At 55.2% G+C, this 57671-nt stretch carries 42 protein-coding genes, 1 tRNA gene and 1 rRNA gene; 21 read left to right on the top strand and 23 right to left on the bottom strand.

What is annotated here, in order from left to right:
* Positions 1–35: 35 nt before the first annotated feature.
* A complete protein-coding gene (locus LC093_RS18665) occupies positions 36–821 on the bottom strand; it encodes an SDR family NAD(P)-dependent oxidoreductase (protein ID WP_226668461.1) in 786 nt (261 codons plus the stop codon).
* A gap of 305 nt (positions 822–1126) precedes the next feature.
* Between LC093_RS18665 and LC093_RS18660 the strand changes: the two genes are divergently transcribed.
* The gene (locus LC093_RS18660) at positions 1127–2839 is read left to right on the top strand and encodes a carboxypeptidase regulatory-like domain-containing protein (protein WP_226668459.1); all 1713 of its coding nucleotides are present in this window, start codon (positions 1127–1129) and stop codon (positions 2837–2839) included.
* A gap of 77 nt (positions 2840–2916) precedes the next feature.
* Here LC093_RS18660 and LC093_RS18655 read toward each other — a convergent pair whose 3' ends face one another.
* The 3 genes from LC093_RS18655 to katG form a co-directional block, all read right to left on the bottom strand.
* Positions 2917–3975 (bottom strand): AraC family transcriptional regulator, encoded by a 1059-nt coding sequence (locus LC093_RS18655; protein WP_226668457.1) that lies wholly within the window; start codon positions 3973–3975, stop codon positions 2917–2919.
* Positions 3976–4013: 38 nt separating this feature from the next.
* Positions 4014–4427, bottom strand: coding sequence for a MarR family winged helix-turn-helix transcriptional regulator (locus LC093_RS18650; RefSeq protein ID WP_226668455.1), 414 nt, complete (start codon positions 4425–4427; stop codon positions 4014–4016).
* 89 nt (positions 4428–4516) lie between these two features.
* A complete protein-coding gene (katG, locus tag LC093_RS18645; protein WP_226668452.1) occupies positions 4517–6691 on the bottom strand; it encodes a catalase/peroxidase HPI in 2175 nt (724 codons plus the stop codon).
* Between the two features lie 636 nt (positions 6692–7327).
* Between katG and LC093_RS18640 the strand changes: the two genes are divergently transcribed.
* From LC093_RS18640 to LC093_RS18615, 6 genes are all read left to right on the top strand, one after another.
* Complete coding sequence (locus LC093_RS18640) at positions 7328–9493, top strand: hypothetical protein (RefSeq protein WP_226668449.1); 2166 nt, start codon at positions 7328–7330, stop codon at positions 9491–9493.
* A gap of 329 nt (positions 9494–9822) precedes the next feature.
* Positions 9823–10551, top strand: coding sequence for an endonuclease/exonuclease/phosphatase family protein (locus LC093_RS18635; RefSeq protein ID WP_226668446.1), 729 nt, complete (start codon positions 9823–9825; stop codon positions 10549–10551).
* Positions 10552–10919: 368 nt separating this feature from the next.
* Positions 10920–11807 carry a tetratricopeptide repeat protein gene (locus tag LC093_RS18630; RefSeq protein ID WP_226668444.1) on the top strand — a complete coding sequence of 296 codons (888 nt, stop codon included), beginning with the start codon at positions 10920–10922 and terminating at the stop codon, positions 11805–11807.
* 57 nt (positions 11808–11864) lie between these two features.
* Positions 11865–12515: a hypothetical protein gene (locus LC093_RS18625; RefSeq protein ID WP_226668441.1), complete on the top strand. Its 651-nt coding sequence runs from the start codon at positions 11865–11867 to the stop codon at positions 12513–12515.
* Positions 12502–13725 (top strand): hypothetical protein, encoded by a 1224-nt coding sequence (locus tag LC093_RS18620; RefSeq protein WP_226668439.1) that lies wholly within the window; start codon positions 12502–12504, stop codon positions 13723–13725. Before LC093_RS18625 ends, LC093_RS18620 begins: the two co-directional genes overlap by 14 nt.
* 223 nt (positions 13726–13948) lie before the next feature.
* On the top strand, positions 13949–16198 hold the full coding sequence (locus LC093_RS18615; RefSeq protein ID WP_226668433.1) for a TonB-dependent receptor: 2250 nt from the start codon (positions 13949–13951) through the stop codon (positions 16196–16198).
* 246 nt (positions 16199–16444) lie between these two features.
* Here the strand turns inward: LC093_RS18615 and LC093_RS18610 are convergent, their stop codons facing one another.
* A complete protein-coding gene (locus LC093_RS18610) occupies positions 16445–18136 on the bottom strand; it encodes an alkaline phosphatase D family protein (RefSeq protein WP_226668430.1) in 1692 nt (563 codons plus the stop codon).
* A gap of 196 nt (positions 18137–18332) precedes the next feature.
* Between LC093_RS18610 and mtgA the strand changes: the two genes are divergently transcribed.
* From mtgA to LC093_RS18580, 6 genes are all read left to right on the top strand, one after another.
* Positions 18333–19013 (top strand): monofunctional biosynthetic peptidoglycan transglycosylase, encoded by a 681-nt coding sequence (gene mtgA, locus LC093_RS18605; RefSeq protein ID WP_226668427.1) that lies wholly within the window; start codon positions 18333–18335, stop codon positions 19011–19013.
* A 69-nt stretch (positions 19014–19082) separates the two neighbouring features.
* Positions 19083–19715 carry a CAP domain-containing protein gene (locus LC093_RS18600; protein WP_226668425.1) on the top strand — a complete coding sequence of 211 codons (633 nt, stop codon included), beginning with the start codon at positions 19083–19085 and terminating at the stop codon, positions 19713–19715.
* A 101-nt stretch (positions 19716–19816) separates the two neighbouring features.
* Entirely contained in the window at positions 19817–21163 is a 1347-nt protein-coding gene (locus tag LC093_RS18595) for a C13 family peptidase (RefSeq protein ID WP_226668421.1), read from the top strand.
* Positions 21164–21384: 221 nt separating this feature from the next.
* Entirely contained in the window at positions 21385–22017 is a 633-nt protein-coding gene (locus LC093_RS18590) for a hypothetical protein (protein ID WP_226668418.1), read from the top strand.
* On the top strand, positions 21998–22429 hold the full coding sequence (locus LC093_RS18585; RefSeq protein WP_226668414.1) for a hypothetical protein: 432 nt from the start codon (positions 21998–22000) through the stop codon (positions 22427–22429). Before LC093_RS18590 ends, LC093_RS18585 begins: the two co-directional genes overlap by 20 nt.
* 2 nt (positions 22430–22431) lie before the next feature.
* Positions 22432–23229: an alpha/beta hydrolase gene (locus LC093_RS18580; RefSeq protein ID WP_226668411.1), complete on the top strand. Its 798-nt coding sequence runs from the start codon at positions 22432–22434 to the stop codon at positions 23227–23229.
* Positions 23230–23347: 118 nt separating this feature from the next.
* Here LC093_RS18580 and LC093_RS18575 read toward each other — a convergent pair whose 3' ends face one another.
* From LC093_RS18575 to LC093_RS18545, 7 genes are all read right to left on the bottom strand, one after another.
* Entirely contained in the window at positions 23348–24370 is a 1023-nt protein-coding gene (locus LC093_RS18575) for a zinc-binding dehydrogenase (RefSeq protein WP_226668408.1), read from the bottom strand.
* A 107-nt stretch (positions 24371–24477) separates the two neighbouring features.
* Positions 24478–25221 carry a sulfite exporter TauE/SafE family protein gene (locus LC093_RS18570; protein WP_226668406.1) on the bottom strand — a complete coding sequence of 248 codons (744 nt, stop codon included), beginning with the start codon at positions 25219–25221 and terminating at the stop codon, positions 24478–24480.
* 12 nt (positions 25222–25233) lie between these two features.
* Positions 25234–25941 carry a pirin family protein gene (locus tag LC093_RS18565; RefSeq protein ID WP_226668404.1) on the bottom strand — a complete coding sequence of 236 codons (708 nt, stop codon included), beginning with the start codon at positions 25939–25941 and terminating at the stop codon, positions 25234–25236.
* Between the two features lie 169 nt (positions 25942–26110).
* Positions 26111–27268 carry a slipin family protein gene (locus LC093_RS18560; protein WP_226668402.1) on the bottom strand — a complete coding sequence of 386 codons (1158 nt, stop codon included), beginning with the start codon at positions 27266–27268 and terminating at the stop codon, positions 26111–26113.
* Between the two features lie 348 nt (positions 27269–27616).
* Positions 27617–27688, bottom strand: a tRNA-Phe gene (locus tag LC093_RS18555).
* 220 nt (positions 27689–27908) lie between these two features.
* Positions 27909–28919 carry an RNA 3'-terminal phosphate cyclase gene (rtcA, locus tag LC093_RS18550; protein ID WP_226668399.1) on the bottom strand — a complete coding sequence of 337 codons (1011 nt, stop codon included), beginning with the start codon at positions 28917–28919 and terminating at the stop codon, positions 27909–27911.
* Between the two features lie 4 nt (positions 28920–28923).
* Complete coding sequence (locus LC093_RS18545) at positions 28924–30150, bottom strand: RtcB family protein (protein ID WP_319004950.1); 1227 nt, start codon at positions 30148–30150, stop codon at positions 28924–28926.
* A gap of 217 nt (positions 30151–30367) precedes the next feature.
* On the opposite strand from LC093_RS18545, the gene rtcR reads away from it, so the two are divergent.
* Positions 30368–31963 (top strand): RNA repair transcriptional activator RtcR, encoded by a 1596-nt coding sequence (gene rtcR, locus LC093_RS18540; protein ID WP_226668397.1) that lies wholly within the window; start codon positions 30368–30370, stop codon positions 31961–31963.
* A 96-nt stretch (positions 31964–32059) separates the two neighbouring features.
* On the opposite strand, the gene LC093_RS18535 is transcribed toward rtcR, so the two are convergent.
* The 4 genes from LC093_RS18535 to LC093_RS18520 all read right to left on the bottom strand — a co-directional run bounded on the left by LC093_RS18535 (position 32060) and on the right by LC093_RS18520 (position 38725).
* Entirely contained in the window at positions 32060–33427 is a 1368-nt protein-coding gene (locus LC093_RS18535; RefSeq protein WP_226668393.1) for a dipeptidase, read from the bottom strand.
* Positions 33428–33440: 13 nt separating this feature from the next.
* Positions 33441–35747, bottom strand: a complete 2307-nt coding sequence (locus LC093_RS18530; protein WP_226668391.1) for a TonB-dependent receptor — start codon at positions 35745–35747, stop codon at positions 33441–33443.
* Positions 35748–35978: 231 nt separating this feature from the next.
* Entirely contained in the window at positions 35979–37757 is a 1779-nt protein-coding gene (locus LC093_RS18525; protein WP_226668388.1) for a DUF885 domain-containing protein, read from the bottom strand.
* A gap of 173 nt (positions 37758–37930) precedes the next feature.
* Positions 37931–38725, bottom strand: a complete 795-nt coding sequence (locus tag LC093_RS18520) for an SDR family NAD(P)-dependent oxidoreductase (RefSeq protein ID WP_226668385.1) — start codon at positions 38723–38725, stop codon at positions 37931–37933.
* 214 nt (positions 38726–38939) lie between these two features.
* Between LC093_RS18520 and LC093_RS18515 the strand changes: the two genes are divergently transcribed.
* Together LC093_RS18515 and LC093_RS18510 are read left to right on the top strand one after the other, a co-directional pair.
* The gene (locus tag LC093_RS18515) at positions 38940–39935 is read left to right on the top strand and encodes a transporter (protein ID WP_226668617.1); all 996 of its coding nucleotides are present in this window, start codon (positions 38940–38942) and stop codon (positions 39933–39935) included.
* Between the two features lie 167 nt (positions 39936–40102).
* A complete protein-coding gene (locus LC093_RS18510; RefSeq protein WP_226668382.1) occupies positions 40103–40954 on the top strand; it encodes a carbon-nitrogen hydrolase family protein in 852 nt (283 codons plus the stop codon).
* Positions 40955–41003: 49 nt separating this feature from the next.
* On the opposite strand, the gene LC093_RS18505 is transcribed toward LC093_RS18510, so the two are convergent.
* From LC093_RS18505 to hppD, 3 genes are read right to left on the bottom strand one after another with little or no spacing between them, the layout of a single operon-like run.
* On the bottom strand, positions 41004–42011 hold the full coding sequence (locus LC093_RS18505; protein ID WP_226668378.1) for a fumarylacetoacetate hydrolase family protein: 1008 nt from the start codon (positions 42009–42011) through the stop codon (positions 41004–41006).
* A 55-nt stretch (positions 42012–42066) separates the two neighbouring features.
* The gene (locus LC093_RS18500; protein ID WP_226668374.1) at positions 42067–42615 is read right to left on the bottom strand and encodes a VOC family protein; all 549 of its coding nucleotides are present in this window, start codon (positions 42613–42615) and stop codon (positions 42067–42069) included.
* 33 nt (positions 42616–42648) lie between these two features.
* Complete coding sequence (gene hppD, locus LC093_RS18495) at positions 42649–43743, bottom strand: 4-hydroxyphenylpyruvate dioxygenase (RefSeq protein ID WP_226668372.1); 1095 nt, start codon at positions 43741–43743, stop codon at positions 42649–42651.
* Between the two features lie 358 nt (positions 43744–44101).
* On the opposite strand from hppD, the gene LC093_RS18490 reads away from it, so the two are divergent.
* From LC093_RS18490 to LC093_RS18470, 5 genes are all read left to right on the top strand, one after another.
* The gene (locus LC093_RS18490; protein WP_226668368.1) at positions 44102–46816 is read left to right on the top strand and encodes a TonB-dependent receptor; all 2715 of its coding nucleotides are present in this window, start codon (positions 44102–44104) and stop codon (positions 46814–46816) included.
* Positions 46817–47027: 211 nt separating this feature from the next.
* Positions 47028–47576, top strand: a complete 549-nt coding sequence (locus LC093_RS18485) for an RNA polymerase sigma factor (protein WP_226668366.1) — start codon at positions 47028–47030, stop codon at positions 47574–47576.
* A complete protein-coding gene (locus LC093_RS18480; RefSeq protein ID WP_226668363.1) occupies positions 47576–48592 on the top strand; it encodes a FecR family protein in 1017 nt (338 codons plus the stop codon). Before LC093_RS18485 ends, LC093_RS18480 begins: the two co-directional genes overlap by 1 nt.
* 295 nt (positions 48593–48887) lie before the next feature.
* Positions 48888–51242, top strand: coding sequence for a TonB-dependent receptor (locus LC093_RS18475; protein WP_226668360.1), 2355 nt, complete (start codon positions 48888–48890; stop codon positions 51240–51242).
* A gap of 130 nt (positions 51243–51372) precedes the next feature.
* Positions 51373–52938, top strand: a complete 1566-nt coding sequence (locus LC093_RS18470; RefSeq protein WP_226668358.1) for a tryptophan halogenase family protein — start codon at positions 51373–51375, stop codon at positions 52936–52938.
* 86 nt (positions 52939–53024) lie between these two features.
* Here LC093_RS18470 and LC093_RS18465 read toward each other — a convergent pair whose 3' ends face one another.
* The 4 genes from LC093_RS18465 to rrf form a co-directional block, all read right to left on the bottom strand.
* Positions 53025–54719 (bottom strand): flotillin family protein, encoded by a 1695-nt coding sequence (locus LC093_RS18465; RefSeq protein WP_226668354.1) that lies wholly within the window; start codon positions 54717–54719, stop codon positions 53025–53027.
* A gap of 31 nt (positions 54720–54750) precedes the next feature.
* The gene (locus tag LC093_RS18460) at positions 54751–55392 is read right to left on the bottom strand and encodes a YqiJ family protein (RefSeq protein WP_226668352.1); all 642 of its coding nucleotides are present in this window, start codon (positions 55390–55392) and stop codon (positions 54751–54753) included.
* Positions 55393–55849: 457 nt separating this feature from the next.
* Positions 55850–56626 (bottom strand): ferredoxin--NADP reductase, encoded by a 777-nt coding sequence (locus LC093_RS18455; protein WP_226668349.1) that lies wholly within the window; start codon positions 56624–56626, stop codon positions 55850–55852.
* 938 nt (positions 56627–57564) lie between these two features.
* Positions 57565–57671, bottom strand: a 5S ribosomal RNA gene (gene rrf, locus LC093_RS18450); the annotation flags it as partial.

Genomic DNA, 57671 nt, shown 5'->3' with positions numbered 1-57671 from the left:
TACGTACTCTCGTTGCGTTACTGCTGCAGAAGAAATCAGGGAATGGTGACGTCGCCGAACATCTGGGTGTATCTGGGCTGGCCATTCCAGGCGGTCATACCACCGTCGACGACGATGTTCTGCCCGGTTATATAACTGGACATGTCGGATGCGAGGAACAGAAATACATTGGCCACTTCTGACGGTTTACCCGCGCGGCTCATGGGAATATTCTGTTCAAAGACGCCAAGCACATCGGGATTGCTGGTCAGTACATTGGTCAGCGGTGTGTCAATCAGTCCAGGGCTGACACTGTTTACCCGGATATTGTCCAGCGCGTAGTCCAGCGCCAGGTTGCGGGTGTAATTGATTACCCCACCTTTTGCCGCGGCATAGGCGTGGAAGCCGTAATCGGCCACAGCTCCGGAAATGGACGCGGTATTGATAATGCTGCCGCCGCGTTTCATCAGGTGCGGTAGTGCGTGGCGACAGGTATGGAACAGCGCATTCAGGTTTACATCGATGATCTTGCTCCACACCGCCGGGTCTACCAGGTGCGTGCGTCCGTAGGTGCCGAACCCGGCATTGTTGATCAGGATATCCAGCCCGCCCAGGACTTCCACGGACTCACCGACCATACGCTCGATGTCTTCAGGCTGACTCAGATCGACGGCAACGCAGTAAGCGCGCTCGCCAAGCGCCCGTGCCAGTTTGGTGCCGTTCTCCTGATTGATATCGGCAATTACCACGGCGGCACCCTGTGCGTGAAACAGACGTACGATCTGTTCACCAATGCCTGACGCACCACCGGTCACTATCGCTTTTTTATTCTCTAGCATCATTTTTTTGCTCCATTATTATTTTTGTTGGCATCCTCAGTCATATCCGATCCAGGGAAATGACTGACATTCCGCCTTCGAGTATCCCTCCTTACTCCCCCACAAGACTTGCCAAAGCACGCCAATAATTTTGCAATAAACGACACTTTACGTATTTCACGTGTCGATCACTGTGCCAATCATCCGGCCCCGCTTGGCGTACTTAGACAAATGCACTACGGATTAAGACAAGTTTCCCGTGTGCAACGACCTACTATCGGATGCCAGCGAAAACACACGTCCGATAACAATAAGGCGGAGCAACTTTGATGAATAAGAAGACGGGTAAATCTATTTTCCGTGTCGGAGCCCTGACCCTGGCAACGGCCCTGGCACTGCCAGTATTGGCAGTAAAAGCCGCGACCATTTCCGGCAAGGTTACCGATAGCAAAGGCAAGCCGGTCTCCGGCGCCATCGTGCGTCTGTCCGATGTGCAAGCCGGGCGTTCGGAATCCGTCTATACCGATAGCGACGGTCGGTATGTGCTGGATACCCAACTCAGCGGTGAACTACGCCTGCGGGTACGCGGCCACTATTTCGCCGACAACCAGCAGATGGTACGACTGAAAAGCGACAAAGATCAGCTCAGCCATTCCGTGAAACTCGCAAAACTGGACAGTGACCAGGCGATTTCCGATAGCCTGGCGGCTTCCTACCACTTTAATACGCTGCCATTTGATACCGAAGAAGGCGCGCCCTTCACGCGTGACAAATTCCAGCTCGAGTGCCTTTCCTGCCACCAGCTGGGCAACCCCTTCACCCGCATCGTGCGCCCTGCAGAATCCTGGGAGCAATCGGTGCGCCGGATGCACGCCTATATGGGTGCGGTAGATGTGACCGAAAAAGACCGCCGCCGCGCGGAAATTTTTGCCGAGGGCTTCAATGGCAAGCCCACCGAAATGCGCCCGCAGTTTCCCATCGACGAGGCGCTGGCACACACCAAGATTTACGAATACCAGCTGCCGGCTTCCGGTGTACCACACGATGCGCACGTGTATTCGCGAAACGGGTTTGTGTACACAGTGGATCAGTTCACGGATGGCCTCTACATCACAGATCTGAAGAGTAGCAAAACCCGCTTCGTGCCCCAGCCGGAAGAAGGTATGCCGCTGGGTGGCAAGTTCACCAAAATGGGCGTGCCGCCGGCAATGAACAAGATCAATGTACGCCACGGGCCTCACTCGCTGGCGGAGGGCCAGGACGGCAAACTGTATGTCACCAACTCTTTCTCCGGCTCCATCGGTATATTCAACCCCGAGACCGAACACTGGGAAAAATCGGTGCCGTTGCCCGGCATTGCCATTTACCCGCATACCATTCGCGTCGATGCCGAGGGTGTCCTGTGGTTCAGCATTGTCGGTACCGAACAGGTCGGCCGTCTGGATCCTGAATCCCAGAAGGTCACGCTGATCGATCTGCCGACGCCAACGCCAGTGGCCATAACACCTGCTGTGCTGACGTACGGCGTGGCGGTAAATAGTCACGACGGCTCAATCTGGTACAGCCGCCTGTGGGGTAACAAGATTGGCCGTATCGATGCCAAGACTCTGAAAGTCACCGAGATTGAGTCACCGGTATTCGGTCCGCGCCGTCTGCGCTTCGCACCGGACGGCATCCTTTGGCAGACGGGCTACGCCCACGGTCAGATCGCGCGTATCGATACGAAAACCATGAACGTGAAGGTGTACGACATGCCGGAGTTTGCCGAGGGTGCCCGCCCCGGTCCTTACTCCCTTAATATTTCTCCGGACACTGGCGACGTGTGGGTCAACGAGACCATGACCGATCACGTATACCGCTTTGTACCGGCGGAAGAGCGCTTTATAGCCTACCCGGCACCGCTGCGCGGCACTTACACCCGGGATATGTCATTTACCGATGATGGTCTGGTGTGCATGTCCAACAACCCGATTCCGGTACAGGCGCTCGAGGAGTTTACTGGCGTGTTGATGTGTATCGACCCGGATTACCGCCTGAACTGATCAGGCAGAATCGGAAACAGATCGCCGGCTCTGTCCTGGAGCCGGCATGTTCCTCGGTAAATTGCCGATAGGATTCATCACCGACGCAGCCATCCCGGTACGCGTTGCTGTCGCGCCAGACGCTGAGCGGCGGCTGACTGCCCATGTTGATCCCGCCATTGCCGCGGGCTCATGCCAAACCAGCGCTGAAACGCTTTGGAAAAACTGGCCAGGTCGGCATAGCCAAGCAGACCGGAGAGCTGGGTCAGACTCATGCTGGATTCTTTCAGGTAGCGTGTTGCCACGGCCTGGCGGGTCTCGTTGAGCAGCGTCTGAAAGCTGGTGCCCTCTTCCATCAACATCCGCTGTAAAGAGCGCGAACTCACCATCATGTAATCCGCCACAAAATCGATGGTCACCTTGCCATTGGGCAGAAAGTTGCGCAGCAGATGGCAAACATAGGCCGGCAACTCTTTTGGTGCCAGCTCATCCAGTTGGTCGATATGCGCGCGCATCAGCGCGTGCAGCGCCGGGTCGGCATTGCTCAGGGGCGCGTCCAGTAAGGCCGCGTCGAACACCCAGGCATTTTGCGCGCTATTGAAATGTGGGGTTACGCCGAGCAGGCGCACATAGGATTGCGGCGACGCTCCGGCGGCGGTTTGAAAATGGACCGCCTGTGGCTGCCACTGGTTACCCAGCAGCATTTTCAGCAATTGCTTGCCCACCGCAATCGCCAGTTCGATGGCCTGGCGCGCGGGAATACCCTTCCTCAACATCGGGTTGTATTCGAGTATCGCGAGCTTGTTGTGCACTTCCACGTTCACCAAGCCGCTGTTGGAGTGCAAGTGGTAGTACTGGGCCAGCTCTTCCAGTGACTCACCGACCGTGTTGGCATTCTTTAACAGATACAAAAGCTGGCCAAAGACCGCCGTGCCCTGATACAAGCCAAATTCCAGCCCGAACAGGGGGTTGCCTGACTCAATCGCACAGTTTTCCAGTAAAAGCGCCATACGCTGATAGGAAATCAGGCTATCCGAATGGGAAAGGCTATCTGCGGGAAGGCCAGCACCCTGGAGCATGCTTTTTGGATCCAGCCCGGATGCCGCGCAGAACTCGCTGAACAAAATCAGCGACGAGGCCCTGGAGAATTCTTCCATCGCGCTACCCTTTTAAACGTTCGGTAATAAACCCCGGTTTAAACCAACCGGGAAAGTAGCTCGATGGCTTTGCCTTTTTGAGGCTCGCTCAATACGGACGTCAGGTCGGCAGCGATATGCCCAAAGCTGGTGGAGGCATCTTTATACAGTGTTTTTCCGGTGTTCGAGAGCCTGACCTGGCTCTGGCGGGCGTCGCGAGGATTCTGAACTTTTTCCACCACACCATTTTTTTCCATAGGCAGCAGCAAGCGCGTGACACCGGAGGCGCTCATCCCCAGGTATTCGGCCAGTTCGATTCTGGAGACTTCCTGGGAGCACTGATCCAGGTAGTCCATGACGAGGTACTCGGTCAGGCTGATACCATGGACGCTCAGGCGATTGCCGGCTTTGCGGGCGAGCTTGGCGGCAAGGAGGGCATTCTGGATGACGAGGGAGGTACTGGAATTTGACATAATCAATACACTGCACAAATAGTTGACTAAGCAAGTATATGTGCAGCATTTATTCTGTCAAGGCGGACGAAGTCCCCGGCCGTTCGGTGTCAGGCCAGGTCAAACCGATCCGCGTTCATCACCTTGGTCCAGGCAGAGACGAAGTCCTGCACAAATTTCTCCTTACTGTCGTCCTGAGCATAAAGCTCGGCATAAGCGCGAAGAATCGAATTTGAACCGAATACCAGGTCCACTCGTGTTGCGGTCCATTTGACCTGGTCCGTTTTACGATCTCGAATTTCGTAGAGATTGCTACCCGCCGGGTTCCAGGTATTGCCCATGTCCGTCAGGTTCACGAAGAAGTCGTTGGTCAATTCGCCTTCGCGATCGGTGAATACGCCGTGCTTGCTTCCGCCGTGGTTGGTGCCGAGTACACGCATGCCGCCAACCAGTACGGTCATTTCCGGGGCCGTCAGCCCCATCAGCTGGGTCCGGTCGAGCATCAGCTCTTCGGGATTAACCACATAGTCTTTCTTGAGCCAGTTGCGGTAGCCATCGTGAATCGGTTCCAGCACTTCGAAGGCTTCGATGTCGGTCATTTCATCAGTGGCATCCCCACGGCCGGGTGAGAAAGGGACTGTCACGTCAAAACCCGCCGCCTTTGCAGCCTGCTCCACGGCGACGTTACCGGCCAGCACGATAACGTCCGCCACGCTTGCTCCGCTTTCTGCTGCAATGGGTTCAAGCACGGCGAGTACCTTGGCGAGGCGCTCGGGTTCATTACCGGCCCAGTCCTTCTGTGGAGCCAGGCGAAGGCGTGCACCGTTGGCGCCGCCACGCATATCGGAGCCGCGGAAGGTTCGCGCACTGTCCCATGCGGTGGCGGCCATTTCGGCAATGCTGAGCCCACTGGACGCGATTTTCGCCTTTACCGCATCCACGTCATAACTGGTACTGCCGGCGGGCACCGGATCCTGCCAGATCAGGTCTTCCTGCGGCACATCCGGGCCGATATAGCGTGCCCGCGGGCCCATGTCGCGATGGGTGAGCTTGAACCAGGCGCGCGCGAAAGCGTCAGCGAGTGCTGCGGGATCTTTATAGAAGCGTTCGGAGATCTTACGGTATTCCGGGTCCATCTTCATCGCCATATCGGCGTCGGTCATGATTGGGGTGGTGCGGATTGAGGGATCTTCAACATCGACCGGCTTGTCTTCCTCCTTGATGTCGATCGGTTCCCACTGCCAGGCACCGGCGGGGCTCTTTTTCGGCTCCCACTCATGATTGAGCAGCATCTCGAAATAGCCGTTGTCCCACTGGGTCGGATGCGTGGTCCAGGCACCTTCAAGGCCGCTGGTGACGGCATCGCGCCCAACACCCCGTTTGGTTTTGTTGAGCCAGCCAAAGCCCTGGTCTTCCAGTTCGGCGCCTTCCGGTTCCGGCCCCAGCAAAGCCGCATCACCGTTGCCATGGGTTTTACCCACGGTATGGCCTCCGGCGGTCAGCGCGACGGTTTCTTCATCGTTCATGGCCATGCGTGCAAACGTCACGCGCACGTCGTGAGCGGTCTTGATTGGATCCGGGCTGCCATCCACCCCCTCCGGGTTTACATAGATCAGGCCCATCATCACTGCGGCCAGTGGATTTTCCAGGTCCCGTTCGCCGGAGTAGCGGCTGCCCTCGCTACCAGTGGGCGCCAGCCATTCTTTCTCCGAGCCCCAGTAGGTATCGATTTCCGGATGCCAGATATCCTCGCGGCCAAAGCCGAAGCCAAAGGTTTTCAGCCCCATGGATTCATAGGCAATAGTGCCCGCATAGGCGATCAAATCTGCCCAGCTCACCTTGTTGCCGTATTTCTTCTTGATTGGCCACAGCAGGCGGCGCGCCTTGTCCAGATTGCCGTTATCCGGCCAGGAATTCAGTGGCGCAAAGCGCTGGTTGCCGGTTGCCGCACCACCGCGGCCATCGGCGATGCGGTAAGAACCGCCGGCATGCCAGGTCATGCGAATCATCAGGCCGCCGTAATGGCCCCAGTCTGCAGGCCACCATTCCTGGCTGTCGGTCATCAGGGCGTGCAGATCTTTTTTGAGCGCTGCGAAGTCGAGTTTTTTCACTGTTTCGCGATAGTTGAACTTCGCACCCATCGGATTCGTCTTGTGATCATGCTGGTGCAAGATGTCGAGATTCAGTGCTTTGGGCCACCACTCCATAATCGACATGCTGGCTTCTGTCATGCCACCGTGCAGAACCGGACATTTACCGGCGGGATTGGTTGTACTTCCGGTCATGGTCTTTTTCCTTTTGCTCGTTGATGCACGCGCCGTTATCCCCCTGACATCGTCAATAGCCAGAGACTAGATACCGATTTATCCACTTTCTTTAGCGGCAGGTCTTTCTATAACACTTCACACCGTTCTATGCAGAGATTCCGGGAAAGAGCAGTAGAGTCAGCTGCCATAAATTCACTGCCTACGTTGGCGTCCTTTCTATCCTTCCAACTCTCACGTTAAGACCCAGCGCCAATTTTTTGGAAATTCGTCTTTTCGGACGATATTAAATTTTCGACCGCTATTTATCTTTACAGCTCGCATTGCTACCCATACGAATAATTCGCAAGGCGTGTGCGGTTACTTCTTGCTTCGTTTCTTCGACTGAAGATCGTGTGTGGACTTAACCTCAGCTTCCCCGAGCGTGGTCAAAAATAAAAAGCGTACAGGCGAACTGTGACCGTGCCTTGCATAGATAAGAATGCGAAAAATGCAGCTTTGCGGGCTCAGGATGAGAAAACATTCATTTACTGCATGGAACAATATGCACAATGCATAGGCCTTTCCATGCCTGCAGTTCCAATGATGCAGGGAAAATCCTGGCTCCGGAAGTCGAACTGATCATCAGAACGCGATAATCAAGGAGCGCTTACAGCGATGTTGGAACCCAAAAATAAATTTACGGCGTTAGCCGCACGGGGCTTTAGCCCCAGAGTGCGAACAGCGCTGTTTACTTCCATATTGACTCTGCTATGCGTGGAGTCAGTGGCCTATACCGATTCCGATCCGGGCTATGAAGACCCCTATTATGACCCGGCGTATGTATCGAATCCCTACGGCGTGTATAACCGCCCTGCCGATTATGATCCTGACGCTTTACTCGGCACCAGCAACGGTGGCTGGGCGGTATGGGATTTCTGTTATGGCAAACCAGACGAGACGGAACTTCCCGAAGATCCACGCTCGTTTATTCAGGAAGGCGTCAGCGATGGACGCGCGGTGCACTTCAATGCCTATTACAAAAATTGCCACGTGGACCCGGAAGCGGTGCAGGAAGTCGGCGCGGCCACAACCTGCGGGGAACTGCGCGAGCGCTTCGAACTGGGTGAGCGCCTGCTGACCGGCGGCTCTCCCGGCGTGGGAGCCCTGTTTGCTGGTACCGACCCCTACACCATCGAAGCAGCACTCGGTATTTCCACCCTGCTTCCGGACCAGTATCGCGACCTGTGGCAGTCCTGGGGTGGCTACACATCAAAACCAGCCAACTTCGACCAGCTGGTAGCGGAGCGCTACGGTTCGGTGCTGGGGGAGAAGCGCAATCCCTACCCTCTGTTCGGGGAAAACCCGAATCGAACCAATGGCGGTTCCGGTCAGCTGCCATTGATGTTCACCCAGATGCGCTACCCCGATGGCACCTGGACCGGCCGTATCGGTGTCACCTGCCACGCCTGCCACAGCGGCGCCGTCGACGGTAAGGCCGCGCTGGGCGGTGGCAGCCCGCTGGCGGACCTCGACCTGTTCCTGCGCGACGCCCTGCCCCAGGGCTATCTCGCCTCGGTAGCGACCCTGGCCAACCTCAGCCATACGCGCGGCACCAATAATGCCAGCGATGTGAACCTCGCATTTATTTTCCCGGACCAGGGAATCTATTCGGCGAGTGATGCAGTGGACCTGATTACCTCCGGTTCCACCGCCAGTATGGACACCCCGGCGTGGTGGAACCTTGGGCACCGCCCGGTGAAGTTTGTCGACGGCATGTTCCCGGCGGATGCGCCGCGTATCGACCAGGTGTTCTATACACCCTTCTTCGGCCTGTTCGGCGAGATCCTCGGTCCCCTGAGTGATGCCGGCCAGAAATACATGCGCGACAATGGCCCACCCATCAACGCCTGGATCGAAACCCTCAAGTCTCCCAAGTATCCCGGCACCATTGATACCGCGCTGGCGGAGGAAGGCGCAGTGCTGTTCCACGAGCTGGATATGTGGGCACCGGAGCGCAACAACACGGTTCGCCAACCGGAGGGCAACGGCAGCTGTGCCAGCTGTCACGGCGCCTATGCACCGCGCTACGTGAACGATCCCGAGTTCCTCGCCAGCCCGGTTCTGGAAGGTATCGCCTCTTACATAGTGCCCCAGGAAATCATCGGTACCGACTCTGTGCGCTGGGAAACCAACAACGAGGGCATGCAGCGCGCGGGCTCAGTGAATTTCTTCGGCTATCCGCCCACCAAGGGCACGGATCAGGATTGCGGCCCGCAGAATCAGGAACGCCTGCGTGGTGATCGCGAGCTGGGCTACCTCGCGCCACCGCTGTACGGTGTGTGGGCGAGTGCGCCGTATATGCACAATGGCTCGATCCCGAATGTGTGGGAAATCCTCAAGCCCTCGGAGCGCGAACCACTGTGGCGCCGCAAGTCCAACAGCAAGCTGTCCAACCCCTGGTACAACAACGGTAATGTGCTGATGGGTTACGACACTAAACTGGATACGGCCTATGACGCGACGAAAATGGGCTGGAAGTACGATGCCATCGATTGCGAATGGCGTTCGTTCTGGAATCCCTCGGTTTCACCTTTCCGCACCTGCGACCCCAACGACAAGCACGCAACGCCCCTGGCCCAGGAGATTCTCGACGATATCTTCGGCAATCTGATTTTGACCTGGAATATTTTCTTCCCACCGACGCTGACCATGCGGCAAATGGAAGATCGCAAGATCTACAATACCCTGCTGTTCAGCCACGGCAACGAAGGCCACGAGTTCAACAGTGTGCTGACTGACCACGAGCGGCTGGCGATTATTGAATATCTCAAGACGCTTTAACAAAACTGTAAAGCCCTTCAGAAAATCTCCAAAAACACCCTGTGCCAATGGCACCGGGTGTTTCTTGTTTCTGAGCACGATTAGCTGTACCGAAATTTGCGCCGTAACGTAATAGTCATATCTCCGTATCAATTCACCGATATTATCCTTCAGAAAAAATCATCCAGGATAGGTGCTGAGTTAGAACATTCCACGTTTTAAGCGGATTTAAACCTATTAAACCGACTGGCACCGGGCCCATGACCACCATGCACAAAGTACCGCACGTTTTTCTTGCCATTTTTTTCTTTTTTTCGATAGAAGCATCATCCAACACTTCTATTAAGGCAGTGAACTACAATGTTTGGCTCGGCTTCCACAAAGGCGAAAAAATCCCGGAGTTCCAGCGCTGGATCGCCAATAAAAAGCCGGACATCGTTACTTTCCAGGAACTCAACGGCATCAGCGAAAAAGAGCTGCGGGAGATTGCCAAATCCTGGGGCCACGAATATGTCTCGGTATTGAAACCCTGGGGCTTCCCGGTAGGGATTACTTCCAGCGCTGAAATCGATGTGATCGCCAAGCCATTCTGGCTCTATCACCACGGGCATATCCAGGCGAAAACCCACGGGGTAAATATCTTCGCGGTGCATTTCTGGCCCAAGGAAGAGAAAGAGCCAAATGACATCATTGAGCTAGCTAAGAGTCTCGCGAGTAATCGCGAAAAGGTACTGATAGCTGGCGATTTCAATACCCACTCAGCGCGGGACAACCCCTATCTGGATACGATACTTAAACTGGATTACGTTTACTTCGACGTGGTGGAGCAGTTTGAGCGGAATGGATTCATAGACCTGGTGCACAAGCACAGTCCGGAGCAGAAACGCTCCTTCCCCACCCTCGTCTTCACCGATGGTACTCCAGACTCCAGATCGGAGTCGGCCAAGAAATCCGAGCGGATTGATTTTGCTTTTGCCAATGCATCCTGGGCGGAACATTCCAAAGATGCAGAAATCGCTATTGATAAGACAACGGATTTTTCGTCCGACCACTACCCTGTTTTTGTTGAATTCAATTGACCGGTCCGATTTCTGTACTCGCCTCGGAGGCCGCCCCTAACTCTCTAGATGATTACTCGGGAGATAGCCTAAATAACATACACGCCAACGCCCACAGCTGGTGGCCCTATCACCAGCTTCGTGCAGCTTAGACACTTAAGCTACGTAAAGCATGACGAAAATATGCCGAAAGCCTCTGCTTCCTGGGCAAGCGGGCACCTGCGCCAAGAAAACCAAGAGCTAAAACGATTAGCTTAGATAGCTCCCGATATTGCTTGATGAAGACGGCTCGCTCCGCGCCACCTCGAGATCGCAGGTTGACTCACCATGAAAATGGCGCTTATTCTGCCTACGCCAGCACAAAATTAAACATACGAAAGGATTTATCAATGCTGAGAATCATTGCAAGTCTGCTACTTCTCTTAGGCTCAGGAGTAGCAATAAATGCAATCGCATCCGACAGTGGCTCCCAACAAGAGCGGCAATGTATCGAGGCTTTTGATAAAGGCCAATACAAGTTGGCAGCGCCAACTTGTGAAACTGCTGCGAACTCTGGTAATCCTGAGGCTCAGTATCGATTGGCGAAGGCGTATCTTTTCGGCCTATTTGGCAGCAAGGATATCGATAAGGCAGTCAGCTTTGCGCTGTCATGCAGAGAAACGAATCCGGGTCCTTGTCTGAATGTCGCGGGATTGGCACAGGGACAAAAAGCCATACCAGAACGCTTTAAATCCTTTCCTTCCTGGATTGACTCAGACCTCAGAGAAGGAATATTGAAGCAGGTAGACATGGAATTACTCACTGAGTCGAACAAAAACCTTTTAGCCGCTGCTAATCACGGTAGTGTCAAAGCCATGCATAACATTGGAAACCGCTACGCCAGGGGGATAGGATTTGCTCCCGACCTGGAAAAAGCGCTCGAGTGGGGACAGAAGGCATCAAGTGCAGGATTCCTTCCCGGAAACACTATGCAGGCTGTCGCAATCGTCCTTCATAAAAAAACTGAACTTTATCCAGAGTTGGAAAACTTGCTTTTACCCGCCGCTGCGCAACTTCCTGAAGCTAGCGGCTACCTCGGTGATATTTATCAGAGTGGCTTTGGCGTTGAAGCAGATCTGACTAAATCCTATGCGTGGTATACCGTTGCCGTGGTCAAGGGGCATGAGCCATCCAAGCAAGTTCTTGAAAGCCTAAAGCCCAGACTCAGCCTTCGACAAATTGAAGATGGAAATACCCTGGCTGAGAGTTATTACAAGCAGTATGCCAATCCAAACTGATGGGAAACGATAAATTTTCATATCAGCCAAATCTGAGCACTTTACTTTGAGATAACTATGTATCGTTCAATATTTATCACCTTGGCATCGGCCATTGCGCTAAGCAGCTGCGCAGTATATGTAGATGAGCGCCAGCCTGTCGGGCCTGAAGAATTGGGAGCAATACCTGCCATCAGCATAATGTCTCCTGATGAATACGATGATGCTATGCGTCAGCGAAAGAACTTTTTTATACCTCTATCAAAAAAATTTAAGGTTCACGAATCATCCGTAGATGATGTAAGTTCCAGATCAATATTTTCAGACACTATCGATACATACCGAAAAAAAGACGGCAATATCGATTGCGATATTCCAGTCGAGCAGACCAGCGCGGCCGATGCCGAGTATTGGATCGTTGTGCAGGTTTACAATGAATCTGAGGCAAATATCGGCAGCGTGATGGCATCTGGTTTAACTTTGGGTGTTTTACCTTCGTCCAACCGTGGCCAATCGACCTTGTCTTACAACATCTATGCGGCCGGTCAGCCCAGGGATATCAAAGATGAAGGCTCAGTCTCTGTGGACTACACAGCAGTGCAACATATATTGCAAATGTCCGCGACACAGTCACAAGCGGAGCAGGCCAAACTGGCTGGGGAAAAAATGTTTTGTGACTTACTCATGAAAAGCCTGAAAGACGCAAAGGCAAATTATGCGTTTTATTAACACACTCATATTGATGGTAGCGGCAATACCATTCATAGCATCAGGTAACGAACCCGCTGTCTACGCAGGATCTCTGGGGCCTATTTCAGTCACCACCACTGGCGTGGACCGAGCATCCAAGGGGGAGACTAAACGCGAACTTCGAAAACGTCTGTCACCACTTTTTTCTGGAGACAAGAGCAAGCTTTACCGGCTTGAAATAGAAGCCCAAATTGAAAATAAAAATGAAACAGCTGCGTATTTTGGCAACATCGACACCCAATATAAATCCTGGTCTGTCATATTGATCCTTTCCGAAATGGAGCCATCAAAAGAATTAGTTGGCACTACCAAATTCACTATTATTTCAAAGACCGGCGCGCTGAGCCGCCCGGAAGAGGCTGCCAAGTATTTTCCTGAATACGTTGCCGAAAGGGCGCTAATCGCAATCAATCAAATTGCAGGGATCGACCAGCAGGAAGAGCTACAACAACTCGCAAAAACCATGCGTAAGACCCGTGGTATCAATCCGCTGACACATGTAGTTGATGCAGGTATCGCCACCGTTGTAGCTGGTGGTAAAACGGCAGCCAATATGGCGGGCGGCGCCAAGGATATATTACTTGATGCCGATACTGTCTCCAGTATCCACTCTGCGACCGTAGCCATGGCCGGCAACACCAGTGCGGAGGAAATATTGAACGAACATCAACACGCAGTACGCCGGTTTGCGCATGACGCTCGCTCCAGAGAAAGCGACTCTGTCAACAGGTTCCAAAAGCAACAGCAACAGCAACAAGTTTCACAGACCTTGCCTGAAAACACATCTGCCTCCCTCGAGCCTGAATCCGAAAAAGTCTCTGAGAGCGAAGAGTGTATTGCTCAGGCGGAAAGTACGGGACCAAAGCCAAATGTCCCGCAGCGCTATTGCCACTATATCTTTGCTGATTACACTGACAATGTCAGTCATAGCCTTGGCGATTATGGCAATGAATTCATGAAGGAATCACATAGCATTGAAAGCGCAGAGGAAACGCTTGAATACGAGCTACTTCAAAAGGCCAAGAAATCTTGCAAAGCAAAAGGCTACGGCAGAGTGCATAACCCAGAGTCCTATGCTTTCAACACCCTCGATGCGCGGGTGACTGAATGTAAAGAAAATAATCGGATGGGTTCAGTTTTCTATCTTTGTGCCGGTTCGGCTACTTATATTTGCGCCCGCTCAGATTAGGAGTATCACCGTTCAGATCGGTTCAAATTAAATACACCAAACTTCGGTGATGCTGCACCCCAGGTGCAAATTGATTATTCGTTCGTCTTGCAGCGCTAAGTTCGTACTTTTTTGTGTTTCCCCTCAAAGGAATACGATTTGTCACGTTTTGGTCACACGAGCGTATCAATCAGTAACTAGTATCCAGCGCGTAAATCTTCTAAGGGTAAACGCTGGAGCTTTCATGAACCGGATTAATAAACGGAATTTCCCCCTCGCCACCCTGGCCTGTGTAATCTCGACCATCGCCGCGCAGGCCCATGCTCAACAGAACGCGCAGCTGGAGGAGGTGGTCGTCACTGCGCAGAAGCGCGCACAGGCAATCCAGGATGTACCACTGACCGTCAGTAGCCTGGATGGCGATACCCTGAATGAACTGGGTATCGACCGCTTCGACAGTCTGTCTGATCTGGTACCGGGGCTTGTTGTGCAGCAGCAGAGCGTGAACAACAACGGCTATGTAATCCGCGGTATCACCTCCGACGATGGTAGCGCCCCCGGTGCTGCGCGGGTTTCGGTGTACCTGAACGGCACCGATGTTTCCCGCTCGCGCACTTCCTACTTCGAGGTATACGACATGGAGCGTATCGAAGTAGTAAAAGGCCCGCAGGCGACCCTGTTCGGTACCGCCGCATCCATCGGTGCGATGAGCTTTATCACCGCCAAACCACAGCCGGAATTTGCCTCTTCGCTTACTGTGGGTGCCGGCGATTACGATATGCGCAAGCTCGAAGGCATGGTGACCGGCGGTGGCGAAACCGTGCAGGGCCGCCTGGCGTTCGTGACCCGCGAGCGTGCGGGCTATGTGGAAAACACCAGCGGTGAGGCCGACCTGAATGGCTACGAGCGCGAGGCTATCCGCCCCAGCTTGCGTATCACCCCCAGCGATGACCTCACTATTGATCTCATCTACAACTACGATAAGGCCACCGACCCGGGCACGGCTTTCGTGAATCAGTCCGTGCTGTTCACCGACAACGCCGCGCTGAGCGTGCCAGACAATAACGTGTTGGGCATGAACGATATCGGTGTCGAACGCACGGTGAAGGACTTCAATGCGACCGTGAGCTGGGAACTGGGCGACGACCTGTCGCTCACCTATATCGGTGCGCAGCGCAAGCACGATTCCCTCGAGGCCTTCGATGCGGACGGCACCGGTTTCGAGATGCTGAACTTTTCCGAGCTGGCCACCGGCGACCAGTCCAGTCACGAGCTGCGCCTGAATTTCAGTGGTGAGCGCATCAATGGCTTCGCGGGTGCGAGTTATTTCGAGGAGAACGCGGACCAGTTTGTGGGCTTCGCCAGTGAGGAAGGCACCTTCCTAAGCTGCGCCGGCGCACTCGCCGCAGTCGGCATTACCGGCTGTAACGCAGACACTACAGCGCTGCTGACCGGCGGCCAGCTCGCGACACTCCCCTACGAGAGCTATTACGCGAACGGCGCGGACAACAGCAGCCTGAACCTGTTTGCCGATGTTTCCTACCAGGTGACCCCGCAACTGGAAGCCACCATGGGCGCCCGGCTGGTGCGCGAGGAGCGTGAATCCAGCTACACCAGCAAGCTGCCCTTCTCCCAGATCCTGGCTTCCCAGGGCCTGATGACCGACCTGTTCTTCGGCCTGGCACTCAATGCCGAAGGTGACATCATCCGCGGGGATGCCGACAACTCCGCGGTGCTGCCGCGCTTCAACCTGCTGTATACCCTGAACGACAGCGTGAACCTTTACGGCACCATCTCCAAGGGTGAGCGCTCGGAAGTGATCGACATGTCGTCCGGCATCGAGAGCCTGATCCCGGCGGAAGAGGTTGATAACTACGAGCTGGGTATCAAGGGCCGCCTTGCCGGCACGCCTCTGGATTACGCGGTAGCGGCCTTTTACCAGAACTACGATAACTTCCAGGTCAATGTGGTGGACCAGGATACCGGCCAGACCCGCACCGAGAACGCGGGATCGGCAACCAATACCGGCGTGGAAGCGGAACTGCGCTGGAGTGCGACCGACAGCCTGCAATTGCTGGCGAACATGGCGTACATCGATGCCGGTATCGACGACGATTCCAGTAACGGCACCTACGCCGGCAACCAGTTCCGCCTACAACCGGAGCTGACCGGTGCCCTCAGCTATATCTACGAAACACCGATCAGCAACAGCCTGCTGTTCACCAGCAGCGGCAGCTGGAGTTACCGCTCATCGGTGTACTTCGACATCGCCAACCAGTTTGAAGAAGACGCCGTGGACCTGCTTAACCTGCGCGCCGGTATTGCCGCCAGCGACCGCAACTGGGCGCTGACGCTGGCGGCCAGCAACCTGCTGGACGAGGAGTACATCATGGACGCGGGCAACACCGGTTCTTCCTTCGGCTATCCCACCTATATCCAGGGTGCGCCGCGCACGGTGAGCCTGGAGTTCAGCAAGCGCTTCGGGGCGTTCTGATCACGCGCTACTAGAGAGCCCAGCAACTGTAAGCCAGCGCATTCCTGCGCTGGCTTACTTATTCACAGGCGACCAAACCCGATCGGGCAAAAACGAATTATCCACATGTTGTTTGCCCACAGCTTCTCGGGACAGACCTGTGTATATCTACTGGATATCCCGACGCAGGCCAGTAACCGCGCCGCTCTGCTGGTCGCGGTCGAAATTGCGTCACTCTCCAACCACATCCCAAGTCACGCGACCTATTCACACCGGGCGATGCACAACGCGGTGGCTATCCACAGCGACAAACTCGGGGCTATCGATGTTATCCACATAATTCCACTCTACTTCCACCGCATCGCGACGGAAAGTCAGCGCCATATAACCGCGCTGGTGCAGGTTGCAGTATTGCAACTCGTCCACCAGTACCGACATCCCTGTGGCCAGCTCTGCCGCGGCCTTCCCACTCAGCTTCAGATAGGTTTCCATACCCGGCGAAGTCACACTGGGCGTTGCGAACTCCACGCCCACCATGTCTCCCCTGGCGTCGTGCAGGTGGGAGTACCAGGCGTTATGGGTATCCCCCGCTACCACCACCAGGTTTTTGCCCAGGCCTTTTACCAGTTCGTACACGGCTTCGCGCTCTACCGCATAGCCATCCCAGGCATCGAGGTTGTAGGGCACTACCTGTTCCAGGCGTGCGCGCTGTTCGTCAGTGATCGGCTTGCCCTGCAGGCTGGCCGCCTTGAGGGCGATCAGTTCTGCGGTGCGATCTTCGCTCCCGCCGCGATGAAAGCTGGTCATCATTTCTGTTGGCAGAAGCATCTTGCCCATCAACACCTGCTGACCCAGTAATTGCCAGTAACCGGTAGATGCGCTGAGGGACTCCTGTAGCCACTGCAATTGGGGTTTACCGAGTAGCGAACGGGTGGGGTCTGCCAGGGCGGCAGTAAAGGCGCGACCGTCGAAGTTGCCTTGACTATCCATATAGCCCTGGAAATCGACCTGCTTGTCACGCCCGATCACCCGGGTATCCAGCATATGCAGGTCCAGCAGGTCGCCGAAACTGAAGCGGCGGTAGATCTGCGGATTGCGCTCCCCCATGGGCGGGCGTATCGGCAGCCACTCGTAATACGCCTGCACGGCGGCAGCGCGGCGGGCAAAAAAGTCGCCCTCATCTTGGCTGTGGTTTTCTGCCCCCGCCTTCCAGGTATCGTTGCTGATCTCGTGGTCATCCCACACGGCAATAAAAGGCGCGGCAGCGTGCAGCGCCTGCAATCCTTTATCCGTGCGGTAGAGCGCGTAGCGCTTGCGGTAATCGGTAAGGGTGAGGAGTTCGCCACTGTTGTCTTCTGGCAACGCGCGACCGATTTCTGCGGCGCGCGCGGTGGCGTAGCCACCGGCACCATATTCGTAGATGTAATCGCCGAGGTGCAGCACCGCATCCCAGTCGTCCCTGTCGGCCGCCAGCTGGTATGCATTGAAGTGGCCAGCCGGATAATTGGAGCAGGAGAATACTGCAAGCTTCAGCTGTTCTATGCCGGCCTCCGGCAATGTCTTGGTGCGCCCTAGCGGGCTCTGTTCACTGGCACCGATAAAACGATAGTAATAACGGGTGTTTGGCTGCAGGCCCTGCACGTCGACCTTGACGGTGTAATCCCGCGCGAGATCGGTTTCCACGCCACCACGGCGGACGATCTCGCTGAACTCGGGATCGCTGGACAGCTCCCAGGTCACCCGCGTCGGCCCGGCGGGCTCAGTGCCCGCTGCCGGTGTTGCGCGCGTCCACAGGATCACCGCGTCCTGCTGCGGGTCGCCACTGGCCACGCCGTGCTCGAATACCACATCTGAGGGCAATTGCGGCCTGGTCATGGCCTGCAGTGGTGTGGAGACGGCCACGCTCCCGGTAGCCGCAAGTGCCACCTGGATAAAATTACGTCGGGTAAATTGGGTCACGCTCGAATTCCTTGTTGTTATCACTAAACCGCCCAGCCTAGGGAAGAGTTGTGACAGGACTGCGAACAGCCATTGGGTCACACTGGCACAATGGCGCCGCTGTGAATATGTGCCAAAGGTGTGGAACCCCAGGACGCTGAACCTATCACAGTACACCAGTACCCAAACCCACTCGCCAGCACCCGTAAGGCCGCCAATGACCCGCCGAGCAAAGCGACTGTTTAAACCCGTAATGTGGCTCGCCGTCACGTTCCTGCTGATAACCGCAGTGCCGGTGCTGGCGCTGCGTTGGATCGACCCGCCCTCTTCCATGGTGATCCAACAGTGGCAGCGCGAGAGTGGACGCGTGGCGCTGCACACCTGGAAACCGCTGACGAAGATTTCCCCCAACCTGCAGATGGCCGTAATCGCGGCGGAAGACCAGAAGTTTCCCCATCACCACGGATTTGATTTTGCGTCGTTGCAGAAGGCCCTGAGCGAATCGCGCAAGCGCACTCGCGGTGCCAGCACCATCAGCCAGCAGACCGCGAAAAACCTGTTCCTGTGGAATGGGCGCAGCTACGTGCGCAAGGGGCTGGAAGCCTGGTTCACCCTACTGATTGAGCTGCTGTGGTCCAAGGAGCGGATCCTTGAGGTTTACCTGAACATTGCCGAATTTGGCGAGGGCGTATATGGCGCGGAAGCGGCAGCCAAGTACAGTTTCGGCACCAACGCCCAGCGGCTCAGCCGCTGGCAGGCAGGTTTACTGGCGGCAGTGCTGCCGAGCCCCAAACGTATGTCGGCGCGCCGTCCCTCCGAGTATGTGCAGGAGCGGGCGGCGGCGATCAACCAGCAGGTAAAGCAGCTGGGCGGCACTGGCTATCTCAAATCCCTGTAAATCGCCCTGTGCGTGGATCCGCCGGTTCACGGCAATACAATGGGCGGATACCCGCGGCGGGGGATTACTGTGCACAAGACCGGCCTGACTGGATTGACCCTGTGGATTGCACTGGTGCTTGCGGTGCCTGCCGGGCATACCGCGGTGCTCGACGAGTGCGGCGCGACCGATCACTGCCGCGCGCTGGAGTTGCACAACCAGGTCCGCAAAGAGCTGAATGCCGGCCGCCTGCCCAACAGCCCCAAACCCAATCCGCCCGTGGCCATGCTGGTTTACGACCAGGCACTGGCCCGCACCGCCTACAACTGGTCGGCCGCGCTGTGCAATACACGGCGCGGGCACAACAGCCAGCGTCGCGAGCACTATATCGCCCATGGCGGCAACCCGGCACACCGCTGGGTGGGGGAAAATATTTATTTCACCACCCAGGTGCTACCCAATTCTGATGCCCTGGCCCAGGCCGTTGCCGCCTGGGCCGCAGAAGCCAGAGACTACCGCTACCAGCCGTTCAAGGTCATGAAAACCGGCCACTACAGCCAGCTGATCTGGAACACCATCGACACAATCCAGCACGGCAAAAAAGTGCCGCGTGCAGTAGGTTGTGGGGTATACCGTTGCAGCAGCGGGCGATACAAAACCATCGTGACCTGCAATTACGCCCCGGGCGGGAATATCCAGGGCGTGGTGCCCTATCGGATTTAGCATGACGCCCAGCCAGATTCAGCAAATCCCCGTCGCAGCGTGCAGCCTGCGGTTGCGCATTTTGGTAGTCTCTCCATAACAACCAAAAAACGGTAGTCGCCATGAAGCCCGCTCTTCGCCTCGCCCTCCCCGCCTTCTCTCTCCTCGCTATTGCCGGCACGCTGGCCCAGGCATCCAGCGAAATCACCCTGCCAGACGGTTCGGTCTATAGCGGTGATGTCAAAAACGGACTGCTGGACGGTTCCGGTGAACTGCACTGGCCGGATGGCCGCCACTATAGCGGCACGTTTCAGGACGGCATGATGAGCGGTAAGGGCAGCCTGACGTTTATCGATGGCTGCACCTACGTCGGTGCACTCGTCCGTGGCGAACTGCACGGTTTCGGCCGCTACCAGTGCGATGACACATACTGGGAAGGGAATTTTGATCAGGGCAACCTCTCCAGGGGCACCATCTTCTGGCAAGAGTTCGGTACCTATGAGGGCGAGATCCAGGATTTTGTGGCCCAGGGCCAGGGGCAGCTGACCTACCCGGACGGGACCATTGTTCGCGCCACCTTCGAATATGGCGAGCCCAGCGGTGACGGTGTCCGCATCAGCAAAACCGCAACTGGCGAATTGCTGGAGGAACCCGGCTACTTCTTCGAGGGGCGCTATTACGCCAGTAAGAACGCCTGGCAGGAAGACGATATACACCAGATGGCCGCCGTGGAAGCGCGTCTCTATAGCGAAAGCGAACGCCTGCAAACCGCGCTAAGTGCACTCGCACCGCAACGCCCCGGCGTGCGCGATGTGTATCTGCTGGCCGTGGGTGGTGACGGCACCGAAGGTGTCTTTGCCAGGGAAGTGAACTGGGTGGCGGAAAGACTCGGTTCGGTATTCGACCTCAAGCGCCACCAGATCCACCTCAGTAACGGCAGTGACAATCGCCCTCTCGCCACCCGCACCAGCGTCGAGAAAAGCCTGCTAGCACTGGACGCGGTGATGGACCCGAACGAAGACCTGCTGCTGGTGCACTTTGTCAGCCACGGTGACGCCGATGGCAATCTGTATTTCGCCGACCAGAAGCTGCCTCTCAACGACCTCTCTGCTGCCGATGGCAAACAGTGGCTGGATGCACTGCGTATCCAGCACCAGTGGGTGATCGTATCCGCCTGTTATTCCGGGCAGTGGATAGAAGCACTGGCCGCACCCAGCCGCGCCGTCTTCACCTCCGCCGCTGCCGACCGCACCTCGTTCGGTTGCAGCGACGATTCCGAGCGCACCTGGTTCAGTGCGGCGCTGTATGGCGAGGCGCTGGATAACGGCATCGCCGACCCTGCCGGCTGGTTCAAAGCGGCAAACCAGCGGGTTACGGAAATGGAGAAGGAACAGGGGATTGAGGAGGCATCCTACTCACTGCCGCAGTCGGCGGTGGGGAGTGAGTTTTTGCGTTGGTGGAGAGGTTAGCGTCGTCACACCGGTAATGCGTCCATTGCACTATAGGAAAACGGACTGAATTTAACCTCCGAATATCAGCTATCCCCAGTAAGAAAGTGAGCCCTATTGAAAAGATAAACAAAGGGCACACAACCAGCTATTTGACTCTGACACAATTTTTTTATTCTGGAAGCGACCTAAAAATATCCCTAAAATTTCTCCCCTCTCAGAACATATACAAAGGATTGTAAATGGCAAATAAGTATAGAATTGACCCCGATGTCATCGGGCTAATTGTCAGGGGGAAGAAAAACGACTCACATAGCCCTGGCACAATGGAACAGCACGCTGACTGTATATTGCCTAATGGCGAACCCGTCGGCTACTTCGGTGGCGGTGGCGATGCATCAAGCGGATCATCCGGATCAAGCTTTTTTAGTTCAAAATCGTCGTGGAAAAACGGCCCTTCAATATCATTAAACAGCACCGGGATAAACATGAAGGGAATGGTTGCTCACTACCCGGATCTTCAGAAGATGCGACCTTACTATGTCGATATAGATTTGGCGAAGAAATACGATGTTTTCTCTACCGTTTTATTGATAAAAGTTAGCCAGTCACAAGCTTCCCTATTCAAGACCTTCTGGGAAACACTAAAGCTCAGCCCTGGCGCCTTTAATATATTGGGAGGGAATTGTTCAACCAAAGCTGCGAAGGCATTTGCGCATGCAAAAGTCATCAGCGGAGGAATTCCTGGCCTAGACACACCCAACAACCTGTATGATTACCTAAAAGCCAAGCACCAAGACGCCAAAAGGATATACAGTGGACACATTGGTGCGATACCTACTGGCGGAGACAAATATGAACTTGTCGTTGGGTAAAAAAAATTTAACGAAATTAATAGCCATAATAACGCTATCACTTATCGGAGGATGCGCCATGTCTGCGGATATAGAATTAAAATGGGAATGGCCTGCTGACAGGGCTGTTGAAGACAAAATCCTGATAAAGATCGAAGACATCAAGCCCCAGGGGTCAGGATTTTTCGGCCTAAGGAAATCGCCCTCGTTCGCAGAAAACCTTCCAGACCCAACCGTCATTACTGGGGTCATTAAAAACGCAGATGAATTAATTAAGGGAAAAAGCCTAAAGATAATCGTCCCAAAGCCTGAAGTAGGAAATGCTGCTGTTGGTAGTTATGCGGTTCTCGGCCTTGTAGAAAAAGATATTTGTATCTGCATTGTTCCCGTGGAATCGGAAACAACCGATATAACACAGGTCAACTGCCCATAGAAATGTTTTTCACCGTAGCGATATCTACGATAGGCTCCTTTCTAGGAGCCTATATTATTTACGTGGTCACTCTTCACCGGTTTCAAGATAGACTGATATTTTATCCGCCCAAAGCTGACCTATTAAACTACAGAAAACTGGATAAATTTTCCGAGAAACTCCTTACAACTTCCGGATTTACCCTCCAAGGATGGACAATCCAGGTTGAGCATACTGTAAGAAAACGGCCTTTTCATCTGCTTTACTTCGGCGGAAATGCGCAAGAAGCGAGTGCAATACTCCCCTTGCTTGATGGATTTGGCTTTGACTTAATCACCACATTCAATTATCGAGGCTATGGATTAAGCGACGGCAACCCCTGTGAAAAATCTTTATACAGCGACGCTTTGGAAATCTATGATTGGGTTGGTATTAAATACCCAGAATCAAACATCATAGTTATGGGGCACAGCTTGGGCAGCGCCATTGCCGGACATGTGGCACGATTCAGAAATCCTGAAAAAATAATTTTATCCACCCCGCTCTATAGCCTAGAAAGAATTGCTAAAGAAAGGTTTTTTGTCCCAGGATCTATAGTCAAACACAAATTCTCTCTATTTGAGTCCACCAAAGAAATGGACTCGAAAGTACTTGCTTTAATTGCGAAGGGAGATGCTGTGATACCCAACAGCCATTCATACAACACCCTAGAAAATATAGTGAACATAATATCAGCCGTAGAAATTCCCGAAGTAGATCATAATAGTCTCATATATTCCGATGCCGCAAAAAAAGCCATCAGAAACTTCCTTAGTATCTAAACTCGTCAGCTGGACTAAACTCTCACCCCACTAGCGCCAAACAGCGAAATGAACAATGAACAATGAACAATGAACAACTTTATCGGCAACCCCCTGATAAACTTTGAAACGTGGCTCGTTAACAATTAAGCACTACTTTGCCCATCGAGCTACCGCTACGCAGACACTCAATCGCATCATGCGCTACGCGAAATGAAAACTGATGGCCGACATGTGGCGCCGGCAAATCCAGGCTCTCGCAACCGCTCAACAACTTATCGAACAGCGCCTGTTCCTGCCACAGCCAGATCAGGTTAAATGCCAGCACGGATTTATTAGTGCTGATCATATCCATCACATCGTAACGCGGGCGCTTCAGGTACAACCACGCCGCCTTCAGCCAGTTGGGCTTGTCGCCCGGCGTGAACTCGGCGGCACCGAATACGATCAGCCGTCCGGTCGGCGCCAGGGCGTCAAACGAGCGCCGCTGGATCTCGCCACCAATACCGTCCAGTACCAGATGCAATGGCCTGCCGGCGAGCTGGGTTTTCAGCTGCGCGCCGAAATCTTCACCGCGCACGATGACTTCGTGAAAACCCTGTTCGGCAAGGAACTGTTTTTTCCTCTCGGAGCCCACAGTACCAATCGGCACCCCGCCCAGCTTCTGCACCATCCGCATCGCCTGCAAACCCACACCACCGGCAGCACTCTGCACCAGAACCAGCTGGCCCGGTTTAAGCGCACCGAGTTCGGTCAGCGCGTAGTAAGCGGTAAGACTTTGCGCAGGAAATGCCGCCGCCTCGGCATAGCTCCATTCTTGGGGAATTACCCGGCAGTGTTGAGGCAATACATCCACACAGGTCGCATAACCGCCGAAGCGAGTACAACCGTAAACCCGGTCGCCAATGTTCAAATCTGTATCGACAGAGTCACCCAGTTCAATAACCACACCGGAAAACTCGAGCCCGGGAATAAAACTGTCTTCCGGCGTTGCGGAATAGAGCCCGGTCAGTGCGAAGATATCCGCAAAGTTGAGGCCAACGGACTTCACCTCGATTCGGATCTTTTCCGGATCAAGAGCCTCAATAGGTTCTGTCACCGGCCTAAGATTGCTGATCGCTCCAGCTTTGCTAGTACGCCACACGTTGCGTTTATTTTGCATTGTTTAATCTGGACTGTAGTTCGAGGTGGACCAATATAGAGATTTGTCGGGCTACCGTAAAATTTGTTCATTGAGCCGGATTGACGTTAACCCAGCGTATCCTGGAATTAGGTAAGAAAAGTTTTCACCACCAGCGCCACTCCAGAACATGCCAGCAGAGAGCGACATGTTAACAGGAACAGCTTTTCACTCAGGTGATGCTGCACTCTGTGGCCGAGATAGACGCCAAAATACGCGACCGGTGACAGCACCAACGCGGTCACCAATAGTTCGCGGCTCCATAGTCCCACCAGGGTATAGGGCACCAGTTTAATCAGGTTCATAACCCCAAACACCAGCCCCGCTGTCGCCAGCCAGGTGAGCTTTGGCAGTCCGCGACCGATCAGGTACATATTGAGTGGGGGCCCGCCGGCATGAATCAGGGTACTGGTGACACCAGAAGTCGCGCCCCAAAGCCAGGCGCTACCCGGTAGCCGCGCAGCGAGGGGCGCGAGCTTTTGCCAGAAAGCGAACAGCAGGCACAGCAGCCCGAGAGAAAGGGTCAGTATAACTGGGGATACCCAGTTAAGAAGCCACCCGCCCAGTGCAATGCCCACAATTGCCGCTGGCAGCAGGCGCCGGAGTTCCGCAGGGTCCCGATGCTGCCAGTAGTAAGTAATGGTGCGCAGGTCCATCACCAGCAGGATCGGTAACATCAATGCGACTGCACGCTCCACCGGAATCACCAGCGCAAGCAGCGGCACCGCAACCACACCGGCGCCGCCGGCAAAACCGGATTTCGAAATCCCGCTCAGGAGCACACCGACTATGGCGAGTCCCCAGAACAGCGGGCTGCTACTCAGTAATTCCATAAACAAGTTGTGTTAGCCGCGCTGCTCTGGCTTGCGCGGGAGGTCGAACCAGAGTGCGGTCACGCCGCCTTCGCCCGCACGCAGTCTCAGAGGTTCATCCAGTGTACCGAGACCATCACCATCACTGAGCATCTGCTCATTGGCTTCGACAGCCCCGTCAATAATATGCAGGTAACCGATGCCTTCGGTGGTTGTGAGGGTTTCGCTTTCGCCAGCCTTTAATTGCAACCGATAGAGACTTGCATCCTGATGCAGGGTAAGCGAGCCGTCGCGACCGTCTGCAGTAACCAGCGGCGTGAGCTTGGCGGACTGCGGGATGGCTTTCTGCTCGTACCCCGGCTCCAGGTTGCGCTGGTTGGGTATTACCCAAATTTGCAGAAACTTCAGCGGCTCGGTTTTGGAATGATTGTATTCCGAGTGAGTGATTCCGGTGCCGGCGGTCATACGCTGCACTTCGCCCGCTGGCAATACGAATTCGTTACCCATACTGTCTTTATGGGCAATGGCACCGGAAAGCACATAGGAGATGATTTCCATGTCCCGGTGACCGTGGGTACCAAAACCGGCACCGGGTGCCACGGTATCATCGTTGATCACCCGCAGCGCGGAGATACCCATATGCTTGGGGTCGTAATAGTGACCAAAGGAAAACGTATGGCGTGAATCGAGCCAGCCGAAATCTGCCTTGCCGCGTTCTTCAGCGTGCCGTAGATAGAGCATTTTGCCGTCCTCGCAATGGATTGGATGGCGCTACTATACGAGGGGTTATAGAAGGGAAAAATCGAATTTAGTGGGATAAATCATTCGATTTAAACACTTTAGCCGCTGATGCTTACAGCCAGGTGTTTGTAGTCAGGTCAGCAAAAGCCCGCCCATCAGGACGGGCACCTTATTGTGCAGCGGTAACGGGCTTTAGCTTTACCAGGTCATTCAGCACACTATCCAAACCACCATACACCGAGATTTTGTCGATCCGCGCGGTAACCCGTTCAAGTGCTTCGAGTTCCTTCAGGCGCAGCAAAACCGGGCTGTTTTCCATCATTTTGGCCGTGTTGTGCAGTGATCGCATCGCGTGGGTTTCCTCGCGCCGCTTGATCAGATTGGCCTCAGACTCCTTTTGCGCTTCCATAACCTGATTCAGGATCAGCTTCATATCACCGGGTAAAATGATGTCTTTCACTCCAACGGTGGCAACCTCTATGCCGTACTGCATCAGCTTGCCCCGCACACCCTCGGATATTCCCACATTGAGGCTATCCTTATCTTCCAAAATAGCATCAAGACTCTGTGTACCCACCACCTCTCGTAAGCGCAGCTGAAGCTCTCGGTAGATAAACCCAGCGTAATCTCCGAGTTTCAACACGGCCTTCTTCGGTTCAACTACGCGATAGCTCGAACTCAGGTTAATTCGCAGGCTTACCTTGTCTTTGGTCAGTATTTCCTGACCGCCAACCTCCAGCGTCTGCAACTTGAGGTCAACCAGGCTCACTTTGATCGATCGGTTATATTTCCAGAACCCGTAGCGACCCGGTTTCAGCTGTTGCTCCAGCTTTCCGTTCACCATGAGGAGTGCCATGCTTTCTTCCGCCACCTCGAGATACTGGATCAGTGCGTTTGCCGCTGCACTTTTTCCAACAGCCGAGCTCCCCTCCAGAAAAGGAACCAGTTTTTCATCGACGGTATACTCCTCGCCGATGTCGACGATTTCTACCCTCACTTTCTCTAGCCCCTTCCAGACAGGAATGAATGTGCCCGGCTCGACGATATCGGTAAGGTGGTCATCCCGATATACCAAGCCAACTTCAGTATCGCCCAGTTCGTAGCTTTCGATATACCGACCAAGTTGCTCTCCATGCAGTTTGAGCAAAAATTTGGCATCGACTCTCCTGAAAAGTACCTTGCTGATATCGTGTAATTCAATACGCGTGTCGTCCATCAGTGTCCAAATTCGATGCCGACCGGGTTCGAGTACGCGTACAAACCTGTTGTTACGAAACAGCAAGGCACGTTCAGTATCGCCGATATCCACGCATTTCCATATGAACATATAATTCTCCTTAAAACCTGAGCGAGGCCCACTCGGACATTTCGAGGGCGACGGATAGAATCAGGCAGGTCACTCTGCGATTGGTAGCGCCAGCTCGTATCGGAGCGCCAACTATGTCAGCATCTCAATACGGCGAGCTCTACTTCACTGAGCAACATGCAAAATTGCACACCATCGACGTCTGAAACCTCCGACACGCTGTCACAAAGTCATCCCGCCTGCCCGAGGGAAGGCGTTTCGACCGAGCCACAACGCAATGGGCCTCTGAGTACATAAATGGGCCTAAACCCTGTGGGGATTCGAACCCCGGGCTTTCGCCTTTACCATGGAGTCGTTTCCAAGACGACCTTACTTTGGCAGGAATTGAACCTGCGACCCGTCGACGTTCATCGACTGCTCTACCACCTGAGCTACAAAGTGGTGTTTAGGTAATTCTTTACTCGGTACACAAGTCGCCACAAGCGATTGCGCCAGGCTGGCGTACTGAACCAGCTCCGCAGAGTAAACAACATCCCCAAACCCTTTTATCATCATCCGCAAATGGCGAATGATGAATGTTCTTACCCGCCCCGCACATCCCTGTGTAATCACTCTTCCGTGAATGTGATATCAGCAAACACATGGCGGTTCTTGTTTGCTTTTAAATCTCTACCATCCAAACATCACTGTCTATTTTCCTGACCTCAATAGAAGTTCCGGTGAGTTGGCTTATAACGCTGACATTCGTCAACAAATGCTGACTCGGTTCGAGCGTGACAAATCGCCCACCGTTCCCAAGAACCATCGGCAGCAACAACTGGTCCGCCAGATATTCTCCCACCGGTACACCAGCTTTCAGATAGCGTTCCAGAGCGTTTACTGCACGCCCTGCAACCCGTTCAGCCCGCAGTTGTTTTTCACCTACAACTTCAAATACTTCTGTGATGCATTCAGCGGAAACCCGCAAAGACACCATATTTCCCGGGCCAACCGATTCCACGCTTCGATAGTGAAGATTATCGTCTGGCCAGTGACACCTTCTCTTGATCTGCTGCAATTCTCTGTCGCCAATATGCCGCGGCAACTGTGACAAGGTCACCACAGCAAAGACCTTCATCAATCTGCCTCTATCGCAAAGTTCAAGAGAGCACACATTTTCTGCGGGAAAAATACGCGCGCGCCACTGGCCGCCACCCGCTGGGTAAAAGCCGAATTTTTCCAGCACTACCTCAACGCGATAGCCCATTCTTGCGAGCACGGGCAACAATGTCTGCTCGATGAAATCAAAACTCGGCGCAAGACCGTTGTGGGTACCTCCTTCCAGGCACAGTTCACTGACGCCGTTCGCAAGGAGCAAGGGCAACAGAATTGTCTGAAATAAAAGACTGGTACTACCGGCTGAGCCGATTGCGAAATGGTAGTTACCCGCGTTCACCAACCCAGGCTCAAAAACCACCTCGGTGGATCCCAGCTCGTCACCTAAAACCCTGGCACCGCTTATGGCCTGGGCCGCGCGCAGGCAGGCCAGATGCTGCCGCAGCAAGCCCGGCTTGCTGCGGCCGGCTCGGATATTCTTTATCTGAACCGGTTTTTGCAGGCACATCGCCAGAGTCAATGCAGAGCGAAATATCTGCCCACCACCTTCGCCTTGAGAACCGTCAACTACTTGCATCCCGCTATCCTTTTACACACACCACCTGTTTCAGCGTGTATACGATTTCCACCAGATCTTTCTGGGCCGCCATGACCTGCTCGATCGGTTTGTAGGCTGCCGGTGTCTCGTCGATGACACCCGCATCTTTTCGACACTCGACATCAGCAGTCGCCCGCCGGTGTTCTTCAAGGGACACCAACTGCTTGGCTTTTGTACGTGACATAACACGCCCGGCACCATGGCTACAGCTACAGAAACTTTCCGCGTTTCCAAGGCCACGAACGATAAATGAACGCGCGCCCATACTGCCCGGTATGATTCCCATTTCTCCAGCGCCAGCGCGAACGGCACCCTTGCGGGTAACCAGCACATCTTTCCCGTAATGGTGCTCACGGGACACATAGTTGTGATGACAGTTCACCGCTTCGATACGCGCATCAAAATCCATTTTCAACGCGCTTTTTACCGCACTGATAGCACGCGCCATCATGACTTCACGATTGATACGCGCAAAGTTCTGTGCCCACTCGACGGCCTCGATGTACTGATCAAAATGCTCGGTCCCCTCCGGCAAATAAGCCAGATCGGAATCTGGCAACTGGATATGCCAGCGCTCCATATCCCGTTTCGCCATTTCAATAAAATGATTACCGATGCGGTTTCCAACACCACGGGAGCCACTGTGCAACATTAGCCAGACGCTACCGTGTTCATCGAGACACATTTCGACAAAGTGATTTCCGGTTCCAAGCGTTCCCAGGTGGTTGAGATTGTTGGTTTTCCTCAATACGGGGTGCTTTTCCTGCAACACATCGAACTGCATAGCCAACGGCGCCCAGGCCGACATCACATCATTGGGCACGTCACACCAGGCGCCTTTATCCCGGCTACCGCGGGCGCGGGAGGAACGGCCGTGGGGTATCGCGCGCTCGATCGCCGAGCGTACCGGGGCCAGATCATCCGGCAGCTGCGATGCCTTCAGGCTTGTCCGCACCGCCATCATCCCGCAGCCAATATCCACACCCACGGCAGCCGGTATCACTGCACCCACGGTAGGCACGACACTACCGATGGTCGCCCCTTTTCCCAGATGGACATCCGGCATCGCAGCCAGCCACTGATGGATGAACGGCAGACGAGAGATATTTTTTAGCTGCTCTTTTGCCTCAGCTTCAAACGGCACGCCCACCGTCCAGGACTTGATCGGTACACCGCCGTCCTGCATCACTTCATAGGTTCGCTGAGTCACGGTTCTTTCCTTTTCATCAAATATTCGTTGCTGTTTTCAGATCTGCGCCCCTTATTGCCAGGAAAGTGCCAACTTTTCAGAAAAAACAAAATAAATTTATAACTCTTTGATTACTAAGGATTTAATTGTTTTTCTACCGCAGCGGAATGGCGATTACGGCGAATTGCCAGCCCCTTAAAACTATCTTTTTAGATATCTAAATAATATATTCGATAGCATGAAAACAGTTGCAATCAGTATTCTGGGAACCACCCTGGATCGGCGCGGAAGGGGCAACAAGCGCTGGGACAAATGGCGCCCCAATATCTCCATGTGCCAGCACGACGATCTCCTGATCGATCGACTCGAACTGCTGTTCGATAACCATTCCCAAGGTCTGGCAGATCAGGTTACAGAGGATATTGCGCGTATATCGCCGGAGACCGAGGTAGTCCACCACCGGGTGAATTTTCAGGATCCTTGGGATTTCGAGTCGGTTTACAGCCTTTTGCTCGATTTCGCCCGTGGCTATAGCTTCAGACCACACCGTGAAAACTATCTGGTCCATATCACCACTGGTACCCACGTAGCACAGATCTGTCTCTATCTGCTCACAGAAGCGGGCTACCTGCCCGGGCAATTGCTGCAGACATCACCCGCCAAGCGGGACAGTAATCTGCCCGGCCAATACCAGATCATCGATCTCGACCTTTCCAAATACGACCAGATAGCTTCCCGATTCCAGAAAGAGCATCAGGAGGGTACCGCCTACCTCAAGGGCGGTATCGAAACCCGCAACAAGGCATTTAACGACATGATCGCGCAGCTGGAGAAAGTGTCTATCCGCTCCAATGCGCCCATCCTGATTACCGGCCCCACAGGCGCCGGTAAATCACAGCTTGCCCAGCGGGTATACGAATTGCGAAAGCAACGCGGCACTCTCGAAGGCCAGCTCGTGGCTATCAACTGCGCCACGCTTAAAGGCGAGAACGCTATGTCCGCGCTGTTTGGTCACAAAAAGGGCGCTTTCACCGGTGCAAATAGTGATCGTGCCGGCCTGCTCAAACAGGCCCACAAGGGCTTGCTGTTCCTGGATGAGATTGGCGAGCTCGGTCTTGACGAGCAGGCGATGCTGTTGCGAGCCATTGAGGACAAGCGGTTTATTCCATTCGGCTCGGATAAGGAAGCCAGTAGTGACTTCCAGCTAATCGCGGGCACCAATAACGACCTGATCCAGAAGGCGCGGGAGGGAAGTTTCCGCGCTGATTTACTGGCTCGGATTGACCTGTGGACATATCAGCTCCCTTCACTCAAAGATCGCATTGAGGATCTGGAGCCCAATATCGACTATGAATTGGAAGCTTTCTGCAACAAGGCGGGATACCTGGCCAGCTTTAACAGGGCCGCACGGGGAAAATACCTGGTGTTCGGACGTTCACCCCAAGCAAGTTGGTCGGCGAATTTCCGAGACCTCAATGCCAGTATCACTCGTATGGCGACGCTTTCAGATGGTGGGCGAATAACCGAAAAAATAGTAGACGAGGAAATCTTGCGCCTAAATCAAAAATGGCAAGGCTCAGGAGGCAGTGCCATCAGGCTCAGAACGACCATTGACGATGTACTGGGTAGTGGAAGTAGCGACGAAATGGACTTTTACGACCAGCTCAAGCTCGCAGCCCTTGTAGAAGTGTGCAAACAGTCCAGCTCAATGGCTGAGGCCGGCAGGAAGCTCTTCAATATTAGCCGACTGAAAAAAACGTCCAGCAATGACTCCCACAGAGTCAAACAGCTATTGAGCAAGTACGGCATTAACTTTGAAAGCCTTAAGGCTTAAATTATTCCGAAAAAATTCTAAGCAATGTGCCTAAATTCAGGTTCAGCAACGCCTGTAATAATACCGGAGCTGCTGAACCTGACACCGACGGAATATTTATCCCTCAGCGCTCTGCAGTGACTCCGCAACTGCCTGCACTTCCGCCATTACCCGCATCAAGTTACCACTCCACAGCTGGCCAATTTGTTCCTCGCTGTAATTGCGTTTGAGCAACTCAGCGGTCACTGCAGAAGTTTCCGAGGCGTCATTCCACCCGGAAACACCACCGCCGCCATCGAAGTCGGAACTGATCCCTACATGGTCGATACCGATTTTCTGCACCAGGTAATCGATGTGATCGACAAAGTCCTGCACATTGACCGGTGGCACTACGGGATCGACTTCTTTCTCAACCATGGGCGCGACTTCGGTGCGCAGCTTCATAAAGCCGTCCATGTACTCATGGCGCGCGGCTGGATCGAGTTTGGCGACCTCTTTCCAGTCCATCATCTGGAAACCGGTTTTCTGCGCTTCCCTGGCCATCACTGCGAAGGCCTTTTCCTTCCACGCGTCGAACTTTTCGGTATTCAGGTATGACGCAAAAGCCACAGTCTGCACGACACCGCCATTTTCCTTAATCGCCATAAGCTCTTCGTCGTCCAGATTACGACTGACGTCGTTCATGGCCTTGGCCGAGGAATGCGATGCGATCACTGGCGCTTTGGTCAGTTCCAGGGTTTGCATATTGGCTTTCTTCGACGGGTGCGACAGGTCGACGATGATACCCACGCGGTTCATCTCCGCGATGAGTTCGCGCCCAAGATCACTCAGGCCATCGTGTAACCATACGCCGTCGCTTTCCCCGGTATTGGAGTCGGCAAACTGGCTGTGGCCATTGTGCGCAAGCGACATGTAACGCGCGCCGCGATTATAGAAATCCTGCACCAGGCTGAGATCAGTACCCAGAGGATAGGCGTTCTCAACGCCCATCAATGCCGCGAGCTTGCCCTCCGCGATCAGGCTCTGGACATCCTCCGGTGTCGTCGCCAGGCCAATGCGTTCCGGGGCGATTTCTTCGACGAGGCGGTGCACTGCATCAAACTTGGCGATCGCATTTTCCAGTGCAGCGGCATAGCCCTCTTCGGTCAATTCGCCCTGACCGGTGTAGATGCTGAACCACACCGCATCCAGCCCGCCCTGCTCCAGCTTGCCCAGATCCACCTGGGTTTGCAGGTCCTGAGTGTAATTTTGCTCAGCGGTAAAATTGCTCACATCCAGATCCACATGGGTATCCATCGTGAGTAAGCCTTTGTGCAGCGCTTCTACATCCGCCACGGCAGCTTTATCGCCATTCTCGCCAGGGGATTGTTCGATAGCAGCGCTCTCGCCCGTCGATGCCGTCTCTGTCGATTGTTTCACTTCCGGGCTACAACCCGCCATCAAGGCGCCCGCGATACAGAGCGCCAGGTTGAGTTTTTTCAGCATGTTATTTTCCTGATTAGAAGCTGTACGTCACCGTGCCCTGGAATGTGCGCGGGCTCAATGGGCGGAAATAGGGAGAGCCGGCATAAACAAAGGACAGCGCTTCGGTATTAAAGACGTTGTCGAGGTTCAGACGCAAGTTGGCGTTACTGAGGCCGATGGATTCGCCACTGATATCCACATACGCGGCAGCTACCGTGTAATCGTCCATTTCAAACATTTCCGCATAATCCGCGTAGCGTTTGCCGGTATGTTTGAACGATAGGTTGGCGACCACCCAATCGGAAGGCTCCCAGGTTACACCACCGGTCACCAGCCATTCGGGACTGTCGGCCAGCTGGCTGCCTGCCGGGTTGCCGCCAAAGCCGTCGGACAACTCTGCCTTGTTATAACTCACGTTCGCATTGAAATAGAGTTCATTGTTGAAGATTGCCGGCATGTAAACGCCTGATAACTCGATACCCCACGCGGTGGTTTCCCCCGCGTTGGTATAGAAAGCCTCGGGTTCGTTGGTGGCCGGGTTCAGTACATTGCCCGCAACCAGGCGGTTATCGAAGCTGGTGTAGTACATGGCGAGCGCACCGTTGTACTGGGACCGGCTGGTACGGAAGCCGAATTCAATATTTTCCGCGGTTTCCCCTTTCGGCGCTGGTGCATCAAAACTGGTGGCAACCGAGAAAATATCGTCTGCGCCCTTCGGCAAAGCAAAGCTCTCGGACCAGGAGGCAAACACCTGATCGGTATCGTTCAGGTTGTAGACGGCACCGAGCATTGGCAGGAAGTTGTCTGAATATTTTGCATCAACCGACTGCGGTCCGTAATTTTCGTAATCCGCGTAATCACGGTAACCGTCGAGGGCGTAGTCGATACTGAGCGCCTTGGCTCCGAGCTCGACATTGAGACGATCATCCATCAGTGCGATGGTATCTTTCACATACAGCTGCACGGTATCGCGGGTGCTGGTGTACTCCCTGCGATAATAGGCGACTTCATCTTTGATCACGTCACCGTCAGCGCTGCCACCGGTTTTGTTGTAGCGCAACTGGCTGCGATTGTAGGTCTCGTCTTCAAGCCAGCCACCGAATTCGATTTTGTGTTGTCCCAGCACCCACTCAATGCCGGCGGTAAAGCCCTGGCGCTCACCGCCAACTCCGGAATAACCATATTGCACGCCGCGCGGGTGCGTTACATCCAGCCCCAGCGCTGCCTGGCGCGTGTATATGGACAGAGAGTTGGGATAGCTGTCCGGTGACACGCCGTAGCCGGCTTTGTCTTCGTAATACCAGGTGGAATTCAGATAGATGTCTTCGGCGAGATCGGTTGCCAGGGAAACAGAGTAGAGTTTGTCATCGCGGATATTGACGCGATCTTCGTAGTAGCTGGTGCAGCTTCCACTGGTAAAGACGGGCGTGAAATCCTGGTCATCGATGGTGCCGTCGCCATTGAAGTCATACACGCCCGGCATCGGGTTGCTACAACCCTCAGGGATGGCATCGAGGTAAGCGTAGTAGTAATCGGCCTCAAATGTGCTTTCCAGTCCGGAGGGTGAATCGTAATCGTAGAAGTCGTTGCTGATAAAACTCGCGGTTATGTAGCTGTCTTCGTCGAAATCGTACTTCGCCTTTCCTTCCAGGTGCTCACGGTCGATGGTACCGGGACCGCGCCACAGGTCACTGTCGGTTTTTGAGCGGCTGATATAGGCGCCGAAGCCGCCGATATTTCCGGTTTCCAGACGTACGAAAGTGCGCAGTAAGTTGTCGTCACCGGAGGTCACTGAGACCACACCGCCGGCGTCGTCTGCCGGCATCATGGTGTTATAGGAAACAATCGGGCCGAGCGATGCATAACTGGGCAGCGATACATCCCCTGCACCAGGAGAGGCCAGCACCGACGCGAGGTTTTCGTTATCCACATAGCGGAAAATCGGGCTGCCACCAAACGCATCGGAACGCCCCATCGGTACGCCGTCACGCACGAAACCCACCTGTGACAGGCTGAAGGCACGCACCTGCACCGAGTTACCGAATTCATAAAGCCCCAAAGCACCATCGGTCTGTACGTTGAAGCCGGGCAGGCTCTCGAGCATTTTCAGGCCGGAAATACCGGCCGGTGCGGAGAGTAACTCCTCACGTGTCACCCCAACCGTATTGCTGACCTGATCTTCGCCGATAGCAAGGTCGGCCTGGGAGGTGCGCTTGGCCTGTACCACGACCTCTTCCATTGCCCCAGCCGCAGCCTTTTCGTCCGCTGCGATGGTTGGATATGCGGTCAGCGCACTGGAAATTGCCAGCAGATATGCCGCGGATTTTGAGTTGCTCGTCATATGCCCTTCCCCATTTTTTTAGTAATAGCCGTCTGCGGTGATGCGCAGCATCCCGACGACAGGGCAACCATTACCAGCATTGACTCCCGGCGAAGGGATTACTTGGAGATAGGCAACTTACATGCCATACGTTTCGCTAGCAGGAAATGGGCGAGGTTGTTTTGAGGTGAAGTGACATTGAGAACAGACGAGAAGAAATTGCCCCGGCATGTACACCGGGGCAGAAAGGGATCAATTTTTTTGCTGGCGAATAAAACGGTCCATTTCCTGCTCCAGCATGGACAGTGGCAGGGCACCGTTGGCCAACAGGGCATCGTGGAATTTGCGGATATCGAATTGATCGCCGAGCGCCTTCTCGGCTTCCGCGCGCAGTTCACGGATTTTGATTTCGCCCATTTTGTATGAGAGCGCCTGGCCCGGCCAGGAGATGTAACGGTCTACTTCCGCGCGCACATTGGCCTTGGACAGTGAGGTGTTGTCGGCGAGGAAATCCAGCGCCTGCTGGCGGTTCCAGCCCTGGGAGTGAATGCCGGTGTCGATCACCAGGCGACAGGCGCGCCACATTTCATAGCTCAGGCGGCCGAACTGCTGATAGGCGTCTTCATACACGCCCATCTCGACGCCGAGGCGCTCGGAATAGAGGCCCCAGCCTTCTCCGTAAGCACTGAGATACAGATTGCGGCGGAACTGCGGAACATTCTCCAGTTCCAGTGACAGTGCGCCCTGCAGGTGGTGGCCAGGCACTGATTCGTGCAGGGTAAGTGCCACCAGTTCGTACAACGGGCGCTGGTCCAGCGCATAGGTATTCACCCAATAGGCGCCACCGCGGGTGCCACCGATGGCTGCCGGATTGTATGAGGCGGTGGTGTAGTTCGGGGCGATTTCATCGGGCACCGGCACCACGCCGTACGGCAGGCGCGGCAGCTTGCCGAAGAATTCCGGCAGTCGGTAGTCGATACGCTTGGCAATGTAGGACGCTTCCTTGAGAAGATCCTTGGGTGTTTTTGCATAGAACTGAGGATCGGTGCGCAGGAATTCGGTGAACTCTTCAAAGCTGCCTTTAAACCCGGATTCCTTGATCAATGCGTCCATTTCCCCGCGAATACGCTTCACTTCCGCGAGACCAATTTTATGGATCTCATTTGGATCCATATCCAGGGTTACATAGGTGCGGATAGCGTGTCGGTAATAGGCTTCGCCACCTGGCAGCGCTTCGGCCTCCAGGGTATCGGTGGCCGCATTTAGATAGTCGCCTTCAAGAAACGTTGCCACACGATCGAAGGCGGGAATGGCATAGTCCCTGATCGCCTGCTTGCCCTGTTGCTGCAGACGTTTTTTCTCGGCCGCGGAGAAATTCTCCGGCAGGTTGTTGAATGGCTCGTACAGGCTGCTCTTGGTGGGGTCATCGTAAACCTGCGCACGCACCGTGGGCGCTATGCCCTCGACCACGATTTTCGGCAATACGAAACCGTCTTTCACCCCCACGCGCATATTCGCGAGGTTCTCATCGAAGTAGCGGCCGAAGTCCTTGATACGGGCAATGTAGTCTTCGTAATCCGAGACCCGCGGCATCGACAGCCCACTGCTCGCATCCAGCGCAGAGCTCCAGAAGCTGTAAAAGGTATTGACCGGAATCCGATCCAGGAACAGCTCGTTGCCCTCAATGGAGTTTTCCAGCACCCAGCTCAACAGCTCGTGGTTTACGCGCTCCGACGCACTCAGCTGTGAGGCATCGATCTTTTGTAAACGGGCAAGCAACGCCTGCTCTGCTTTCAGGCGGCGGGCTCGGTCCTGTGGCGCCACACCGGGCAGGCGGTCGTTGTAGCCCGTTTCGCCCATGCGACCCGCGGTGATGGGGTCTTCGCGCAGGCTGTACTGCCAGTGATCATCGATGACCTGTTGCAGTGCTTCCGGTGCGGAAGCGGCCCAACTTGCGGGCGCAAACAGTGTCGCCAACAGGGTAAGAATCGGTATAAACCGCAACGGGTTCGCCAGGGTACTGCCGGGCATGATGGAATACTCCGAGGTTATTTTGCTTTGCCCGCAACCTTACCACGGGGTATTGGTATTGCGACGCCCGCCTCGACATACCGCCGGATGACAGGTCACGATAACGGCAGGCCGCGACTTGCCAGGCAAAAGTTCTGCCCGAAACGCCGGGAATGGCAGTCGATAAGGGAGCCTCAAGCGATGCTCTTGATTAGCCCACCCTCAGCCTTGATGCTGGCACCGTTGATGGCGGCACTCAGCGGTGAAGCGATAAAGGCCACCACGGCGGCAATCTCTTCTGGTTTGATAAACCGTTGCAATAGAGAGTCGGGCTCGGTCTCCTTGAAAAACTCGGCAACAAATTGTTCTTCGGTTTTGCCCTGCCCGGCCGCACTTTCTTTCAGCCACTGGCTGACGCCCTCAGTCAGCGTCGGCCCCGGCAGCACGGAATTCACCGTCATATTCTTGCCGCTGCCTTTGGTAAGGTTTGCCAAGCCGCGGCCGATCACGATCTGGGCGCCTTTGGTGACCGAATAGTGCACCATGCTCTCGAGCCCACGCATGCCCGCTTCACTGGCAATATTGATGATGCGCCCGAATTTCTGCTCCAGCATCTTTGGGAAAAAGTAGCGACACAAACGCACGGTACTGAGCACATTCACATCGAGAAAATGCCGCCACTCCTCATCACTGATCTCGGCAAAGCGTTTGGGATTGAATATGCCCATATTGTTGATCAGTACATCGAGCTGCCCAAGGGTTTCGATTTCCTGGCAGATTTTTTCACTGTCTTCGGGGTCGGATAAATCGCCATCGATGGCAATGACGTCACCAAGGCTCTCCAATTCTTTCGCCACCTGAGCTGTACCGGAGCGCCCATTGATAATTACTTTGGCGCCCTCTTTTAACAGCGCCTCGGCAATGGCGCGTCCGATGCCTTTGGTTGAACCACTGATAAATACGAGTTTTCCATCGAGTTGTAGATCCATCACCGGTTTCCACTAGTAATCCTATTCGGGCTAAGCCTAGTGTGCATAAAGCAAGTAAGGGAAAACAAAGTGCAAGAAACTCCGCCTCAAGCCACTGTCACACAAATTATTTCGCCCCTTGCTTTCACAGCGCAACTTTTGTTCTTCGGTTCTACACTCAAAGGCAAAGTAATCATGGCTGTGGCCACGACAAGGAGATTTCGTCGTGTATTTAATGTATTTCCCAAGCGTGTGGGGACGGAGAGTATTCAGAAATAGTGGCGCGGCCATTTTTGTCTCGGCACTGATGTCGCTGTTTTCAGTTTCCACATCCGCTACCGAAGGCGGCATCGGTTACTACGTACCAGGCACCACCGCTACCTTGATTGACCGGGCACCGGTACAGACCGGCTGGGTCTTCGAGCCCATGTATATGAATTACAGCGGTGACCTCAGTGCCTCGGTCAATGTCCCCATTGCCGGACTGGTGACCGCGGGCATCGACGTGAGAATTAACAGCTTTCTCCCCGGCGCTTTATATACCTTCGAAAACACGGTACTCGGCGCTAAATATACCGTCGGCGCCTACCTTGCTTGGAACGATGTGGATGTCAGCGGCAGGCTTTCCAGTCCGCTGGGATCAATCCGGCGCAGCGAATCGGAATCTGGTCTGGGTGACACATCCCTGATCCCACTGATGCTTGGCTGGGTCGACGGAAACTGGCAGTACAATGTGATGCTTCCCGTGCGCGCACCCACAGGGGACTACGAAACCGGGCGCCTCGCCAATCCGGGCCTGAATTACTGGGCGGTCGATCCCACTTTCGGTATTTCTTATGCCAATATGGAGAGCGGTTTCAACGCCTCCCTGTTCGGTGGTCTCACCATAAACGATGAAAACGACGATACCAATTATCGCAGTGGACGGATGTTACATTTCGATGCGAGCCTGCAGCAGATGATAAAGGCCGGTAACGGCTTTATGACACTTGGGCTCGCCGCGTTTCTAGGCAACCAGATTAGCGACGACAAAAACCAGAGCCGGTTTGTCGGTGCTTTCCAAACCAAGACTGCCGGTATCGGCCCTGCAATCGGCTACATGCTGCCCATGGGCAAGGACAATATCGTGGTCGAATTCCGCTGGCTGCCGCAGCTGGATACCAAAAACACCACGGAAGGCGACTACTACTGGCTGAAATTTGTTTACCAGCTGGGCACTGGTAAAAAATAATTCGACTTTGCCACAGTGCTCCAAAAGGCCACTCGCGAGTGGCCTTTTTTGTGCGCACGAAAAATATGTGGTCACTATGTGCGACGCACCGTGCTTATTGACTTGTTACCCAGGTAAATGGCATTACTTGTGCAAATAAATACCTATGCATAAATAAGGGGGTACCGTTGGAGAATATTTGCGTTGCTGCGGTACAGATGGTCAGCAGTGACAGTGTCGCCGAGAATCTGGCAAACGCGCACCGGCTTCTACAACAAGCGGCAGGGCGCGGTGCGCAGCTGGTTTTATTACCGGAGAATTTCGCCCACCTTTCAGATCGCGGCAGTTTCACGGCCGCGGAAACTTTTGCAGGGAATACCAAAGCAACTAAAGGTGAGCAGCCGATCCAGCACGCCATGCAGCGCTGGTCTGCTGAGCTGGGCATCTGGATCGCCGCTGGTGCCCTACCGCTGCTGGACAGGCCTGACGGTACTCTGGTAGATGGACGCCGTAGCCGCTCAGCATTTCTCCTTTACGACGACCGCGGTACCCTGCAGGCACGCTACGACAAGATGCACCTGTTCGACGTGGATGTGGCAGACGCAGCCGGTCGCTACCGGGAATCAGCCAGTATCGAGCCTGGCGAGCAACCGGTGACGGCTCCGAGCCTCTGGGCGGATCTGGGGCTGAGCATCTGTTTTGACCTGCGCTTCCCGGAACTGTACCGAGAACTAGCCGAGAAAGGCGCCGAGATACTGATGGTGCCCGCAGCGTTTACCCATACCACCGGACAGGCGCACTGGATGACACTGCTGCGTGCACGTGCGATTGAAAACGGCTGCTTTGTGATCGCGGCGAACCAGGGTGGCCAGCACTCAGAAAAGCGGCGCACCTGGGGCCACTCGGTAATCATCGATCCGTGGGGAAAAATCCTCGCCGAGGCCGATGAAGGGGAAGGCATAATTACCGCGACTCTGGAAGCCGACAAACTGTCGCGGGTGCGCCAGGCCATGCCACTGCTATCCATGCGCAGGTTGTAACGAAGAAAGCCACCCGATGGGTGGCTTCTTTTGCTTCGGTAAATCTGGCTTACACCTTCTCTACGACCTGCTCGATACGCCCGAAGATAGACTGGCCGTTGTCGTCCAGCATCTCAATCGCGATCTTGTCTCCGAACTGCATGAACGCCGTGCTCGGCTTGCCATCCTGGATGGTTTCGATCATGCGAATCTCGGCGATACAGCTGTAACCGACACCACCTTCTGCGACAGGCTTGCCGGGGCCACCGTCGAGCTTGTTGGACACGGTTCCGGAACCAATGATGGTGCCGGCGCCCAGCGGGCGGGTCTTGGCCGCATGCGCGATCAGCTGGCCGAAGTGGAAGGTCATGTCGATGCCCGCATTCGGTTCACCGAATTTCTCGCCATTCAATTCAGATACCAGCGGCAGGTGCAGTTTGCCCGCCTGCCAGTGCTCGCCCAGTTGCTCTGGGGTGACACACACCGGGGAGAAAGCGCTGGATGGCTTGGACTGGTAGAAGCCGAAGCCCTTGGCCAGTTCATTCGGGATCAGGCCGCGCAGGGAAACGTCGTTCACCAGCATCACCAGGCGGATGTACTTGAGCGCGTCTTCCGGGGAAACGCCCATCGGTACGTCGTCGGTAATCACCGCGATTTCCGCTTCAAAGTCGATACCGAAACCGTCGCTCTGCGGCATTTTTACCGGCTCACGCGGCGCCAGGAAGGTATCGGAACCGCCCTGGTACATCAGCGGATCAGTCCAGAAGCTTTCTGGCATTTCCGCGTTGCGCGCCTTGCGCACCAGTTCAACATGGTTGACGTAAGCACTACCGTCCGCCCAGTGATAGGCGCGCGGCAGCGGCGAATGGCACTTGGCCTGGTCGAAGGCTTCGCCCGCGATTTCGCCACTGTTCAGTTTTGCGTGCAGGTCTTCCAGCTGGGCAGATTTTTCCGCCCAGTTGTCCAGCGCGCTCTGCAGCGTCGGTGCAATTTCTGCCGCAGACGCCATGCGTGTGAGGTCGTCGCTGACCACGACAAGTTGGCCGTCACGGCCGGATTTCAGGCTGGCTAACTTCACTGTGCCTTCCTCTTGTTCAATTCACGATTTTTTCAATCCACGAGCCTTCGAGGGCTCAGGGATCTAAAGGTTTGAATTCCTGGTCGCCGTGCATCCACGCCGCGTGGCGCGGGGCCTTCTTGGTACGCGCCCACTCGTCCAGCATGTCTTCCGCGACCCGCTTGAGCTCCTTGTGCATACCGGGCTCGGCGGTGTTTGCAGCCAGCTCGATACGGTGCCCGTTGGGATCGAAGAAGTAGATGGACTTAAAGATGGTGTGGTCGGTGGGGCCGAGTACATCGATACCGGCATCTTCGAGCTTCTGCTTCATCGCCAGCAGCTCGTCCATGCTCTCCACTTCCAACGCAATGTGCTGCACCCACTGCGGGGTGTTTTCATCGCGGCCCATATCCGGCGAATTGGGCAGCTCGAAAAACGCCAGCACGTTGCCCTGACCTGCATCGAGAAACACATGCATGTAAGGATCCGGTGCCCCGGTTGAGGGCACCTTGTCTTCGGCAATGGCGAGCTGGAAATCCATACCGAGGAGATCGCGATAAAACTCGACGGTCTCCTTGGCGTCGCGGCAGCGATAGGCCACGTGATGAATACGTTGAATTGCCATATTGGGCCTCAGTACTCTTTTCCAGACGGCCGATCAGGCTGCGTCTTCTTTGCCTTTATCGCCAATCACACCGCGCTGCAGCTGGTCGCGCTCGATGGACTCGAACAGTGCCTTGAAGTTGCCCTCACCGAAGCCTTCGTCTTCCTTGCGCTGGATAAACTCGAAGAACACCGGGCCGAGCATGTTGGCAGAGAAGATCTGCAGCAGCAGGCGCGGCTGGCCGCCTTCGGTGGTGCCGTCCAGCAGGATGCCGCGGGATTTCAGCTCAGCGGTGGGCTCACCGTGGCCCGGCAGGCGCTCTTCCAGCATCTCGTAATAGGTTTCCGGCGGCGGGGTCATGAACTGCATGCCCTGTGCCTTCAGGCGATCCCAGCAGGCGACGAGGTCGTCACAGGCAAACGCGATATGCTGGATGCCTTCGCCGTTGTACTTCATCAGGAACTCTTCGATCTGGCCGCCGCCACCGGCTGCCTCTTCGTTCAGCGGGATGCGGATCTTGCCATCCGGCGCAGTCATGGCCTTGGACAGCAGGCCGGTGTACTCGCCCTTGATGTCGAAGTAACGGATCTCACGGAAGTTGAACAGGTCTTCGTAGTACTTGGCCCAATAGTCCATGCGGCCGCGATACACGTTGTGGGTCAGGTGATCGAGGGTGTGGAAACCACAACCTTGCGGGTGCTTGTCGACACCTTCCAGCCAGTGGAAGTCGATGTCGTAAATGGTTTCGCCTTCTTTGTAGCGGTCGATCAGGTACAGGGTGGCACCACCGATGCCCTTGATCGCCGGCAGGCGCAGTTCCATCGGGCCGGTTTCCACTTCTACCGGCTGTGCACCCTTCTCGAGGGCACTGTTATACGCCAGGGTCGCGTCTTTCACGCGGAAGGCCAGGCCACAGGCAGACGGGCCGTGCTCACGCGCGTAGTAGTCGGCATGGCTGCCCGGCTCGTAGTTGGTGATGAAATTGATATCGCCCTGACGCCACAGTTCGACGTCTTTGGTGCGGTGACGGGCCACCTTGGTGAAGCCCATGGCCTCGAAAACGGTTTCCAGAATGCCCTTCTCCGGCGCGGTGAACTCTACGAATTCAAAGCCATCCAGGCCCATCGGGTTTTCAAATAAATCGGCCATGCGGTCCTCCATTAATTATCTCATTGCGCCGCGGGTACACGGCGGTGTCGGACTAGTTAGTTTCAGGTGCAACGAACTTAGTTGCACGTGTAACTAATGTCAAGGACTGAGAAATTACGAAACCAGATGGTGACTTCCAGTCATATACAGGGGGCCCGACACACTACCCCGCGCAGGCACCAATATAGAGTGGGGTACCCGGGGTCAGTTGCATTGACGGCGCCAGGGGGTGTATTTTTGAGCGCTAATAAAACTATAAAACTTCCTGGCGGCTGACCGAATTTCGGTCCTTCCGGACCGCCAACAGCGATGCGAAATGCCCATGCCTGCTCTAACTGCAAGGTCAAGGTGTGCCCTTTTGTTCACGGTATTTCTGCTTGCCAGTGCCGCACCTCCGCTCGTGGCGGAAACGGCGCAGACACCGGCACTTTCCACCCTTTCCGATTTCGATATCCCCCCGGCGCCTCTGGCACAGTCACTGCTGGCGTTTTCACGGCAATCCGGCCTCGCGGTACTGATTTCCTCTAAGGTGGAGATATCCGGAGATTCGCCACACTTGCAGGGCGAGATGGCGGCACGCGTCGCACTTGAGTACCTGCTGCAAGACAGCGGGCTGACTTTCCGCCAGGTAGATGAGCAGGGCCTGGTGATATTGCCTGCCCCGCCGCCACGCGGTGCCGCCGAAATCCCGCCCGCTACAGCGAGTGAACGCCCCTATCTCGACGAGGTGGTGGTTGTGGCCAGCAAGCGCCGCACCAACCTCCAGGACACCCCCATGGCAGTGACGGCACTGGGCAGTGAGCTGCTGCGCAATCGCCAGGTGGACGGTCTGCACCAGCTGGCCGAGCAGGTACCCAGTCTCGAGATCACCCGCAATGGTGACCACACCGCTTCCATGTTGTACCTGCGCGGCATCGGTACCAGCAACTACACCGAGGCCGGGGATTCCGGGGTGGTGATCCATGTGGACGGTATCTATAACAGCCGCAGCCAGGGCTCTGCCGTCATGTTGTACGACCTGGACCGCGTCGAGGTGCTGCGCGGCCCACAGGGCACGCTGTTCGGGCGCAACTCCACCGCCGGGGTGATCAACTACCACACCGCGCGGCCGGAAGATGCCGCGCTTTCACGTATCGGTGTCACCCTGGGTACTGACCACCGGCAAAAGCTCACCGGCGTGATCAACCTGCCTGTCACGGACAACTGGGCACTGCGCTGGGCCGGAGCCTCTGAAACCGCCGACGGCTATACCAGGCCGGCCGACGGCTCTGTATCCACCAATACCGGCCGGCGCTACAACAATACCGATCTGCTGAGTTACCGCCTTGGCTCCAGCTGGCAGATCAGCGATGGTATCAACTGGTGGTCGAGCTACGAGCGCTTCGAAGACCGCGGCGCTGGCAGCCTGCCGGTCGTGGACTACGACACCCCGGTATCGCTCGACACACCCGGGGCAACAGACCTGGCGCAGGACACCTACCGCAGCCGGCTGGAGTGGTTGCTCGAAAACGGTATCGGCCTTACCTACATCGCCGGCTTCAGTCGCATCCATCGCAGCCAGGAGTGGGATGGTGACCGCAGCGGCGCCCTCGGCAGCGAAACGGATCCGGCGCAGTACCACCAGAGCAACCGAACGGTCTGGGCCGATCATAAATCGCGCCAGCACGAGATCCAGCTCAAGAGCGATGATGACCAGTCCCTGCGCTGGTTACTGGCCTATTTCGACTTCAGCGAACGCAACGATATTCGCTTCGATCTTGAGCACCAGACCAGCGACGGCAGTGGCTGGGGCGGCGCGCCGTCACACAGCTTCCAGCAGCCGGACCGCGGCTCACGCCTGAGTGCCTGGTATGGCCAGCTGGACCTGGACCTGCCCCGCAACTGGCTGCTCTCCGCCGGCGCCAGGAGCGGACGCGACCAGCGCTATGATCACGGCGGGCGCAATATCGGCTGCCCCGACCTGATCAGTGCCGACCGCGGTGGTGACCTGGGCACAGTGGCGGTCAATCGTGAATCGGCTGCCGACGGCCAGTGCTTTGTCAGCAACTACAACGACGTGTCCCGCACCTGGGACAGCACCACCTATATGGCCCGGGTCTCTTACCAACCACAACCCCAGGCCTTGCTGTACCTGTTATATGCGGAGGGCTTCAAGCCCGGTATCGTGGAGGACGGCGGGAGCCTGGCCGGCGTCTACAGTGGCGCGGACGATCCGGCATTTCAGGCGGCGCTGGCGGAATTGATCAGTGCCAATAGCAGCGACGATCCGCTCAAGCGCGCTTATGTAGAGCCGGAGACCAGCGCCAACATCGAGCTGGGCTTCAAGCTCGGTTTTCTCGAGGAGGCCATGACGCTCAACGGCGCCCTGTTCAATACCCGCTACCGGGATCTACAGGTGTCCGGGGTGACGGTCGACGACCTCGGTTTCGAGCGCGTACACAGCACTAATGCCGCCGCGGCCACCATTCGCGGGCTGGAACTGGAACTGAACTGGGCTACCAGCCTGAACGGCCGCATTAGTGGCTTCTTCTCGCTGCTGGATGCGCGCTATGACCGCTTCCTCGGTGTGGACAACGATTTCCCGCGCTATGGCCAGACCTGGAACCCCAGTGCAAACGCCCCCGAAACACCAGACCTGATGGACTTCAGCGGCAACCAGCTCAAGCAGGCCCCAAAGCTGAGCTTCGGGCTCGAGTACAGTCATGGTGTGGCCCTCGCCAGCCTCGGCCAGCTGACGTCACGCCTCGGCCTGCGCTATTCCGACCAGGTCTATTTCGACGAGGCCAACCGCGGCAACCGCAGCGGTCAGTTGCTGGATAATCGCAGCGGGCAGTGGGTGCGCGACCCACAGGGGGCGGCACGGGATATCGACCTGCAACCGGCCTACTGGCGTTGGAATGCCGCCGCCAGGTTCGAGCCCACAGCCAGCAACTGGTGGCTGGAGCTCTACGGCGAAAACCTCACCGATGAAGTGGTGCGCTATGACGTACAGACGCCAGATCTCGCGCAGCCTGAATACTATCTCGCCGCCCCACGCACTGTCGGGCTGCACCTGGAACTGCGGTTCGACTGACCCGCAAACTTCTTTCTTCAAAGGGGGGGGACGATTGCGCGCGATGCTGCGTCACACACCGGAGAGAATAAAAAGTAGCCGTAACGCCCTGCCCCGCGATTTTGCACCGGCAGCGCCACGGCCATCAGCGATGCGGGCAGTTCCCCGAAGCCGCCAACCATAAAAGCGGCCGTGCCGGGAGCCCGGAGACGAGAAATGGTGAACAAACTTCATGTTGCAAGCATGGGCTGGCCCTCCGGCCGCCAATAGCAAAAAGGCCCTTGGCGACCACTACCGCGAGTATCATCAGGAGTTGTGCCGCTATGCGGCCAACAAGTACAACCTGAGCACAGTCGAGGCAGAAGATGTGGTGCAGGCGGCGTTTACCCGCTTTGCGCCGGTATTCGAGTCTTCTGAAGTGGAAAATGTACGCGCGTTTCTGTACCGCGCGGTTAACAACGCCTCGATCGACCTGCTGCGCCGCAACCAGGTGCGCAAGAATTTCGCGCAGGTGGTCCAGCAGGATCCGGAGCGGGAAATCGATAACGCCAGTCCCGAGCGAGTGAACGCGGGGCGCCAGCTGCTGGGGCTAATCAGCCGTGCCCTGTGGGGCATGCCGCAGAAGCGCCGCAGATTGCTGTTAATGAACCGGGTCGACGGCCTGTCTTATGCGGAAATCGCGAGGCGGGAAGGCCTTTCGGAAACCGTTGTAAAAAAACACGTAGCGAAAGCGCTGGCCGCCTGCCAGGCCGAGCTGCGCGCAAATGGTGGAGAGTGGTAATGGCGCACGGGCGCAAACAGAAACGGATCGAGGAACAGGCGCGTGAGTGGTTCATGCTGCGACACGAACGGACACTCAATGCCGCTGAGGCGGCAGCGTTCGCCCAATGGCTGTCCGAACCGGCACACCAGCACAGCTTTCACCAGCTGGAGCAGATCGACATCGGCCTGCGGACAGTTGCCGCTTCCGCCGAGGGCGCGCGCCTGCGCGCACCGTCTCATAACGCACAAACCCGATTGCACAACCTGCTGCGCAGGCTGCTTGCACCAGCGCCGGCAATGGCCATGTCATTCGTACTGATTCTGGCGGTCGCAACAGTCTTCGTTGCCCCGCGCGAGGATACAGCCACGCCTGAAACCTACGCGACCACAGTGGCCGAGACGCGCACCATTACGTTGCCCGACGGCAGTGAAGTGACCCTGGCCGGCGACTCCCGCATCGAGACCGCATTCAGTGAATCCCGCCGTGATGTCACCCTATTGCGCGGCCAGGCCTTTTTCAGTGTGGTGAAAAACCCGGCAAGGCCCTTCTATGTAATTGCAGAGCAGGCCAGCGTGCGCGTAGTGGGCACACGGTTTGATGTGCACCGAGCAGCCGGTGGTGTCGAGGTATCCGTAGAAGAGGGCATCGTCGATGTAGCCAACCGATCGAAGGACCCCCGCACAGACAACACACGAAACAAAGTTCGGCTGACAGCGGGCCAACAGGTGCGCGTTAATGCCAGCGGCACTGGCGCCATCGAGTCCATCACTGTAGAAGAGCTGGCCAGCTGGCGTCGCGGCAAGCTCATCTATCGCGACACATCCTTGTCGGAAGTGGTCGCGGACATCAATCGTTATCGCAACGGCAAGATCCTGCTGGGGACACCGGAGCTCGCCGAGCTGCGCGTAACCACCTCTTTTTCCGTGGAACAGGCTGAAACCGTCGTTTCCATGCTGGAAGAATCGCTGCCCGTCAGCGTGTATCGCGAGAGTAACGACCGCGTAGTGATCTGGCCAAAGTCCTCACCCAAGTGATTTTTTTTGCCGGCCCCAGGCCGGCTCCTCATCGGCTATCAACTTTTCACACCTACATTTTTTCATGTCGTCCTCCACGCCCCGATAATTCACATGCAATTTTTTGCATGAAAAGCCCAGCTATTACGTCGAATAGAGACTAATTAACCCTCCCCATAAAATATCCGCAACCAAACCGTAAAAATATTTTCATCTCGGGGGAGACGTTTCTCATTGGCCATCCGTTTCAAGAACGCGCGCAAATAAGGCACCGATAAAAAGCGCGCTCATTAAAGCGAAAACGGAGAGAGCAAGAATGAGCATGGGATTCCGGAACAATAAACTGGCGGCGATCATCGCTTCGACCGTCGCCCTCCAGGCTGGTGGCGCACTGGCCTATGAACTTGAAGAAGTCACGGTAACCGCAACCAAGCGCACCACCAACCTGCAGGATACGCCACTGGCGATTTCTGCCTTTGACGAAAATACCCTGGTTGAAAACCACGTAACGAATATCTTTGACCTGCGCGGTATGGCGCCCAGTTTGCAGATTCGCTCCAATGGCGATCACGGTGTGCCACTGATTTTTATTCGTGGTCAGGGCACCATCGACCAGACGGAAGCGGGCGATGGTGGCGTAGCCTTCTATACCGACGGTATTTTCTCAGCACGGGCCCAGGGCGCTACCGCACTGATGTACGATATGGAGCGTGTCGAAGTACTGCGCGGTCCACAGGGCACCCTGTTTGGACGTAACTCCACCGCCGGTGCGGTTTCCCTGGTTACCGCGAAACCCAGCGCAGATTTTGCCGGCAACATCAGCGCAACCCTCGGCGAGCGTAATCGCCGTGAAGTGCGCTTTATGCTCAATACCCCGGTAAACGAACAATGGGCACTACGTTTTGCTGGTGTTACCGACCAGCAGGATGGTGAAACCAAATTTGCCTCAGGAAACGAATTTTCCGGCGCCGATAATTACGGCACCAAGGATCTGTCGTCCTTCCGCGCCAGCTCGATGTTCACACCGAACGACAACCTCGAATGGTTTTTTTCCTACGAATACTTTGCCAACCAGGGCACCGGCGATGTGCCCAGCGAAGACTTTGATCATCGCGTCAACGACGCCACCGCGGCGGGCAATATCGACCTCGAGTCCGATACGATTCGCACACGCCTGGACTACACCTTCGCCGACAACCTGATGCTGAGCTATATCGGCGGTTTTACCGATATGTCCCAGAGCCAGATGTACGGCAACCAGTATCAGGGCGATACTCGCAATACGGTGTCGTCAGGCCACGAAGCCAGCTCGCACGAATTGCAGCTGAAAAATGGCGACGACAAGCGCTTCCGCTGGACCGCCGGGCTGTATGCATTCGAAGAGGAAAACGACATCCGCTTCGACATGCTGCACGGTAGCTGGGGCTTTACCCCACAGGACCAGGCCGTAACCCTGTCATCATTCCAACAGCCCAAGCGCACCACAGAATCCACCAGCGCCTATGCCCAGGGAACTTACGATCTGGCTGACGACCTGCGTGCGACCCTAGGCCTGCGTTATACCGAAGACTCACGGCAAGACCAGGGCGGCCGCAGTATCGACTGTACCTATGCCCATGGCCCGGAGCCGATTGATATCGACTTCGACAGCCAGGGCGATATCGTCGCCGACGGCGGACAGGGCTGCTACTACCGCCAGATCAATGACATGAAGGACGACTGGAGCAACACCACGTATCTGGCACGTTTGGAGAAAGATTTCAGCGAGGACGTGATGGTGTACCTGTCTTACGCCACCGGCTGGAAGTCCGGCGTACTGCAAGACGGGCAGAATGCCAGCGCAACCAACACCAATGAAAACCCGGATATAGCGGGTAACAGTGCGCTGGTGCAGCAACCGGAAGAGAACAACAGCCTGGAGCTGGGCGTGAAGTCGAGCCTGTTCGACAACCGCATGACTCTCAATGCCAACCTGTTCCGCATGGACTACACCGACATGCAGGTAACCTCTGCGGTGATCGACCCGGTGACCAGTGAATCGCGCCTGACCAAAACCAATGCCGGTTCCGCCACGATCCAGGGACTGGAGTTCACCATGAACTATGCGGTGACAGAAAACGGAGTGCTCAGCGTAACCGGCTCGCTGCTGGATGCCACTTACGATGAGTACAACGGCCAGGAGTCCAACTTCAACAGCGACGCAGGCCTCAACTGGAATAACTGCGCGCTCGGCAGCGGCGCGGGGTCCACCTGCGACAACGATCTCTGGGATTTTGCCGGCAACACCCTGCCAAACGCACCCGATATGACCCTGAACATCGCATACAAGCACGACTTCCCGATGGCGAGCGGTGCGGTACTTACACCCCGGTTGCGCATGGTGTACCAGGATGACACCTACCTGACCTACGAAAACCGCGGCGACCGCCCGGCTGGCACTTACGGGCCTGCGGATCCAGGCGAGAAGGATTTCGATGTACAACCAGCCTTCGCGAAGTTTGACGCGAGCCTGACCTATGTCAGCGCCGATGATGACTGGACCGCGGAGCTTTATGGTAACAACCTGACCAACGAAGCGATCAAACAGGAGATTTTCATCGGCGGAGAAAACACCGCATATACCTGGGCACCGTCGCGTGAAGCGGGCCTGCGCTTCGCTTACCGATTCTGAGTTTTGCCTCATCTCGTCCTGTCGTCACCTCGACGACCTGGGTTCAGCCGTTCGCGGCTGAACCCCTTTTTGCTTTAGACGGACAACAATTCAGACCCGCTTACTGAACAGTACGGAAAGGTATAAGGCCATGGCAGAGCAACGTGGTAACAATATTCGTCATATCGTCATCGCTGGAGGTGGCACCGCGGGCTGGACTGCCGCAGCAGCGCTTGCCCGGGTGCTCGGCACCCGTGACTATGAGATTACACTGGTTGAATCCGAGGCTATTGGCACCGTGGGTGTTGGGGAAGCCACGATCCCCACCATCCACGCATTTCACAAGATGCTCGGCATTAATGAAGTAGATTTCATTCGCGCGACCCAGGCAACATTTAAACTCGGTATCGAGTTTCGCGGTTGGGGCAGTGCCGATAGCCGGTATTTTCACCCCTTCGGCCAATACGGTCGCGAATTTGATTCAGTGCCATTTCATCAGTACTGGCTGCGCGGCAGCAAATTGGCTGACTGCGGACCGCTGTCCGATTACTCCCTTTGTACGCTGGCAGCCGAACGCAATCGCTTTTTGCCCGCAAGCCAGGATCCAAATTCGATACTCTCCACCCTCGGGTATGCATACCACTTCGATGCGACCTTGTACGCGCGATATTTAAGGGGCTATGCAGAAAACCTCGGTGTGCGACGAATTGAAGGACGGGTAGTAGATGTCGCCTTGCGTGAAAGCGATGGCTTTATTCGCGCACTTACCCTTGAATCGGGACAAGCGATCAGCGGTGACCTGTTTGTTGATTGCAGCGGATTTGCTGGACTGCTGATCGGCGGCGCGCTAAATGTGCCCTACCATGACTGGTCCCACTACTTGCCGGCCAATCGCGCTGTGGCAGTGCCCTCCGAAAACATAGCTTCGACAAAGCCATATACACGCTCCACGGCCAATGTCGGCGGCTGGCAGTGGAATATCCCGCTGCAACATCGTACCGGCAATGGACTGGTCTACAGCAGTGACTACCTGTCAGACGACGAAGCCGTGTCAAAACTACTCGAGGGCCTGGAGGGCAAGGCGCTTGCGGATCCGAAGCTCCTAAAATTCACTACCGGCCGACGACAGGCGTTCTGGCACCGCAACTGCGTCGCACTGGGACTGGCAGCCGGCTTTATGGAACCGTTGGAGTCCACCGCCATTCATCTGGTGCAAACCGGTATTTCGCGCCTGCTAATGCTGTTCCCCGGGCACGAATTCAGTAGCGCCGATATCACCGAGTTTAATCAGCAGACAGCCACTGAATATGAATACATCCGGGACTTTCTGGTGCTGCATTACCACGTAAACAGTCGCCAGGAACCGCTCTGGCAGCATTGCCGTGATATGCCGATTCCCGAAACGCTCTCCCAGCGGTTGGCGCTGTTTCGCAATCGTGCCCGTATTTTTGAGCGGGATGAAGATCTGTTCAAGCGTGCCAGCTGGCTCGCCGTGATGATGGGACAAGGTGTTATCCCCCAAGGCAATGATCCAGTGGTTGATGGCAGACCCGCAGAAAAAGTGATGGGTATGCTGCATGAGATGCGCAGGTTACTGCGCAGTGGCGCCGAGGCAATGCCCTCTCACGATCAATTTATTGAGCAGCATTGTCGCGCTGATAAGCACAGCATGGATTTACCGGAGGTAAATCCGCCGACGCTAAACGCAACAGTTTGAGATCTGTAAGCCGGTAATCCGAGTGGAAAAAGGTCGGTAACCAGAGGGTTGCCGGAGCGCAATTACCGCCCCGGCAACTAATTCGGTCAGGATTCAGCTTCGGTTATTTTCGAGAACTCGCCGACACCGGCTTCTTTCAACAGGGAATCCACCAAAGGTGCCATCGCACGGTGCTTAAGTGCACTGCCGACCAGTGCTTCCGGCAGGCTCTGCCCCTGGGCATCGCCGTCACCGCCAAGAATTCCACCGCTTGCACGCCCTTCGATGCCGCTCAGACCTTCAACGGATATAATCTTCATACCCTCGATTTTTTCCAGCGGGCGCACACTCTCCCGCACAATGTTCGGCAGGCTCGCATGCAGGCTGAGCACCCGCTTGAGTGCAATTTGTGCGTCGCTCAGACTGTTCATCGCCTCATTCATCAGGCGCTGGCCTTCCGCATCCACAGCGTACTTCTCGCGGTCCGCCTCAACCTTGATACGCACTGCTTCCGCTTCGGCAGAAGCCTGCAGCCGCAACGCTTCGGCTTTATCTTCAGCAGCTGCTTTTTCTGCTTCAGCGGCCACTTTGATCGAAGTAGCCTGGCGCTCGGCTTCTTTCTGCGCTTCGATGATTTCGATACGTTTGTCTCGCTCGGCAACTTCAACATCTTTTGCCGTGCGCACCTGCTCTTCTGCTTTTACCGCTTCTGCGCGTGCGATATTCGCCTGCTGATCGGCCAAAGACTGTTCCTTGGATTTTTCGGCGACGGCAATAGCCCTTTCCTGCTCGGCAATTTCGAGCGATTTTTGCTTGGAGATTCGCTGCTCTTCAAGCACCCTCTCACGTTCGATTTCCTGCTCCAGCAGGCGTTTTTCTTTTTCAATCTCAAGCAGGCGGGTGGCCTGTTCTGCGCCAATTCGGGCCTGGTCTACTTCACGCCCGGCCTCAATTTCCGCCTGGCGTGCAGCGCGTTCCTGAGCTGCCTGCTCACGAGCAATATCTGCTTTCTGTGCTGCTTCTCGATTTTCTAGTTCTCGCTGCTGTTCGAGGTGCGCGTAACGTTTCTCTTTTTCGATCTCCAGACGCTGGCGCTCTGCCTCCAGGTTTTTGGTCTCGATCTGTACACGAGTTTCCTGTTCAACATCGTTGACTTCTTTGCGACGGGCTTCGATAGAGCGGGTCATGCTGGCAAGACCTTCGGCATCGAATACGTTGTCCTGGTTGAAGAACTCCTTGTGGGTCTGGTCGAGGCCAGTCAGGGACACGGACTCGAGTTCCAGACCATTCTTCAGCAAGTCTTCAGAAACCACCTGCTGAACTTTCTGAACGAACTGGCTGCGCTGCTCGTGCAATTCGGCCATTTCCATTTCTGCTGCTACCGAGCGCAGCGCATCGACAAATTTACCTTCGATCATTTCCTTGAGCGCTTCGGGATCGAGCGTCCGGATACCGAGTGTTTGCGCCGCGTTGGCAATGGCGTCGTTATCCGGTTTGACCCGAAGATAAAACTCCGCCAACACGTCTACACGCATACGGTCTTTGGTAATCAGTGCCTGGTGCTCCTTGCGGGATACAGCAAGGCGCAAAGTGTTCATATTGACTGGAATAATTTCGTGCAGAACCGGAAGCACCAACGCACCGCCATTCATTATCACTTTCTGGCCGCCCATACCTGTGCGAACGAAAGAGCGTTCCTTGGATGCGCGGGTATAGAGGCGAGCGAAGATAGTGCCTATGGCGATCAGTGCAACCAGAACAGCTCCGGCCATAATCGCGATACTGGATAGATTTTGAATCACTTATTTTTACTCCGTTACTTTTTATCGATATTCAGGATGCGGATGCGATGACCCTAAAACTGGCACCATACTCTTCTACCAGTACTACCTGCTGTCCCTGTGAATATTTTTCACCCTCATCGTACGGTTCGACCATCACGTAATGGGTTGTACCAAACTCATCGCTAAAACGTGCTTCGGCAGGCGAGCCCGTAGTTGCCTCGCCCAGCGTAATCGTTGCCATGCGGCCGACAAAGGTATCGCGACCGATCGCTTCCGTTTCATCCCCGACAGCAAATTTTCGCATGATATTGCCCAATACCCGAACTAGCGGCAGCGTGACGAAAAATACTGGAATAGCGATCAACCCGGACGGCAGTAAACTACCGAAGAAGGCCTCCGCAAACATCTGGAACAGCAGGCCAGCAACACCGAAGGTAACCAGAAAGGCAACCAGTAGAATCAATGCCGGGATCTCGCCAAATCGCAACCAGCCGAGCAGCTTCGTCAGGCCACCGCTAAGTCCGGTATCGGGTACGTCTGTATTCAAGTCGAAGTCAGGCAACAGGTTGTCGAGAAAGTCTGACAAACCAACACCGATCAGCGTCATAACGCCCTCAAGCACCGCGATCAACAACATCAGTATCAATGCGCCAGTAAACAGCTGGTTGCTATCTTGCAATAGGAACATCATCACTCGGCTCCTTGAGATAAACAGAATGCGCGAAGGGGCTTTTCCCCGGTTCGTGGGATAGGCCCGAACTGGCGGAAACCTTGCGGGTGTAATGCTGCGTGCATGTTTTTATTATGACTCTCGAGTCTCTCAACGGGCTGGCGGGTGACTAAACCTACAAATTACACAGTACAAACATACCTGGTCAATTACCGCTGATTACAATGCTGATCCATGTTTGAATTTTGTACAGACATAAAAAAACCACCGCTAGGTGGTTTTCGCAACAAAACTGGAGGCTCAGATAACAGGGTATTGGAGTCGATACTTCAAATTCGAGAAATCACTTTCTTTCCATGCGCAATCCGTCGCACAACCCTTCAAGCACCGACTCCAATACCCTGTTATCAGTTGCCGTAGCTGGGCAACCGGTCGCAGGAGTGATACGCCGCGGAATCTGTATCGGCGTTTCTCGCAACTACTTTTCCACGAAAGCACGCTCGATCACGTATTCATGGGGTACGCCGGCACGCGTTTCTTTAAAGCCCCACTCATCCAGAATTTTGGTTAGATCTTTCAGCATGGCTGGTGAGCCACACAGCATAAACCGGTCTTCTTCGACATTTGGCTGAGGCAATTCCAGGTCGCTGAAGATCTTGCCGGACAACATTAAGTCAGTCAGACGGCCATTGTTGCGGTAGGGTTCGCGGGTGACGGTTGGATAGTACAGCAGCCCCTCCCTGACCATCTCCCCAAAGTACTCATGTTCCGGTAGCTCTTTCTCTATGTATTCCTGGTAGGCCAGTTCTGACTTGAATCGGACACCGTGGGTCAGAATCACCTGGTCAAAACGCTCATATACCGTGGGATCCTTGATAATACTCATGAACGGCGCAAGCCCGGTACCCGTGGAAAGTAACCACAGACGCTTGCCAGGCAACAGGTGATCAGCCACGAGCGTGCCGGTCGGTTTACGGCTGACAAAAATTTCGTCACCCGGCTTTATCTTTTGCAGCTGGGATGTCAGCGGACCGTCCGGAACTTTGATGCTGAAAAATTCCAGCTCATCTTCGTAGTTCGCACTGGCAATGGAGTAGGCGCGCAGCAACGGACGACCACCCTCCTGTTCCAGACCAATCATTGTAAAATGGCCATTTTCAAAGCGGAAACCCGGGTCGCGGCTGGTCTTGAAACTAAACAGAGTGTCGTTCCAATGGTGTACTTCCAACACTGTCTCTTTATTTAAATTCGACATAACAATAGAACCGCTTATTCCCAACCTATTTGGTGGAAGAATTTTAGCCTCACATTAAGTATTGGGAAAACGGGATATTTAGATATTGCTTATCTATCTGATAGATTATGAGTGCACCCCGATTCCACTAGCTTTACAGGGAAGCTTTCACCTCATACGCCCATCGGTCAAGCCTTCTCCCTATACCACTCCAGAGTGGATCCTTACTCTTACCCACAGATTTTATGGATAGCTTTGTGGATAACTTATGGGTATTTCTTCGGATACCACTGACTACTGGGATTTTTTGATGTGATCGAAAATACACCTGTATTTTTGGCAGCGCCGTACATCTTCAGAAGTGGATAAAAATAATGTCTTCACGACCAGAGTATTTAACCTGCCACAAGCAGTTAGTACTAAAGGCTGATTTTTCGGACTTTTTTACATTTATCCACAGATGGTTTACTCACAGAAACATTGGACAGATCTGGGGATAAGTTCGGGATATTAGCCCTGAGTGGCGTGGTAGTTAGCGTTTGTGAAGCGGTTAAAAAAGCGTCGCTTTTCGTCTGCCCGGGGATTGTTACACGGGGAGCAGCCCCGGCGGAATTAATCACACTTTATGTGGATTGTATGTAGGAGGCTGCTTTCAGGCGAGTAGCTTGGTTAGTTCGGTAATAGGTCTGTGGATAGTGTTTGGAGGAGAGCGCTAAATAGAGCGTACTGTCGTATGTTCGTTCGGGCCTGGTGCTAAGTGGCTAGAACGATGACCTACAGTGGGTGGCGAGCGGTGCTCGCCATCGCGTTGCGACGCCTTCGGCGCCCTAGCCTTTGCTCCTTCGGAGCATGGGCTTTCACATGGCAGCGCTGTTGCGCTGCGAGGTAGTGGCAGTAATTCATCGTATCCCAAATAAAAAAAAGGCCACCCAAACGGGTGGCCTTTTTTTTATTTAGATGCCTGACGATGACCTACTCTCACATGGGGAAGCCCCACACTACCATCGGCGATGTTGCGTTTCACTTCTGAGTTCGGCAAGGGATCAGGTGGTTCCACAACTCTATT

Source organism: Microbulbifer aggregans (genome assembly GCF_020524005.1).
GTDB lineage: Bacteria > Pseudomonadota > Gammaproteobacteria > Pseudomonadales > Cellvibrionaceae > Microbulbifer > Microbulbifer aggregans_A.
This window is presented reverse-complemented; position numbering and strand designations above follow the sequence as displayed.

What these genes read in the sequence shown, in the direction of transcription:
- LC093_RS18665 (WP_226668461.1), bottom strand. Translation starts at nt 821, where the DNA reads ATGATGCTAGAGAATAAAAAAGCGATAGTGACCGGTGGTGCGTCAGGC.
- LC093_RS18660 (WP_226668459.1), top strand. Translation starts at nt 1,127, where the DNA reads ATGAATAAGAAGACGGGTAAATCTATTTTCCGTGTCGGAGCCCTGACC.
- LC093_RS18655 (WP_226668457.1), bottom strand. Translation starts at nt 3,975, where the DNA reads ATGGAAGAATTCTCCAGGGCCTCGTCGCTGATTTTGTTCAGCGAGTTC.
- LC093_RS18650 (WP_226668455.1), bottom strand. Translation starts at nt 4,427, where the DNA reads ATGTCAAATTCCAGTACCTCCCTCGTCATCCAGAATGCCCTCCTTGCC.
- katG (WP_226668452.1), bottom strand. Translation starts at nt 6,691, where the DNA reads ATGACCGGAAGTACAACCAATCCCGCCGGTAAATGTCCGGTTCTGCAC.
- LC093_RS18640 (WP_226668449.1), top strand. Translation starts at nt 7,328, where the DNA reads ATGTTGGAACCCAAAAATAAATTTACGGCGTTAGCCGCACGGGGCTTT.
- LC093_RS18630 (WP_226668444.1), top strand. Translation starts at nt 10,920, where the DNA reads ATGCTGAGAATCATTGCAAGTCTGCTACTTCTCTTAGGCTCAGGAGTA.
- LC093_RS18625 (WP_226668441.1), top strand. Translation starts at nt 11,865, where the DNA reads ATGTATCGTTCAATATTTATCACCTTGGCATCGGCCATTGCGCTAAGC.
- LC093_RS18620 (WP_226668439.1), top strand. Translation starts at nt 12,502, where the DNA reads ATGCGTTTTATTAACACACTCATATTGATGGTAGCGGCAATACCATTC.
- LC093_RS18615 (WP_226668433.1), top strand. Translation starts at nt 13,949, where the DNA reads ATGAACCGGATTAATAAACGGAATTTCCCCCTCGCCACCCTGGCCTGT.
- mtgA (WP_226668427.1), top strand. Translation starts at nt 18,333, where the DNA reads ATGACCCGCCGAGCAAAGCGACTGTTTAAACCCGTAATGTGGCTCGCC.
- LC093_RS18595 (WP_226668421.1), top strand. Translation starts at nt 19,817, where the DNA reads ATGAAGCCCGCTCTTCGCCTCGCCCTCCCCGCCTTCTCTCTCCTCGCT.
- LC093_RS18590 (WP_226668418.1), top strand. Translation starts at nt 21,385, where the DNA reads ATGGCAAATAAGTATAGAATTGACCCCGATGTCATCGGGCTAATTGTC.
- LC093_RS18585 (WP_226668414.1), top strand. Translation starts at nt 21,998, where the DNA reads ATGAACTTGTCGTTGGGTAAAAAAAATTTAACGAAATTAATAGCCATA.
- LC093_RS18580 (WP_226668411.1), top strand. Translation starts at nt 22,432, where the DNA reads ATGTTTTTCACCGTAGCGATATCTACGATAGGCTCCTTTCTAGGAGCC.
- LC093_RS18575 (WP_226668408.1), bottom strand. Translation starts at nt 24,370, where the DNA reads ATGCAAAATAAACGCAACGTGTGGCGTACTAGCAAAGCTGGAGCGATC.
- LC093_RS18570 (WP_226668406.1), bottom strand. Translation starts at nt 25,221, where the DNA reads ATGGAATTACTGAGTAGCAGCCCGCTGTTCTGGGGACTCGCCATAGTC.
- LC093_RS18565 (WP_226668404.1), bottom strand. Translation starts at nt 25,941, where the DNA reads ATGCTCTATCTACGGCACGCTGAAGAACGCGGCAAGGCAGATTTCGGC.
- LC093_RS18560 (WP_226668402.1), bottom strand. Translation starts at nt 27,268, where the DNA reads ATGTTCATATGGAAATGCGTGGATATCGGCGATACTGAACGTGCCTTG.
- rtcA (WP_226668399.1), bottom strand. Translation starts at nt 28,919, where the DNA reads ATGCAAGTAGTTGACGGTTCTCAAGGCGAAGGTGGTGGGCAGATATTT.
- rtcR (WP_226668397.1), top strand. Translation starts at nt 30,368, where the DNA reads ATGAAAACAGTTGCAATCAGTATTCTGGGAACCACCCTGGATCGGCGC.
- LC093_RS18535 (WP_226668393.1), bottom strand. Translation starts at nt 33,427, where the DNA reads ATGCTGAAAAAACTCAACCTGGCGCTCTGTATCGCGGGCGCCTTGATG.
- LC093_RS18530 (WP_226668391.1), bottom strand. Translation starts at nt 35,747, where the DNA reads ATGACGAGCAACTCAAAATCCGCGGCATATCTGCTGGCAATTTCCAGT.
- LC093_RS18525 (WP_226668388.1), bottom strand. Translation starts at nt 37,757, where the DNA reads ATGCCCGGCAGTACCCTGGCGAACCCGTTGCGGTTTATACCGATTCTT.
- LC093_RS18520 (WP_226668385.1), bottom strand. Translation starts at nt 38,725, where the DNA reads ATGGATCTACAACTCGATGGAAAACTCGTATTTATCAGTGGTTCAACC.
- LC093_RS18515 (WP_226668617.1), top strand. Translation starts at nt 38,940, where the DNA reads ATGTATTTCCCAAGCGTGTGGGGACGGAGAGTATTCAGAAATAGTGGC.
- LC093_RS18500 (WP_226668374.1), bottom strand. Translation starts at nt 42,615, where the DNA reads ATGGCAATTCAACGTATTCATCACGTGGCCTATCGCTGCCGCGACGCC.
- hppD (WP_226668372.1), bottom strand. Translation starts at nt 43,743, where the DNA reads ATGGCCGATTTATTTGAAAACCCGATGGGCCTGGATGGCTTTGAATTC.
- LC093_RS18485 (WP_226668366.1), top strand. Translation starts at nt 47,028, where the DNA reads ATGTTGCAAGCATGGGCTGGCCCTCCGGCCGCCAATAGCAAAAAGGCC.
- LC093_RS18480 (WP_226668363.1), top strand. Translation starts at nt 47,576, where the DNA reads ATGGCGCACGGGCGCAAACAGAAACGGATCGAGGAACAGGCGCGTGAG.
- LC093_RS18475 (WP_226668360.1), top strand. Translation starts at nt 48,888, where the DNA reads ATGAGCATGGGATTCCGGAACAATAAACTGGCGGCGATCATCGCTTCG.
- LC093_RS18470 (WP_226668358.1), top strand. Translation starts at nt 51,373, where the DNA reads ATGGCAGAGCAACGTGGTAACAATATTCGTCATATCGTCATCGCTGGA.
- LC093_RS18460 (WP_226668352.1), bottom strand. Translation starts at nt 55,392, where the DNA reads ATGATGTTCCTATTGCAAGATAGCAACCAGCTGTTTACTGGCGCATTG.
- LC093_RS18455 (WP_226668349.1), bottom strand. Translation starts at nt 56,626, where the DNA reads ATGTCGAATTTAAATAAAGAGACAGTGTTGGAAGTACACCATTGGAAC.